61 protein-coding genes (2 of these 61 cut by a window edge) are annotated in these 54929 nt (G+C 69.5%); 12 read left to right on the top strand and 49 right to left on the bottom strand.

All coding sequences use genetic code 11. The features are described from left to right. Positions 1 to 738, top strand: partial view of a hypothetical protein gene (locus tag OG251_RS36225; RefSeq protein ID WP_326681080.1) — the 3' portion only. Its footprint begins 30 nt before the window's first position; the window shows 738 of its 768 coding nt (coding positions 31-768); its start codon lies off the left edge, out of view; its stop codon occupies positions 736 to 738. Between the two features lie 114 nt (positions 739 to 852). Here the strand turns inward: OG251_RS36225 and OG251_RS36220 are convergent, their stop codons facing one another. Continuing rightward, positions 853 to 1788, bottom strand: coding sequence for a hypothetical protein (locus OG251_RS36220; RefSeq protein ID WP_326681079.1), 936 nt, complete (start codon positions 1786 to 1788; stop codon positions 853 to 855). Positions 1789 to 2046: 258 nt separating this feature from the next. On the opposite strand from OG251_RS36220, the gene OG251_RS36215 reads away from it, so the two are divergent. Next, on the top strand, positions 2047 to 2490 hold the full coding sequence (locus tag OG251_RS36215; protein ID WP_326681078.1) for a hypothetical protein: 444 nt from the start codon (positions 2047 to 2049) through the stop codon (positions 2488 to 2490). A 96-nt stretch (positions 2491 to 2586) separates the two neighbouring features. On the opposite strand, the gene OG251_RS36210 is transcribed toward OG251_RS36215, so the two are convergent. The 6 genes from OG251_RS36210 to OG251_RS36185 form a co-directional block, all read right to left on the bottom strand. Continuing rightward, positions 2587 to 3522: a phosphotransferase family protein gene (locus OG251_RS36210; RefSeq protein WP_326681077.1), complete on the bottom strand. Its 936-nt coding sequence runs from the start codon at positions 3520 to 3522 to the stop codon at positions 2587 to 2589. A gap of 192 nt (positions 3523 to 3714) precedes the next feature. Further along, positions 3715 to 4368 (bottom strand): HAD family hydrolase, encoded by a 654-nt coding sequence (locus OG251_RS36205; RefSeq protein WP_326681076.1) that lies wholly within the window; start codon positions 4366 to 4368, stop codon positions 3715 to 3717. Further along, positions 4365 to 4889 carry an orotate phosphoribosyltransferase gene (locus tag OG251_RS36200; RefSeq protein ID WP_326681075.1) on the bottom strand — a complete coding sequence of 175 codons (525 nt, stop codon included), beginning with the start codon at positions 4887 to 4889 and terminating at the stop codon, positions 4365 to 4367. The genes OG251_RS36205 and OG251_RS36200 overlap by 4 nt, the downstream gene beginning before the upstream one ends. After that, complete coding sequence (locus OG251_RS36195; protein ID WP_326681074.1) at positions 4886 to 5434, bottom strand: LOG family protein; 549 nt, start codon at positions 5432 to 5434, stop codon at positions 4886 to 4888. The genes OG251_RS36200 and OG251_RS36195 overlap by 4 nt, the downstream gene beginning before the upstream one ends. After that, positions 5431 to 6345: a nucleotidyltransferase domain-containing protein gene (locus OG251_RS36190; RefSeq protein WP_326681073.1), complete on the bottom strand. Its 915-nt coding sequence runs from the start codon at positions 6343 to 6345 to the stop codon at positions 5431 to 5433. Before OG251_RS36190 ends, OG251_RS36195 begins: the two co-directional genes overlap by 4 nt. Further along, the gene (locus tag OG251_RS36185) at positions 6342 to 7244 is read right to left on the bottom strand and encodes an aspartyl/asparaginyl beta-hydroxylase domain-containing protein (protein ID WP_326681072.1); all 903 of its coding nucleotides are present in this window, start codon (positions 7242 to 7244) and stop codon (positions 6342 to 6344) included. Before OG251_RS36185 ends, OG251_RS36190 begins: the two co-directional genes overlap by 4 nt. A gap of 259 nt (positions 7245 to 7503) precedes the next feature. Between OG251_RS36185 and OG251_RS36180 the strand changes: the two genes are divergently transcribed. Further along, positions 7504 to 8883 (top strand): transcriptional regulator, encoded by a 1380-nt coding sequence (locus OG251_RS36180; protein WP_326681071.1) that lies wholly within the window; start codon positions 7504 to 7506, stop codon positions 8881 to 8883. 13 nt (positions 8884 to 8896) lie between these two features. On the opposite strand, the gene OG251_RS36175 is transcribed toward OG251_RS36180, so the two are convergent. The 9 genes from OG251_RS36175 to OG251_RS36135 form a co-directional block, all read right to left on the bottom strand. After that, positions 8897 to 9283, bottom strand: a complete 387-nt coding sequence (locus tag OG251_RS36175; RefSeq protein ID WP_326681070.1) for a restriction endonuclease — start codon at positions 9281 to 9283, stop codon at positions 8897 to 8899. Further along, the gene (locus OG251_RS36170; protein WP_326681069.1) at positions 9280 to 9468 is read right to left on the bottom strand and encodes a hypothetical protein; all 189 of its coding nucleotides are present in this window, start codon (positions 9466 to 9468) and stop codon (positions 9280 to 9282) included. The genes OG251_RS36175 and OG251_RS36170 overlap by 4 nt, the downstream gene beginning before the upstream one ends. 98 nt (positions 9469 to 9566) lie before the next feature. Then, a complete protein-coding gene (locus OG251_RS36165) occupies positions 9567 to 10418 on the bottom strand; it encodes a helix-turn-helix domain-containing protein (protein ID WP_326681068.1) in 852 nt (283 codons plus the stop codon). 30 nt (positions 10419 to 10448) lie between these two features. Further along, entirely contained in the window at positions 10449 to 10976 is a 528-nt protein-coding gene (locus OG251_RS36160) for a DUF6879 family protein (protein ID WP_326681067.1), read from the bottom strand. Then, a complete protein-coding gene (locus tag OG251_RS36155) occupies positions 10945 to 11307 on the bottom strand; it encodes a hypothetical protein (RefSeq protein WP_326681066.1) in 363 nt (120 codons plus the stop codon). The genes OG251_RS36160 and OG251_RS36155 overlap by 32 nt, the downstream gene beginning before the upstream one ends. 26 nt (positions 11308 to 11333) lie before the next feature. Then, complete coding sequence (locus tag OG251_RS36150; RefSeq protein WP_326681065.1) at positions 11334 to 11738, bottom strand: hypothetical protein; 405 nt, start codon at positions 11736 to 11738, stop codon at positions 11334 to 11336. A gap of 294 nt (positions 11739 to 12032) precedes the next feature. Beyond that, positions 12033 to 12848 (bottom strand): hypothetical protein, encoded by an 816-nt coding sequence (locus OG251_RS36145; RefSeq protein ID WP_326681064.1) that lies wholly within the window; start codon positions 12846 to 12848, stop codon positions 12033 to 12035. A gap of 108 nt (positions 12849 to 12956) precedes the next feature. Beyond that, positions 12957 to 13778, bottom strand: coding sequence for a helicase HerA domain-containing protein (locus tag OG251_RS36140; RefSeq protein WP_326681063.1), 822 nt, complete (start codon positions 13776 to 13778; stop codon positions 12957 to 12959). Between the two features lie 86 nt (positions 13779 to 13864). Beyond that, on the bottom strand, positions 13865 to 15817 hold the full coding sequence (locus OG251_RS36135) for a helicase HerA domain-containing protein (protein WP_326681062.1): 1953 nt from the start codon (positions 15815 to 15817) through the stop codon (positions 13865 to 13867). A 370-nt stretch (positions 15818 to 16187) separates the two neighbouring features. Here OG251_RS36135 and OG251_RS36130 point away from each other — a divergent pair, with 370 nt between their 5' ends. Next, positions 16188 to 16634 (top strand): hypothetical protein, encoded by a 447-nt coding sequence (locus OG251_RS36130; RefSeq protein WP_326681061.1) that lies wholly within the window; start codon positions 16188 to 16190, stop codon positions 16632 to 16634. A 490-nt stretch (positions 16635 to 17124) separates the two neighbouring features. Here the strand turns inward: OG251_RS36130 and OG251_RS36125 are convergent, their stop codons facing one another. The 3 genes from OG251_RS36125 to OG251_RS36115 all read right to left on the bottom strand — a co-directional run bounded on the left by OG251_RS36125 (position 17125) and on the right by OG251_RS36115 (position 18606). Next, entirely contained in the window at positions 17125 to 17412 is a 288-nt protein-coding gene (locus tag OG251_RS36125) for a hypothetical protein (RefSeq protein WP_326681060.1), read from the bottom strand. A 162-nt stretch (positions 17413 to 17574) separates the two neighbouring features. After that, the gene (locus OG251_RS36120; RefSeq protein ID WP_326681059.1) at positions 17575 to 17805 is read right to left on the bottom strand and encodes a hypothetical protein; all 231 of its coding nucleotides are present in this window, start codon (positions 17803 to 17805) and stop codon (positions 17575 to 17577) included. A 405-nt stretch (positions 17806 to 18210) separates the two neighbouring features. Next, entirely contained in the window at positions 18211 to 18606 is a 396-nt protein-coding gene (locus OG251_RS36115) for a DUF6415 family natural product biosynthesis protein (protein WP_326681058.1), read from the bottom strand. Between the two features lie 637 nt (positions 18607 to 19243). On the opposite strand from OG251_RS36115, the gene OG251_RS36110 reads away from it, so the two are divergent. Beyond that, positions 19244 to 19657: a hypothetical protein gene (locus OG251_RS36110; RefSeq protein WP_326681057.1), complete on the top strand. Its 414-nt coding sequence runs from the start codon at positions 19244 to 19246 to the stop codon at positions 19655 to 19657. Between the two features lie 180 nt (positions 19658 to 19837). Here OG251_RS36110 and OG251_RS36105 read toward each other — a convergent pair whose 3' ends face one another. Both OG251_RS36105 and OG251_RS36100 read right to left on the bottom strand, forming a co-directional pair. Further along, positions 19838 to 20053 carry a hypothetical protein gene (locus OG251_RS36105; protein WP_326681056.1) on the bottom strand — a complete coding sequence of 72 codons (216 nt, stop codon included), beginning with the start codon at positions 20051 to 20053 and terminating at the stop codon, positions 19838 to 19840. Next, positions 20053 to 20244 (bottom strand): hypothetical protein, encoded by a 192-nt coding sequence (locus OG251_RS36100; RefSeq protein ID WP_326681532.1) that lies wholly within the window; start codon positions 20242 to 20244, stop codon positions 20053 to 20055. The genes OG251_RS36105 and OG251_RS36100 overlap by 1 nt, the downstream gene beginning before the upstream one ends. Before the next feature lie 300 nt (positions 20245 to 20544). Between OG251_RS36100 and OG251_RS36095 the strand changes: the two genes are divergently transcribed. From OG251_RS36095 to OG251_RS36080, 4 genes are all read left to right on the top strand, one after another. Beyond that, positions 20545 to 21627: a pentapeptide repeat-containing protein gene (locus OG251_RS36095; protein ID WP_326681055.1), complete on the top strand. Its 1083-nt coding sequence runs from the start codon at positions 20545 to 20547 to the stop codon at positions 21625 to 21627. Positions 21628 to 21922: 295 nt separating this feature from the next. Continuing rightward, the gene (locus tag OG251_RS36090; RefSeq protein WP_326681054.1) at positions 21923 to 22057 is read left to right on the top strand and encodes a hypothetical protein; all 135 of its coding nucleotides are present in this window, start codon (positions 21923 to 21925) and stop codon (positions 22055 to 22057) included. 327 nt (positions 22058 to 22384) lie between these two features. Next, a complete protein-coding gene (locus OG251_RS36085; protein ID WP_326681053.1) occupies positions 22385 to 22642 on the top strand; it encodes a hypothetical protein in 258 nt (85 codons plus the stop codon). A 1327-nt stretch (positions 22643 to 23969) separates the two neighbouring features. Next, complete coding sequence (locus OG251_RS36080; RefSeq protein WP_326681052.1) at positions 23970 to 24413, top strand: hypothetical protein; 444 nt, start codon at positions 23970 to 23972, stop codon at positions 24411 to 24413. A gap of 381 nt (positions 24414 to 24794) precedes the next feature. On the opposite strand, the gene OG251_RS36075 is transcribed toward OG251_RS36080, so the two are convergent. Together OG251_RS36075 and mobF are read right to left on the bottom strand one after the other, a co-directional pair. Next, entirely contained in the window at positions 24795 to 25820 is a 1026-nt protein-coding gene (locus OG251_RS36075; protein ID WP_326681051.1) for a hypothetical protein, read from the bottom strand. A gap of 305 nt (positions 25821 to 26125) precedes the next feature. Next, a complete protein-coding gene (gene mobF, locus OG251_RS36070) occupies positions 26126 to 28087 on the bottom strand; it encodes a MobF family relaxase (protein ID WP_326681050.1) in 1962 nt (653 codons plus the stop codon). A gap of 307 nt (positions 28088 to 28394) precedes the next feature. Between mobF and OG251_RS36065 the strand changes: the two genes are divergently transcribed. Then, the gene (locus OG251_RS36065; protein WP_326681049.1) at positions 28395 to 28736 is read left to right on the top strand and encodes a hypothetical protein; all 342 of its coding nucleotides are present in this window, start codon (positions 28395 to 28397) and stop codon (positions 28734 to 28736) included. Positions 28737 to 29354: 618 nt separating this feature from the next. On the opposite strand, the gene OG251_RS36060 is transcribed toward OG251_RS36065, so the two are convergent. The 12 genes from OG251_RS36060 to OG251_RS36005 form a co-directional block, all read right to left on the bottom strand. Next, positions 29355 to 30500: a ParB/RepB/Spo0J family partition protein gene (locus tag OG251_RS36060; RefSeq protein WP_326681048.1), complete on the bottom strand. Its 1146-nt coding sequence runs from the start codon at positions 30498 to 30500 to the stop codon at positions 29355 to 29357. After that, complete coding sequence (locus OG251_RS36055; protein WP_326681047.1) at positions 30500 to 31234, bottom strand: ParA family protein; 735 nt, start codon at positions 31232 to 31234, stop codon at positions 30500 to 30502. Before OG251_RS36055 ends, OG251_RS36060 begins: the two co-directional genes overlap by 1 nt. A gap of 1075 nt (positions 31235 to 32309) precedes the next feature. Further along, positions 32310 to 33014 carry a hypothetical protein gene (locus tag OG251_RS36050; RefSeq protein WP_326681046.1) on the bottom strand — a complete coding sequence of 235 codons (705 nt, stop codon included), beginning with the start codon at positions 33012 to 33014 and terminating at the stop codon, positions 32310 to 32312. Next, positions 33011 to 33793 carry a RapZ C-terminal domain-containing protein gene (locus OG251_RS36045; RefSeq protein ID WP_326681045.1) on the bottom strand — a complete coding sequence of 261 codons (783 nt, stop codon included), beginning with the start codon at positions 33791 to 33793 and terminating at the stop codon, positions 33011 to 33013. The genes OG251_RS36050 and OG251_RS36045 overlap by 4 nt, the downstream gene beginning before the upstream one ends. A 183-nt stretch (positions 33794 to 33976) precedes the next feature. Next, a complete protein-coding gene (locus OG251_RS36040) occupies positions 33977 to 34579 on the bottom strand; it encodes a hypothetical protein (protein WP_326681044.1) in 603 nt (200 codons plus the stop codon). Positions 34580 to 34633: 54 nt separating this feature from the next. Next, entirely contained in the window at positions 34634 to 34951 is a 318-nt protein-coding gene (locus tag OG251_RS36035) for a hypothetical protein (protein WP_326681043.1), read from the bottom strand. Further along, complete coding sequence (locus OG251_RS36030) at positions 34948 to 35442, bottom strand: AAA family ATPase (RefSeq protein WP_326681042.1); 495 nt, start codon at positions 35440 to 35442, stop codon at positions 34948 to 34950. Before OG251_RS36030 ends, OG251_RS36035 begins: the two co-directional genes overlap by 4 nt. Before the next feature lie 135 nt (positions 35443 to 35577). Continuing rightward, complete coding sequence (locus tag OG251_RS36025; RefSeq protein ID WP_326681041.1) at positions 35578 to 35829, bottom strand: hypothetical protein; 252 nt, start codon at positions 35827 to 35829, stop codon at positions 35578 to 35580. 18 nt (positions 35830 to 35847) lie between these two features. Then, positions 35848 to 36321, bottom strand: a complete 474-nt coding sequence (locus OG251_RS36020; RefSeq protein WP_326681040.1) for an RRQRL motif-containing zinc-binding protein — start codon at positions 36319 to 36321, stop codon at positions 35848 to 35850. A gap of 444 nt (positions 36322 to 36765) precedes the next feature. Continuing rightward, positions 36766 to 38718: a hypothetical protein gene (locus tag OG251_RS36015; RefSeq protein ID WP_326678624.1), complete on the bottom strand. Its 1953-nt coding sequence runs from the start codon at positions 38716 to 38718 to the stop codon at positions 36766 to 36768. Between the two features lie 48 nt (positions 38719 to 38766). Then, complete coding sequence (locus OG251_RS36010; protein WP_326678623.1) at positions 38767 to 39105, bottom strand: helix-turn-helix domain-containing protein; 339 nt, start codon at positions 39103 to 39105, stop codon at positions 38767 to 38769. A gap of 2 nt (positions 39106 to 39107) precedes the next feature. Further along, entirely contained in the window at positions 39108 to 40283 is a 1176-nt protein-coding gene (locus OG251_RS36005) for a tyrosine-type recombinase/integrase (RefSeq protein ID WP_326678622.1), read from the bottom strand. Positions 40284 to 40836: 553 nt separating this feature from the next. Here OG251_RS36005 and OG251_RS36000 point away from each other — a divergent pair. After that, positions 40837 to 41004: a hypothetical protein gene (locus OG251_RS36000; RefSeq protein ID WP_326681039.1), complete on the top strand. Its 168-nt coding sequence runs from the start codon at positions 40837 to 40839 to the stop codon at positions 41002 to 41004. 214 nt (positions 41005 to 41218) lie between these two features. Here OG251_RS36000 and OG251_RS35995 read toward each other — a convergent pair whose 3' ends face one another. The 14 genes from OG251_RS35995 to OG251_RS35930 form a co-directional block, all read right to left on the bottom strand. Continuing rightward, positions 41219 to 43447, bottom strand: coding sequence for a hypothetical protein (locus OG251_RS35995; protein ID WP_326681038.1), 2229 nt, complete (start codon positions 43445 to 43447; stop codon positions 41219 to 41221). Next, positions 43447 to 44520, bottom strand: a complete 1074-nt coding sequence (locus OG251_RS35990; RefSeq protein WP_326681037.1) for a hypothetical protein — start codon at positions 44518 to 44520, stop codon at positions 43447 to 43449. The genes OG251_RS35995 and OG251_RS35990 overlap by 1 nt, the downstream gene beginning before the upstream one ends. 85 nt (positions 44521 to 44605) lie before the next feature. Then, positions 44606 to 45796 (bottom strand): hypothetical protein, encoded by a 1191-nt coding sequence (locus OG251_RS35985; RefSeq protein WP_326681036.1) that lies wholly within the window; start codon positions 45794 to 45796, stop codon positions 44606 to 44608. Positions 45797 to 45801: 5 nt separating this feature from the next. Then, positions 45802 to 46071, bottom strand: a complete 270-nt coding sequence (locus OG251_RS35980) for a hypothetical protein (RefSeq protein ID WP_326681035.1) — start codon at positions 46069 to 46071, stop codon at positions 45802 to 45804. Next, entirely contained in the window at positions 46071 to 47075 is a 1005-nt protein-coding gene (locus tag OG251_RS35975) for a C40 family peptidase (protein ID WP_326681034.1), read from the bottom strand. Before OG251_RS35975 ends, OG251_RS35980 begins: the two co-directional genes overlap by 1 nt. Before the next feature lie 152 nt (positions 47076 to 47227). Then, positions 47228 to 48880: an FtsK/SpoIIIE domain-containing protein gene (locus tag OG251_RS35970; RefSeq protein WP_326681033.1), complete on the bottom strand. Its 1653-nt coding sequence runs from the start codon at positions 48878 to 48880 to the stop codon at positions 47228 to 47230. 235 nt (positions 48881 to 49115) lie between these two features. Continuing rightward, the gene (locus tag OG251_RS35965) at positions 49116 to 50258 is read right to left on the bottom strand and encodes a hypothetical protein (protein WP_326681032.1); all 1143 of its coding nucleotides are present in this window, start codon (positions 50256 to 50258) and stop codon (positions 49116 to 49118) included. Between the two features lie 261 nt (positions 50259 to 50519). Further along, positions 50520 to 50711 carry a hypothetical protein gene (locus tag OG251_RS35960; RefSeq protein ID WP_326681031.1) on the bottom strand — a complete coding sequence of 64 codons (192 nt, stop codon included), beginning with the start codon at positions 50709 to 50711 and terminating at the stop codon, positions 50520 to 50522. 228 nt (positions 50712 to 50939) lie between these two features. Next, a complete protein-coding gene (locus OG251_RS35955) occupies positions 50940 to 51161 on the bottom strand; it encodes a hypothetical protein (RefSeq protein WP_326681030.1) in 222 nt (73 codons plus the stop codon). Next, positions 51158 to 51673, bottom strand: coding sequence for a hypothetical protein (locus OG251_RS35950; RefSeq protein ID WP_326681029.1), 516 nt, complete (start codon positions 51671 to 51673; stop codon positions 51158 to 51160). The genes OG251_RS35955 and OG251_RS35950 overlap by 4 nt, the downstream gene beginning before the upstream one ends. Before the next feature lie 168 nt (positions 51674 to 51841). Then, entirely contained in the window at positions 51842 to 52123 is a 282-nt protein-coding gene (locus tag OG251_RS35945) for a hypothetical protein (protein ID WP_326681028.1), read from the bottom strand. A gap of 20 nt (positions 52124 to 52143) precedes the next feature. Beyond that, positions 52144 to 52449 (bottom strand): hypothetical protein, encoded by a 306-nt coding sequence (locus tag OG251_RS35940; RefSeq protein ID WP_326681027.1) that lies wholly within the window; start codon positions 52447 to 52449, stop codon positions 52144 to 52146. A gap of 108 nt (positions 52450 to 52557) precedes the next feature. Next, the gene (locus OG251_RS35935; protein WP_326681026.1) at positions 52558 to 52902 is read right to left on the bottom strand and encodes a hypothetical protein; all 345 of its coding nucleotides are present in this window, start codon (positions 52900 to 52902) and stop codon (positions 52558 to 52560) included. A 113-nt stretch (positions 52903 to 53015) separates the two neighbouring features. Next, positions 53016 to 53819: a hypothetical protein gene (locus tag OG251_RS35930; RefSeq protein WP_326681025.1), complete on the bottom strand. Its 804-nt coding sequence runs from the start codon at positions 53817 to 53819 to the stop codon at positions 53016 to 53018. 461 nt (positions 53820 to 54280) lie between these two features. Here OG251_RS35930 and OG251_RS35925 point away from each other — a divergent pair, with 461 nt between their 5' ends. Continuing rightward, positions 54281 to 54929: the 5' portion of a GntR family transcriptional regulator gene (locus OG251_RS35925; RefSeq protein ID WP_326681024.1), read on the top strand. The gene runs 104 nt beyond the window's last position; the window shows 649 of its 753 coding nt (coding positions 1-649); it begins with the start codon at positions 54281 to 54283; the stop codon falls past the right edge of the window.

The raw sequence follows: 54929 nt of genomic DNA, 5'->3' as shown, positions 1-54929 counted from the left end.
TCGATCGGCACCGCACTGGCCTTCGGCGGCGTCGTGTGGCAGGGATACCTCACGCGGGGAGCACTGAAGGTCAGCCAGCTCATGACCGCCGACGCCATCCGCAGCCGACTTGACTCCCAGGCCCCAGAGGTCATCCTCAAGCTCAATCCCCCGCAGTGGGATCCGCTGGCGGCGACCAGCTCGGGGATGCCGTGCAATCCCTGGCCGCAGGGGCACACCTGGCACTTCCCTGCGGAGCAGGACGGCGCTAACCGTCTCGTACTGCAGCAGGTCTTGGTCCTGGAGAATCTCAGCGATCGGCGCGTGCAGGCACGGTTCGACGGCGACCTGGTCGTGGCTGATGAGGACAGGCGGCCCACTGCCGCCGGCGTCATCCTCCTGGAACCCGGCGCGACAAGCCGGGACGTCTACCTGCAACGCGAGTTCACCATCAAGGAACTCTCGGAGAACTTCGCAGCAAGTGAGGCCGGGAGGGAGCTGCCGTACAAGGTGCTCGGCACGGTGACGGCGGAGGACGACCGTGACAACGGAAGTACGGATCGCTGGGATCTGGTGCTGACCGGCTGCCCGGTCGAGCCGGTCCCTGACCGGGAGGGCCTGTGGCGGGTCGCTCCATGGCACCTGACCGAGGGGTCCGGGCTGCGCACCCTGCGCTACAGCCTGCTGCCGTCGCGGCAGCGCATCCACTGGATCTCACGAGTCCAGGGAATCCAGCTTCCCGCTCCGGAAGGCGCGTAGCGCGGGGGCCGGCGGCCGGTCAGCCCTGACGGGGAAGTACGGCTTAGGTGAAACGGGGCTGGCCGCGAGAGAGACCCTTCGCGGCCAGCCCCGTGGCTCATTCTGAGCTGCGGGTCACGCGGGAGGCAGTCCCGGAAGCACCGTCCCGGTGTAAGCGGCGAGCACGCTTCCCAGGGCTCCGCTGACGACAGGGGAGTTGAGGATGCCGACAATGGATCCACCCCAGCGTTGGAGCCTGCCCGGGTCAGGAGATCCGTTGGCGGCCTCGGCCTCGAGACGTGTGGCGAGCTGAGTGAACTCCTGGGCGTCTTCTTCCGGCAGCTCCAGGGCAGGCGCCGCCTGACGCAGAGCGCGGGCGAGCATGACGATCGCCGCAGGATCGATCCCGTCCTTGTTGGTCGTGGCGTTCATGGTGAAGTCGCGGCTGTTGGCGGCGATGTTGCCCGTGTTCTCCCCGATGTTGAATGTCGTGTTGCCGCTGCTGTTGCGACGCTCGTAGGCGCTTACGTCACCTTCGAAGTGCTCTACGCAGTCCTGCCCTTCTGCAGTGATCTCGGCCCGGGCAGGTCCTTCGAGCTGTCCGGACTTGTTACCTGTGATCAGGCTCTTGGAGAGCAGGTATGCCGCTGCGCGGTCGATCTCGTCCGATGTCAGTCGGTCGCCCTCGAAGATCGAGAGAGGAGATTGAAGGATGCCGTTGACGTAGGGGAAGCCAACGCCTTTCTCCTTCTGGGTCCATAGCCAGGTCAGCAGGCCCTTGCGTGCAGCGGCGCTGCGCGCTCTGGTGTCTGCACGCCGGCGTTGGCGTTCCTGTACCCATTGCAGTCCCCGTGGTGTCAGATTGGCCGCTGGATCGTCCATCGTGGCGTAGTGATCACTCAGCAGCCCCCAGCCCTTGCACGTCACCAATAGCCGGTGGGACTGCTGTTCGTTGAGGCCGTGCAGTTCACCGAAGGCGGTAACCGTGACGTACTCCGTCGCGTCTCGGGCTGTCTGGTCGTGGACCCACTCCACAAGCGGCTCATGTAGGGCGACAAAGTCAATGGCCATGGACGCGCTCTCCTCGCTCAGTGCTGAGAACTCATGAGCGTAGAACCCGGCACTGACACAGAGCGCTGCTGTGCTCTGATCGCCCTCACAGCTATGGGAGGGCGTGGCATCATCTGCGGGTCGTACCGGCGATCACTCCTCGCCGGTACGACCCACACGCGCCACCGCACCTGACCAGCCATGGTGAGCGTCGCCGTGATCGCTTCGTCGTTGTGTGCGGGCCTGGACGGGGGCGGTGCCCCGGACCAGGCTGTGTGGATGAACGACGAAGACGCCGCCCCCGGGGAAGACAACCATGTGGCCAAGGTGGCCCTGTACATGGAAACGCTCCAAGCACGGATGGACCCGGACCAGTACGGGGCTCTGGCCCAGGCTCTGCACGAGGCGTTCCACCTGCTGGCTGAAGGCCGCGAGGGCACCATCGGCTCCGAGGACGACTCCGCGTTCACGCCGGAGATGAATCGCGAGTTCGCGACCGTGCTGACGATCCTGCTCACCGGCAAGATGGACCAGCAGATCGTTGAGGTGCCCGGATCCGACGGCCACTCCGGATTCGTCCTCATGGATCCTGAAGAGGCCGATGACCCCGCCAAGGTGCAGGAAGTGCGGGACTTCATCGACCAGTGGACCACCAAGCGCAAAGCCGTGGACATCGAGCTGGACGGCATCGCGCGGGCCAGCAACCCGGGCATCGACGACTGAGCACCAGGACGACTGGGCGCCTGTCGGCCAGGCCGCCTGGTGTCGATCAGCACGAGTACGGCCGTAGCAGGCCGGGGGCCCTGAACCGCAGACAGTTCAGTTCATGCGAAGCAAGAGAAGTGCCATTCCTGCGGTGGCTGCGCGGTGTTGGTAGGCGCGTAGCCCGGGCGCGCCGGGGGGTGCGGGCCGGCGGGCGTTGCGGTGCCAGTGTCCGGTAAGGGCGGCGAGGAACGCCGTGGTGGTGTCGGGACTGTCGGCGGTGGCGGGGTGGTCGCGGAGCAGGCGGGCGACGTCTGCGGGTGCGTGTCCGGCGAGTACCAGCTGCGGTGCAAGGGAGGCGGCGTCGATGCAGGCCGGTCCGGTGGTGGCGTGGGCCCAGTCAACAAAGGTCACCCCGCGCTCTTGGTCGCGGACCATGTTGTCGGCGCGCAGGTCACCGTGGACGATCCGGTTGCCATGAGCGAGGCCGGGCCAGGCAGCCTCGAGTTCGGCGAGCTCGTGCAGCCGGTCCCGTACGTCGGGGTCCAGGTCCCCGGGCGGGTTCGCGAGCAGGACGTCCCAGCCGTGGAGGCCGGCCGCGCCGGAGGGCGTGCCGGAGACCGCTTCGGTGTAGGCGGCCGGGGCGGGGCTGGAGGTGAGCTTGTCGAGCAGGGCCCAGGTCTGTCCGGCGTCGGACGAGGTCGGGGAGAGGTCGGGGTGCGGTCCGTCGAGGTGGGCGATGACGACGGCGGTCCAGCTGGCGGCGCGGTGGATCCCCAGGAGCTCCGGGGCTGGGGCACCGGGAGGCAGGACGTCCAGGACGGTGGCTTCGTGGACGTTGGCGTCGGTCAGCGGATCGTCGTCGGGGGCCGCCTTGACGAAGACCCGTCGGCCACTGGTGAGGGTCAGGGCGGCGGCGAGCTGGTGGCCGAAGCCGCCCGCTGGGGTGACCGCGTCCGTGACGGAGGAGCCGAAGGCGGTTTCGAGGCGGTTCCGCAGCGGGGCGGGGACGTCGGTCCATCGCAGGCGGCCGGATGGAGGGAGAACTGACATGGAGGCGACTCACAGGTGGTGGTGGGCAGGGGCGCGGGGGTGAGCGCCGGCCCGGACCGTGTGAGGTGGTGCCTCAGTGGTCCCGGCCGGCGCTTGGCGCCTGTCGCCGCATCACGCGCATGCCTTGAGTCCCTTGAACGTGTGGAAGGGCACCCGTGGTGGGTGCCCTTCCACTGTAGCGGGGCGGGTGGGTCAGATCGCGGGGATTTGGGTCAGGTGGTGCAGGAGGGACGGGCCGATGCGGGTGGGGTCGGGCAGGAGGTGACTGGCTCCGGCCGTGTGGAGGGCGGCGGGCGGGTGCCAGCCCCAGGTGGCGCCCAGTGCGAGGACGCCGGCGGCGTTGGCGGCGGTCATGTCGCCGGGGCTGTCCCCGACGAATACCGCCTGCTCGGGCCCGACGTCGATGCGGGCCAGGGCGGCGTGCAGCCCGTCGGGGGCCGGTTTCGCGGGTGCGTCCTGCCGGGTGATCACCACGTCCAGCAGGTCGGTGAGGGCGGGCGGCAGGAACCAGGGCAGGCGGTCGCGGTCCTGGAGGGTGACGACCCCGATGGCCACGCCGGCAGCGCGCAGGGCCAGCAGTCCGGTGAGTACGCCGGGGAACGTGGTGGGCAGCGCGGCGGCGAGCGCGCCGTCCCACCACCGGCTGCAGGCGTCGTCCGGATCAGTGACGCCGAGGAGCGCCAAGACGTCGGCCCGGGGGCGGCGCAGGGCGCCGGGCGGGAGGTCCGCCATCGTGGTGCGGCGGCCGGTCGCGCAGGTCGCGACCGCCGCGAGGGCGGTGCGCACGGCCGGGCCGCTGTCGAGGAGGACCCCGTCGAGGTCGAAGAGCGCCGCCTGCCGGGTCACGGGGCGCTTCCCGGGTCGGTGAGCAGCGCGGACAGGGCAATCCGGTGCTCGGTGAGCAGCGCCGCCGCTCCCGCGTCGCGGTCCAGGACGCACGCCGCGGTGGTGACGCGGGCGCCCGCGATCCGCAGCAGCCGGGCGCCGCGTAGCAGACTGGTCCCGCTGCGGGCGGTGTCGTCGATCAGGACGGCGCGGCGGCCGTCCAGGTCGGCGCCCTCGATCTGCCGCCATGTCCCGTGCTCCTTCGGCGCGGCCCGTATGTAGGCGGCGGGCAGCCCGGTGTGCAGGGACACCGCCGTCACGAGCGGGATCGCCGCGAGCGCCGGCCCGGCTACCACTTCGGTGTCCGGGGGCAGCAGGGCGGCGAGCGCGGCCGCGGTCTCCCTCAGCAGCGCCGGGTCGCAGGTCAGCCGGTAGGGGTCGAAGTAGGAGTCGAGGGTGCGCCCGTCGGGGAGCTGGTAGGGGCCGGGCCGGAACGCGGCGCCGATCCGGTCCGCGAGGACGGCAGACATTGAGGTCGTCATTGCGGGCTCCCGGAGGTGAGGGCACTCAGGTCCTTCTCCAGCGCGTCGGCGTCGGGGAGGTCGGCGAGGAACCCCAGTGGCCGGGTCGGGCCTTCCACCAGCCACTGCTCTGTGCGGAGGAAGGTGCCGAGCCGGATGGCGGCCGGGCCCAGCAGCCGTACCGGGACGGGGCGGATCGTCGTCGCGTAGTACAGGGCGGAGGTCACCTCGTGCAGGGTGCCGACTCCGCCGCCCATGACCACGACCAGGTCCACGTCGTCGAGGTAGGCGTGGAGCCGGTCGCCCATCGTCGGCGCGTACACCACGTCGGTGACATGCGGGTTGAACGGCCCCCAGTCCTGGTCGGCCAGGGTGATCGCGGTGATCGGCACGCCGTGGCGGGCGGCGCCCTGGGCGGCGGCTTCCATCAGGCCGTTGTAGCCGCCGTGCCGCAGCTCGTACCCGGCCGCGCCCAGGGCGCCCCCGGCGGCCAGGGCGAGGTGGTCCTCGCCGGGGCGTGCGACGACGCCGGCGAACAGTGCCGCGGTGCGTAGGGGACGGGTCATGCCTGTCCCTCCTGGCTTTGGTAGGCGCGGTACGCGGTGATCTCGTCCGCGAGGGCGGTCACCGCGTGCGGGGCGATCCGCCCGCTCAGGCGCACGATCCGCTCCAGCGCCTGGTCCGCCTGGACGACGGTGGGCACCGGCGGTCCGCTCAGCGCGTCGGTCAGCTCCGCCAGGCACTCGCGGCCGATCGCCGTACGGCCCACTTCGTCGGGCAGGTGGTACCAGCCGTGGTGGCGGGAGTGCGGGACCAGCGCGGTGCGGATCACGTCCCGGCACGTCTCGTGCAGGTGGTGCAGGAGCCCGTAGGCGATGTACTCCTGTCCGCGCAGGACGCGCTTGCGGAGCATCGCGTGCAGGACCATCGCCTGCACCAGCAGCGTCGAGCAGTCCGCCGGCGCGGCCGCCGTACGGGCCAGCTCCGCCGACGCCTCCGTACGGGCGCGCGCGTCCGGGCCGGTGCCCGTACGGGTGCCCTGCCAGAGCAAGCGCGGGCCGATCCGGCGGCGCAGCGCGTCCACGGCGCTGTCCGGGCAGAGGTAGAGGTCGAGCTGGAGTAGGTGCCCGTCGTGCGGGAGCAGGTAGACGAAGCCGGCGCCGCCCAGGTCGCCGACGATGGTGTCGCGCCAGCCGGGCAGCAGCGCTCCGAACTCGGTGGACATCACCGCGTCCAGACTGCCCATCAGCGCCAGGAGCCGCTCGTCGGTGACGGCGACGACCAGGTCGACGTCGGACAGCCGGTCCGCCGTCCCGGTCGCCAGGGAGCCGCGTACGAGCAGCTGCGTCACCGCCGGAACGCCGGACAGTGTCTGAACCAGGTCGGCGAGCACCGTCAGCTGTGAGGGGCGGTGGGCGTAGGCCAGTTCCTCCAGCGGCGACAGCGCCGCCCGGGATGTGGTCGAGGTCGTGGTCATTCGGCGTTCCTTCCTGCGAGAGAAGACGTACGGGCGAGCAGGTGTTTCTTCGTCTCCGTCCATCGGGCGGCCTCCGTGTCCGAGCCGCGGTTGGTGTGCAGTTCGGCGATCAGGTCGTACGCGCCGCCCTCGTCAAGCGCGTAGGCGTAGTACGCGCGCAGCAGGATCTGCTCAGCGGAGGAGACGAAGCCGAGCGCGGCCAGCTGCGCGGCACGCTCCATCAGCCGGTCCCGGTCGGCCACCGTCATCTCCGGAAGCGCGACGGCGTCCCCGGCGCGCAGGTGCGGGCGGGCGGCGAGCTCCCGGTAGGCGTCGTCGGTGTAGACGTCGGCGATCAGGTGCAGCCGGTCGGGGCCGGTGGCGTTGCGGACCCCGTGAGCGCGGGAGGGCGTCAGCCGCCACAGGGAGCCGGCTCCCATGTGGACCCGGGCCCCGCCGGTGACGAGGACCGCCGACGAGTTGGTGACGAGCGGGATGTGCAGGCGGTGCCGGCCGCGCTCGGTCAGCTCCGCGTAGTCACGGTGCTCCCACAGATAGGAGTGCGGCTCCAGCCGGGCGAGACGTACGAACATGAAGTCCAGCCCCAGCCCCGCCAGGAAGTCCCGGGTGACGGGCATCTCGTTGAGGAGGGTCGTCGGGCGGGGACGGCCGTCGCCGATCACGACGTCGTGCGGGTCGCCGCCCGGGGAGTGGTTCATCAGCGAGGCGGTCCACCAGCCGCCGGACTGGTACTCCCCATACGCGACCTTCCCCCACGTCGGCGCCGCGAGCGCCTCCGCGCGCATCCGCTCCACCAGCGTCCCGTCCAGGTCGGCCAGTCGGGCCACCTGCTCCAGCAGCTCCGGCCCCGGGCTGCCTGTCTCGGTGGCCGTGCTCGCGGCGAACGTCATCGTTGCCATGCGTCTCTCCCGACACCTCGGTCCGTGGCGGTCCGGCCGGACCGCCGGGACTCACCACACCGCAGCCGTCGCGCCGGGCACAGGACTGCGGCGTTGCGGCCGGTTGCCGCCGGTTGCGGTGCGTTGCGGACCGGCCCCGGCCCTTGCCCTTGCCCTTGCTGCCGGTTGCGGTGGGTTGCGGACCGCCGCGCGCGCCCTTCCCCCGCCCCCACGCGGCGGGAAGACTGGTGTCCCGTGTGCTCGCGAAAGGGACGCCGCCGTGACCTTGGACACCACCGCCGACCAGCACCCGCTCGCCTACCTGCTCTCCCAGCGCGGGATGAGCAACGAGGCGTACCTGTTCCGGGTGGCCGAGCAGCACCGGCGTATGGGGTACGGGCAGATGGGGCACCGTAAGGAGAAGGCGTCGCGGTGGGTCAGCGGCGAGAACGCGCCCACCCTGCACACCCAGTTCGCGATGGCCGCGCTGGAGAAGATCCCGCCCGAAGCCGTACTCGCGCACGGCTGGCCGGGCTGGCTCTTACTCGCGGTGCCCGACGACCACGCCGTCCTCACCGCTCCGTGGACCACCACGGCGACCGTGCACGCACTGGAGATCGCAGGAGGTCCGGTGGACCGCAGGAAGTTCCTGATCACCACATCCGTCACCCTCACCGGCACCGTCGCCCAGTGGTCCGGTGCCGCCCCCGCAGGCGCCGTCACCGCGGGCGGCCGCCGTATCGACGACAGCACCCCCGACCGGTTCGAGCGCCGCCTGGACGAACTGCGGCACCTGGATGACGAGCTGGGCTCCGGGGAGGTCTACGCCGCCGCCCGCACCGAACTGCGCCTGATCCTCAGCGCACTCAAGGACTCCTCCTACAGCGAGCGCGTCGGACGCCGGCTGTTCGGCGCCGCGGCCGAAGCCTCGAGGTCGGCCGGCTGGACGGCGTACGACAGCGGCCGGATCGCCGCCGCCGAACGTCACTACGTCACCGCCCTGCGAGCCGCCGCGAGCGCCGACGACCCGGTCGTCGGCGCCAACACCCTCGCTTTCTGGGCCATCCAGCAGTACTCCACCGGCAACCCACGCGGCGCGATCGACCTCATCGACGCAGCACTGGCCCAGGCCCCGCGCATCGGCTCCGCCCGCATGACCGCCATGCTCCACGCCCGCGCCTGCCGGGCCCACGCACGCGCCGGCGATGCCCGCGCCGCCGACCGGTCCGCGAACGCGGCCCTGGACACCTACGCGCACGCGGGCCCGATGGAAGCGGACCCGGCCTGCGTCTACTGGTTCAACCTCGGGGAAACCCACCAGCTCCTGGGCAGCTCCGCCCTCAACCTCGGCAACCCCCGCCAAGCCCTCCGCCACTTTCAGGACGCCTCCACCGCCCACCACAGTGAGGGCGAGGCATACGACGGCGACGCCTTCCCGCGCGGACACGCCATCTACCTCGCACGCCTCGCCGAAGCCCACCTCGCCCTCGGCGACATCGACGCAGCCGTCGACACCGCCCACACCGCCGTCGCCCGCATGGGCGGTGTCACCTCCGCACGCGGCACCAGCACCCTGCACGACCTGAGGCAGAAACTCGGACGCCGCCGCGGCGTACCCGTCGTCGCCGACTTCCTCAACTACACCGCCGACACAGCGTGAGCGGCCCTCCGGGCTACGTGGCGGCCGGGGCGGGTTCGGTAAGGCGGTCCAGGCGCGTGTAGAGGGACCGTACGAGACGGGCGCGGTTCTGGGCACAGCGCGCGGTGCGCTTCAGCGGAGCGGACAGGCGGCCGTCGGCTTCGCGGAGGATGAGTTCGGCGAGGGCGCTGCGGCCGTCGCTCTTCGGCAGGGCGGCTGCGTGGCGCCGGACGTCGGAGGCCACCGCGCGGGCGTGTCCGGTCAGTTGGAGGGCGATCTGCTCGTAGTCGCGGGGTTCGAGGTCGGGGTCCTTCCACGCGAGCACGGCGGTGACGAGTGCTTCGTACGGGACGCGGTCCAGCGGGAGTTCGGCCTCGATCAGCCCGAGGGGGTCGTGGAGCAGGAGGTGGGTGTCGCTCATCGGGCACCCGCCGCGTCGTCGTCCTGGTCCTGGCCGCCAGTGGGGGCGTCCGGAGCCTGGACAGCGAGGAAGCGGGCGTAGCCGCGGTCGGCGCGAGCGATCAGCGCCGGGGAGGGCCGGCCGAAGTCGGGCGGCTGGAGGCCGGGGGCTTCCGGTCGGGGGCCGGTGGGTGTGGGTGCGCTCATGGGGCACCGCCTCCAGTTGCTGGGATGCGTCGGTGTCGTTCGACGCTACGGAGGCGGCGGTCCGTTCTTCAACGAGATTGCGGGTAATTGCGGGAGGTTCACTCCAGGGCGTCGATCGCGGCCGTGATGAGGGCGCGGGCGGCGTCGCCGTAGACGGCCATCTCCGCGAGGCCGGCGAACGCCCTGGTGTAGTCGGCGAGCTCGCGCGGCTGCGTCACCTTGATCTCCGCCGTCAGCGTCTCCACCACGGCCATGGTGTCGTCGTGGACGTAGAACGCCTCCAATGGCCACACGGTGCGCTGCGCGGTGAACGGGATGATCCCCAGCGAGACGGAGGCGAGGGGCATCACGGCCAGGAGGTGGCGCAGCTGCCCGCGCATCGCCTCGGGGTCGGCGGTGCGGAAGCGCAGGACGGATTCCTCCATGAGGACGACGTAGCGGTGGCCGCCCTCGTAGAGGAAGCGGGAGCGGGCGACGCGGGCGGCGACGGCTTCGGCGACGTCGTCGGGGGTGCCCTGGAAGCGGGTGATCTGGTTCATGAGGGCAGTCGCGAACGCTGGCGTCTGGAGGAAGCCGGGCGGAACGTTGGAGAGGTAGACGCGGCAGTGGCGGGTCTGCTCGTGGAGGGCGAGCCAGTCCTCTTGGACCTGTCGCATGCCGCCCTGGTGCAGGCGGCGCCATTCCATGTACATCGAGTCGACGGCGCGGGCGGTGGCGATGAGGTCGTCGGCCTGGTCGTCCGCGCCGCACGCCGCGCACCAGGTACGGATGTCGGTGTCCGAGGGGGCGACTGCCGCCTTCTGGATACGGGTGGTCTTGGCGGGGTGCCAGCCGCACCGGGCGGAGAGGTCCTTCCCGGTGAGGCCGGCGTCCTTGCGCAGGTGCTGCAATCGGACGGCGAGCGCCTCGCGGGCCGCCTGTGCGCTGGACGAGGGGGAGGCGGTCGTCATGAGGTGCGTGGCCCTTGGGTTGTGCGTCGGTCAGATGCGGTAGTCGGCGTGGTCGGTGGCCAGGTCCCACACCGAGCGGAACGCCTCGGCGCACAGCTTGACCGCCTGCGGGTCGTCGGTGTGGTCGGGCTCCAGGGCCTCGCCGTCACCGGAGAAGACGTTGAACCTCACGACCTGGTCGTCGACGAGCCAGAAGTCGTTGCCCGGCAGCGCGAGGGTGGAGGCGCGGCGGCGGGGCAGCCAGCGGACCTGTTCGCCGGCGCGGAGGTTGGCGTCGGTGATGGCGTGCTCGAAGCGGATGTAGTCGGTGACGGGCTCGGACACGACCCGGGCCCGGCGGACCTTCACCCCGCGCGCCACGGTCCGCTTCACCAGCGGCAGCCACCCGCTCCAGTACTCCGAGTCGTCCGCGGGCACGCTCCCGTCCCGCAGGAACGCGTCGTAGACCTCCCGTTCCTCCCCCACGGCGTAGAAATCCCGCAGTTCCAGGTGCAGGGCGTGCCGCTGAGCGGAGTCGAGGAGGTCCTCAAAGCTGAGGACGGGCGGCTTCTGCGGCATCGCACGCCTTCCTGATCTGGTCGACCATCCGCACGGAGATCCGGATGACTCCCTCGTCATCCGCCGGCGGACTGTCCTGACTGCAAGCGGCCCGGGTTTCCGTGTCGGCGAGCTTGCCCTGCAGAACCAGTTCCGGCCCCTCAGCGGCGTCGGTGTCCACCCACACCGCAGGGCAGTTCCCTCCGCCCGAGTTCGGGTCCGTGCCGAAGAAAAGTAACGCCATGATCGCCTCCGGGGAAAGCCAGTTGCGTGTAGTTGCGCAATGACCGTCCCGCAGGCCGGAGTCGGCGTCAAGGGCTTCTCTCCTGGGCTGGTTGACGGCGTTCCCCAAGGCCCGTGGTGTGTCCGGCGCGACTCTCAGCCGGTGCGTTCGTAACGCACGACGGCTTCGCCCAGGTGTCGCTTCACGAGGGCGGGCAGTGCGGTGTTCGCGGTGTCCAGGAACGTCTGCTTCCTGAGCGGGTCCGGCGTGTGGGAGGACACGTACTCACCCTCGCGCTGCGGGGTGATGTCGTTGTCGAGCCAGAACCGGCCCGCTGTGCCGTCTTCCAGCAGCAGGACCGGTGACTCCATCCAGTCGCCGTCCCGGTTGCCGTCCTCATCCTGTCGGTAGCCGGACATGCGGACGAGCTTCCAGCACCGCTGTTGCGTGATTCGGCGGTAGCGCTGGCCGTTCGCGGTGTACTCACCGCGGAACAGTGCGGGCTTCACCTGTACGAGGACCTCGGAGCCGTACGGCCTCAGCCGTTCTACGGCTTCCATGAGCAGTTGCTGAACCTCAACTGCTTCGTTCCGCTCCCGTTCGGCTTTCTGCTGATCGGACCTCGCCCAGGTATCTGCGCGGACACGTGCTGCTCGGATCTCGTCATCAAGGCCACCCATGACCGGCAGGGTATCGGCGGGAACTCCCTAATGGGAGATGACGTGTTGGCCGTCGGACTGGGGCCGCTGTCGCGTGACGACCCTGCCGCGCCGTCGTTGGACAGCGTGACCCATACCGGGCCCCGGGGATGTCATGGCTGATCCCCCGGGGCCCGTGGTGTGTCCGGCGCCGGGTCAGTTCTTCCCGGCCGCCGTGGCGGCGAGCCAGTCAGCTGCTTCGGCGTCGGTCATCAGCAGGACCTGCGTCGGGTGGGCAATGCCCTCCTGGACGACGTGGGCGCGGCCCGGGTGCCGGCTGCTCTTCGGGGCGGGGCCTGCTATCGGGGCCAGGCGCCGCCAGGTGTCGGCCGTGACCCGTGCCAGGATCACGGTGGCGAACAGCTCGTGGGCCGCCGCTCCGAGGACGCTGGTCTGGGGCGTGCCGTCGAGAAGAACGTGGACGCGGGCCGAGCGTCCCGTCCAGAGGGCTTCCTCGAGCGCGGTGACGGCCGGGGACGTCTTGGGGTCGTCCTGCTGCCGGAACGTCTCCCAGTAGCGGGCGAGCTGGCGCAGCGTGCCGTTGGCGCTGTCGATCGCGACGATCAGCCGCGGGACGTCGGCGAGCTCGTCGGCGGCGAGTTCGTTGCGGCGCTTGAGCTCGTCGGCGAGATGGACGAGGGCGTCGTGGATGCCGGCGATGTTCCCGCGGTGGGTCACCGTCGGCAGCGCCTTCGCCCACAGGTGCGAGATCCGCTTGACGTCGAGGACCAGGGCGTGGGCGCCCTGGTGCAGGAACTGCGCGGTGAGGGAGCGCAGGACCGTGGTGCTGCCGCCGCCGGTGGCGGTGCAGACCAAGACGTGCGGGGATTCGGCGTCCAGATCGACGGCGATGGCGCGGCCGGTGGTGCTGATGCCGATCAGCGCGGTGCCTTCGGGCATCGCCTCGATCTGCTCGCGCAGGCCGGGGTCGGTGAAGTGCAGCATCTGCGGGAGCGCGGTCGTGTTCGTCATGGTGCCCGTGTTCCATTTCTGTGCTGTGCCTGGGGAGCAGGGTGTTCACCAGGTCGAGGGGGATCGTGTCGGCCGGACCGGACAGGGCCCGGTCCGGCCGATTCGGCCTCAGTCCTTTTCGGTCTGCGGGGCGGCGGCCCACGTCGCGGCTTCGGTCTCGCTCAGGAGCAGGACCTGCGTGGGGTGGGCGGTGTCGCGCTGCACGGCGTGGAAGCGGCCCGGGTGGGCGCTTCCCTTCGGGACGGTGGCGACCTGCGGGGCGGCCTGGCTCCAGGTGCGGGTGGTGACCCGTCCCAGGAGCACGGTGGAGAAGTGCTCGCGTCCCAGCGCGGCGCTGAAGCTCTGGGCGCCGGCGAGGATGTGGATGCGGACCTCGCGCCCGGCGAAGAGGAGCTCCTCGTACGCGTTCACGGCCGGGGACGTCTTCGGGTCGCCCGCCTGGCGGACCTTTTCCCAGTGGCGGGCCAGCTGTCGCAGGGTGTGGCCGGCGGACTCGAACACCACCGTCAGCCGGGGCAGGTCTTCGGTGTCACCGTGCTCGTCGGCGTGGTGGATGCGGCGCTTCAGTTCGGCGCTCAGGCCGAGAAGGGCGTCGTGGATGTCGTCGATGTCGCGCCGGTAGGTCACCGTCGGCAGGGCGCGCGCCCACGACTGGGAGATGCGCTTGAAGTCGAGGACCAGGACGTGCCCGCCGTTGTGCAGGAGCTGGGCGGTCAGGGTGCGCAGGGCGGTGGAGGTGCCGCCGCCCGAGGCGGAGTAGACCAGGACATGCGGCGAGTCGTTGTCCAGGTCGACGCAGACCGGCTGCCCGTCGGTGCCGTGGCCGATGAGGACCTGGGAGGCGGGCAGCGCTTCCAGCTGCTCGCGGACGCCCGGGTCGGTGAGGCGCAGCTGCTGCGGGAGGGTGCTCTTGTTGGTGGTCTTCCACATGGCGGCGGTGTTCCTTTTCTGTGGTGTGCCTGGTGAACCGGGTGTTCTCCGGGCGAGGGCGTGTCGGCTGGAGCGGCCGGGGCCGTTCAGTCGAGGTCGGTGGTGCCGGTGGCGGCGCGGGGCCGGTTGCGTGCCCAGCGCTTGAGGTCACCGACCCGGTAGAGGAGTTCGGTGCCGCGCTTGTCGACCGGCTTGGGGAAGGTGCGGTCGTTGGCGCGGGCGTAGCGGAGCGCCGCGACGGTGATGTCCGGCAGGTGGTGCTGGTGGGCCTCGCGCAGTCCCAGCGCCTGGTCGTCGTCGACCGGGGCCGGGTTCGCCGGCGGCGTTGCCGCGGGGTTGCCCGGATCGGCGGCCGGGGGCTTGGTGTTCCAGGCGTCGGCGAGGACGTCGACATCGGCGGCCTGCGCCGGATCGGGGGTGGTGGGCGGGAGGGCCGGGTCGCTCCAGGCTTCGGCCAGGGAGTCGGCGGGCGGGACGGCAGGCTTGTGCAGCACCGCCGGGCCCGGCTGCGCGGGGAGGCCCGCGTGCTGCGGTTCGGTGGCAGCCTTCCCGGTGCTGGCCCACTCGCGGGCTTCGTCCTCGGTGAAGAAGAGGATCTGTGTCTCGCGCGCGGACCCGCCGCTGACGACCTGGGCGCGGCCGGGGTGCTTGGTGGACTTCGGCGCGGGGTGGACCTCGGGGGCGAGCATGCGCCAGGCGTTGACGCTGTAGCGGGCGAGGATGCGGGTGGAGAACTGCTCGCGGACCTCCGGGCCCCCGAGGGCGCGGGCGGTGGCGGACTGGGCGACCAGGAGGACGTGCATGCGCAGCTGGCGCCCCATGTAGAGGATCTCGTTGAGCGCGTCGAGGGCCGGGGAGCCCTTCGGGTCGCCGGGCTCGCGGGTCTTCTCCCAGTAGCGGGCCAGCTGCTTCATCGTCGCGTTGATCTCTTCGAGGAGGATCAGCAGCCGGGGGCCGATGGCCTTGGGGTCGGCGCCGATGCCCAGTTCGTCGGCGACCCGGGTGCGGCGTCGGCCTTCCATGCCGAGCGCGATGAGCTGGTCGTGGATGTCGGCGATGTCGGCGCAGTAGGTGACGTTCGGAACGCCGCGCGCCCACGGGTGGGAGATCCGCTTGGTGTCGAGGACGAAGACGTGGCTGCCGTGGTGGAGCATCTGGCAGGCGATGCAGCGCAGGGTCACCGACTTGCCGCCGCCGGTGGAGGCGTTGACCAGGATGTGCGGGGATTCGGCGTCCAGGTCGACGGAGACGATCCCCCCGCCGGCACCGAACCCGATGATGGGCGCGGACTCTTTGGCCTTGGCCACCAGCTCCCGCGTCTTGGGGTCCTTGAAGAGGGCCTTCGCCGGGGGCTTGCGGGTCTTCTTCACCAGCACGTACGGCTTGCGGCCCTCCGGGTGCCAGGAGAACGTGACGCCCTGGAGGGCGAGTTTCTGGGTGATGAGGTCGGCCACCACGTCGCGGGAGAACCCGAGCCGGGTGGGCAGGTCGATGCGTATCTGTGCGTCGTCGTCGGAGAAGTTCTTCGGGACGCGGAGGTAGCGGCGCGGGTCGGTCTGCTCCGCCAGCCCGAGCGGCTGGTGCAGGGCCTCGTGCAGCGGGCGCACCCACTCGCGCATCAGCTCCCGGCGCTCGCGGGTGAGGACCATGTACGTCGCGGTACCCACCGTGAGGACGGAGGCCGCGCCGATCCCGGCGGGCTCCAGTGCGGCGAGCGCCGCCTCGCGGTTCTCCCACAGCTCCGTCAGTTCCCTCAGGGTCTCGCGGGTGGCGTCCAGGTCCCGGGTGGTCAGGTATCCGCTCTCCGCGACCCCGCCACCAAGGGCGAGGCGGAAGGACAACCGGCGCCACCCGGGCTTGTAGGAGCGGCGGCGGACCTTGCCCTCCACCGCCGGCAGGACCCGGGTGCCCGCACGCCAGAACGTCGCGTCCGTACGGCGGACCCCGTCCAGGTCCCGGCCGGCCAGCATCCGGGCGATCCCTCGCGCGAGAGTGTCGGCGGACTCATCCACCTGCTTGTCGAACTTCGTCCGTGCCATGGCCGTGCCCTTTCGGTCTGCGTCCCGGCACCTCACACCCGGAAGCGGACACGAACCGTAAAGCCGTTGGCCTGTGCATAGATTCAGCGGAATTTAGGGCCCTGAGCTGCGATCTGTGGACAACTTTCCGGCCCAGGAATCCGCAGGCGCCCCGCTTGTGCGGCGCGCCCGGTACAACGGTGGGAGAGATCAACCGGGAGGGGCTGCATGACCGAGCACGAAGACGCGACCGAATACGAAGGCGCCGAAATGAGGCAAGCTGCGACGCTGACCTGTCAGGCATCGCCCGGTCCTGAAACTCTTCGCGTTCCGAACCGGCTGAGGCCACGGATCGGGAGTCGCCAACTCACCAAATCGCTAGGGTGGTTGGATGTCTTTCACTAAAGGGTTCATGTCCGACATGGCGCAGACCGACGCACCGAGCGGAGTGATCGTCAACGCACTGCGCTGGGAGATCCTCAACGACTGGACTCAGTACCAGCACGACGACAAGTTCGAGGACAAGACTGCCGAGATGTCGTACTGGTGGGGCTTCGTGAAGCGCGACACCGGCTTCGAGTCGCTGAAATGCCTCTGGGCCAAGCACGAAAGCAACTACCCCATGTTCGCCGAGGCCATCTGGCTCCTGCACCGGGAGTTCAGCGAGGGCGCCGGGGCAGACCACCACCCGCTCTTCGCGAACGTTCCCCCGATCCCGGCCGAAGTCCTGTTCCAGAAGATCGCCAGCTGTTCCGCTCCGGTGCACCGCTCGCGCACCCAGGAACAAATGGTCGCGATCCTGCGCAAGGCGCCGCAGGACTACAGCCGTATGTCGTAGCGCGTCGCTCCCGCCCCACGCCTGCGCGTCGTCCATCGACCCGGCTCGCCCCGGGGCAGATCGTGCGAAGCAGTACGAGGCAGTGGCCGCCCGGGCACGTGCGGCCGGCCGACGGCGTCGACTACGACCAGGCCCCACCGAGCCGCTTCCGCCAGCGCCGCGTCGGTCCGCGAGGTCCTCGGGGACCGACGGCTTCGGGCTGGGTGCTGGCGAAGGTGTGTGAGGGCCGGGGCCCGGCCCGTGGTGTGCTGCACGCACCGGACTGTGAAGAGGCACCCCAGGGTGCGCCGCTGCTCGATGTGCAGCGCGCCCTGGACGTCGCGTCGTGGGTGTTGCGAGGACCGCTAGAACCTAAGCACAGGGGTACGGGCCTTCGTGTTCGTGTTGGGCGGGCTCAGACAGCAGTCGCCCGGGTCCGTTCTGTGTGGAGAGTGACGCCGGGGCGGCCGGGCTCGTGGCCGGCGGCCGCCCCGGGTCGCCTGTTGGGTATTCAGAGCGCGTCGGGGTCAGCGGCCCGGGAAAGTGCGCGTACCGCCTGGGTCAACGCGGCCTGGGCGGAATTCAGCTCTGCCACCACTTCCGCGCGGACGCCCGGCTGCCAGGATCCCTGCCCTTCCGCCACCAGCTGGTCAAGGGCCCGGACCGGCCCCCGCAGCATGTCCACGGTGCCGCCGATACCGCGCAGGGCCTCACAGGGATCAGCCGGTGCGTCAGCCTGCAGGGCCAAGCGTGCGGCAGCCGCGCGGAGTTCGGCCAGCGTGTCCTCGAATTCGCTCATGCTCCCAGTGTGGCTACCGGCTTCAGCGGCGCAGCACGCTGACGAGTTTGTCGGGGTCCAGCAGGGTGGCGCCGTCGGCGCCTTTGAAGTGGTCGGAGATCCAGATCGGGAAGCCGGGCCCGCCAGGGGAACGGACGCGGCACGCCAGTCGCGGTGGCCGGGTCAGACGGAGCTGTCCGGCGGGGTGTCCCCGTCGGTGTGGCCGCCGGTGCCAAGGGCCCGCCGGGTGGCCGGGGGCGCGGTCGTGGTGGTTCCGAGGACGCCGCGGGCCCGGAGCCCGTCGAGGTCGGGGCTCCTGACACCGGGGAACACGTCGAGGAGATCTGCCTCGGAGGCGCGGACACCGTGCGCGGGATCCTCCGGGCCGGGGCCAAGCGTGCGGCGGGCGGTCACCGGGCCATCGTAAGGACACCGCGTCTCCCGTGTCCCGGGCCGTCAGGAACAAGCAACCACAGGACCGCCCCGGCAAGGACGCAGCGCTCCTGGTACCCAACGCGGTACGGCACCAGCGGCAGCGAACACGGCCACGGCACCCGGTTTCACAAACCGGCCCCATCCCAAGACCCTTCCACGGCCAGGAGCATCTGGTGAAGATCGGCGTATCTATGCAGTAGCGCCAAGAGCCGACGCGACCGGCTCACCCCTGAGCAGCGTCAGGTCCTCGCGGAGCTCGGTGTGGAGTGGGCGTGACACAAGCGCTGGCCGGTCGTTGACCGTCTGTTACGGCACTGCACCGTGAGACCCCGGGCATCACCGTCCGGGGTTTCGTGCTGTCGGCTGCGGTGACCGGTGAAGGGTTCAGGTGGTCGCGTCGTCGGGGGCGGTCTGGAGGCGGTCGAGGCGTTCGTAGAGGGCGCGGACGAGGCGGGCCCGGTTCTGCACGCTGCGAAGGGTGCCCTGGTGGGGTGTGCTGAGGCGGCGTTGTGTTTCGGCGAGGATGATCTCGGCCAGGGCGCGGGGCCCGGTGTCCTCGTCGAGGAGATCGGTGTGGTGGCGGACGTCGGTGGCGACGGCGCGGGCGTGGCCGGTCAGCTGCAGGGCGATCTGCTCGAAGTCGTGCGGGGTGAGGGCGGCCGGGTCGGTCCAGGACAGAACCGCGGCGACCAAGCGCTCATAGGGGGCGCGGTCCAGGGGTAAGTCCGCTCCGAACAGCCCGTGGGGGTCGTGGAGAACGGTGTGCGTGTTCGGTTTCATCAGCCCTCACCCTGGGGGTTTCTCCCGGTCACCGGCGGCCGGCCGCCGCCTGATGATCATTCGCCGCCGCCATCCCCACCGGATGGGTCTCCCCCGATTGCAACCTTATGCAACCCCCACACACCGACTTTGGACCAGGGCGGCGGACCGGGACATCCGGGCAGGAATGCCGCCCTCGCCCAGCACAAACAGGGAACTGCCGCAGCGGACACCGGCACGGCCGGGCGGTGCGGGACACCGGGACCCGGGCCCGGCGGGACAAGCTCCCCCGAGCGGCGTGAGGTCCTCACCGGGCTCGGAATGCGGTGGGCGGGACTCCGGCCGCTGCCAGTTGCTGAACAGGTGTTTCCAAGGGTTCTGCTGGCAGAGCCATCGGGCGAACGGCGGAAATCCCGGCCATTCGCGAGATGCCCCGTGGACACCAGCATGGGTATGAACAGCCCCTCGAATGGGGAATATGCCGAGGCCACGTCAGGCATGGTCCAGTGTCAAGCGGTCCACCGTTACCCGCCAATTGCCGCCGCATGACTGTATCCCGCACATACACGGCCCTAGAGTTCCTCCACGAAGAAGGGAGCGGAGGCGCACCGTATGCCGGCCCGCCCCTTTGGAAAACTTCGCAGGAGGGTCGAACCAGATGAACGTCAGGAAATGGGCCTTAGCGGTTTCCTCGCTCACCGCCGCGGTCGCGGTCGGTGTCCCCCCGGCCATCGCACAGGCCGCAGCCCAGCATGTCGGCGATCTGTGTACCAGCAACAACTACACCACGTGTGCCGGGTCAGCGTCCTTCGTCAAGGCGGGGGACCACATGCTGATCTGGGACAACAAGGCCGATGGCCACTCCGTCGTTGTCACCGGATCACGGTCCGACGGACTGCCGCTGGAAAAGTGGAACCACTCCGGCTCGGACGGCGACGGAAAGGTCGACCACAACCTGAACCTCCCCGAGAACGGGTGGATCCGCTACAAGGTCTGCCTGGGAGAATACGGGTCCAAGAACATCCTCGAAGCCACCTGCTCCGTCAGCAAGACGGAAAACGCCTCCGCGTGACGCGTAAGAACCGAGACGGGAAACCGGCCAGCGTCAGCTGACCACGAGCCGGTACACGCGCCGGGCGATGCAGCGGGCGTGACACCGGCCCTGGCCGGCCGTTAACCGTCTGTTAAGGCACTGCACAGAGAGACCCCGGGCATCATCGCCCGGGGTCTCGTGCTGTCGGCGCCGCTGGCATCACGGGGCGCCGTCCGGGGTGTCCGGGAGGTCCAGGCGGCCGAGCGCTTCCAGCAGGTGAGCGACGCGGCCGCGACCGGGCTCCGGGGCATCCTGGACCGCTGCGGCCGCGGTGAGGATGTCCTGCCGGATCTCCGGCGGTGCCTCCCGCCAATGGGCCGCCAGCTGATCGAGGCGTGCGGTATCGCCCGGCTCCGGGGCAGGCTGCCGTCCCATCACATCTCCTCCGGCCGCAGGTCCCGGACCCAGCGCCACCAGCCAGTCGTATCGGGTGCGTACAGAGACCGGCCACCGGGGTGCTCGCCATAGTCGCTGATGATCGCGGTCCAGGGATCCGGATCACCGGTGTCCACCGGCACCACCCACCCATCGAGCGGCCCGCCGTACAGCTCGACCATGGTCGTCATGTCGTCCACCACCTCACCGTACGAGGCAGACACCCCTACAGGTGAGCAATCCAGCCAGAAGGCAGGTGCAGAGCGGGTCGGCATCCCTGGAGTGCCGCCGCTCCCGGAAACCCGCCACACCAGGGGTGTGCCGCACTGGGAGCTCGGCTTGATAGAACCGAATCGCTGCGCCGGAGTGGGGTGTTGGGATCGAATACAGGTATGCCTTCCACGCCTGCCCGTCGCCTGCGGTTACGCCGTACCACCCGACTCACTGCCCGGACCGGCCCGGGCGCTGCCCCTGCTACTGCCCCGGAGGGTTTGGACTGGGCGCGGCGGATCGAGTTGTTCACTGTCGTGGTCGCCGCTGTGGTGGCGGTGGTGGGTCTCTGGTACTCGAACGTTCAGACCAGACAGGCCAACGAGCAGGCGCGGGATGACCGGGCGCTGGCCAAGGAGGGGCAGATCACCGACCGGTACACGGCGGCGGTGGGAAACCTCGGTGAGGACAAGATGGACGTGCGGCTGGGCGGTATCTACGCCCTGCAGCGGATCATGCAGGACTCCCGCCGTGACCAGCCCACCATCGCCAACGTCCTCGCCACCTACATCCGCACCCACGCCGCCAAACCCCCCGCGAAGGGCCAGGACGTCCCGGCCGACGTCCACGCCGCCCTCACCGTCCTCGCCACCCGCGACACAACCCGGGACGGCACCTTCCTCCTTGACCTCCACGCCGCCAAACTCCCCAACATCAGCCTCCTCCCAACGAGGGACCTAAACGGCGCAGACGTGCCCGGCGCGGACCTGAGCGGCGCGGACCTGAGCGACGTGGACCTGAGCGGCGCGGACCTCAGCGGCGCGGACCTCAGCGGCGCGGACCTGAGCCGGGCGGGCCTGAGCGGCGCGGACCTGCGCGGCGCGGACCTGCGCGGCGCGGACCTGCGCGACGTGGACCTGAGCAACGTGGACCTGAGCAACGTGGACCTGAGCAACGTGGACTTCAACTTCGCGGGCCTGAGCCGGGCGGGCCTGAGCGGCGCGGACCTGCGCGGCGCGGACCTGAGCGGCGCGGACCTGAGCGGCGCGGACCTGAGCGACGTGAACCTGCGCGGCAAGGACCTCAGCGGCGCGGACCTGCGCGGCGCGGACCTGCGCGGCACGGACCTCAGCGACGCGGACCTCAGCTTCGCGAGCCTGAGCGGCGCGGGCCTGAGCCGGGCGGGCCTGAGCGGCGCGGACCTGCGCGGCACGGACCTCAGCGACGCGGACCTGCGCCAGGCGGTCCTGCTGGGCGCGGACCTGAGCCGGGCGGACCTGCGCCAGGCGGAGGGCCTGACGAGGCATCAGGTTGACTCAGCCATCGTTGACAGGGATACGCAGCTGCCTGCCTCTCTCCGGTAGGCCCTCGCGGCTTCCCGCCTGCGGATACCGACCATCATCCGCCCGAGTCGGGGGGCGCCCCCGGCCAAGCTGTGCCAGGCCCTCAGGCGGCAGGGGGCTTGCCGCGCCCCCTCTCCTACTTCTCCACCAGGCCCGTCTGAACCCTCCGGCCCGGCCGACGCCGTCCTCGGCGACCGCTGGCCCCGGCACGTCACACCAGCCTCAACTCTGATGTCCTCCGCCCGGATCCGCCGCCTTCCGACCATGCGGCGGTGTACGGGAGTACCGCACCGCTTCACCCACCAGGAGGACCCGCGTGATCGAGATCGTGTACGACGGCCAGGACCACCACGAGGACTGCATGTACCCGACCTTCGCCGACCCGGAATCGTGCAGCTGCGCCGAACTCCTCCTGGACGAGGCGTGGTCCCAGGACGAGGACGCCGCCTGACGGGCGCGCTGGCGCCCTGCGGCAACCGTAGGGCGCCCAGTGCCGCCGCCCGGCCGTACGGCCGGGCGGCGGCACGGAGCCCCTGCTCGCGGGGTCCATGGCGGGGCGTGACACCGGGCGTGGGCGTTCGTTGAACCGGTCGGGGCAGACGGTCACGTCCTGTCGCACGGAGACCCCGGACGCCCCAGCCCGGGGTCTCCTGCCGCCGGAACCCATGAACGGCGCCGTGCTCCTGGTGCTCGCCGTCGTACGTCATCCCGGAGACGCACAGCGGCACCCGAAGACGTACACGGCCACCCCGGCCGGCCGCACGAGAGGACCCGACCCATGACCGACACCGACCACACCGTCCGCGGCGACCAGTCCACCGCTGCCCTGCTCCAGCACGTCGAGGAGCTGCGGGACGCGCTCGCGCACGCGGTGCGCCTGCTCTCCCACTCCGCCGGACGCGAGGCGGCCGACGACCCCGGCCAGGCGGAGCGGCTGATGACGGCCGCCGTGCACATGACGGATCTCCTCGCCCGCACCGCACCGGCCACAGCCACGGCCACGGACATCCTGACGGCCATGGAAACGAGCGACTAGCTCCTGCCGGCCACGGCCCGAATCCTGACCCGACATCTCCTCCGGCTATCGCGGAGAAAGATGTGTCGGTCTGCGGAACCGGCTTGCCCGCACGGTCTGACCTGCACAAACGGGCGGACAGCCGAAACGGGGGTTCACACCTCCGGCAGTACCTCCGGTGCAACCTCCGGAACAACCGTGCAACCCCCTGTGGAGACAACCTCCGGTGCAACCCCTCCGGGCGCCCCAGGCGGCCCCGGAAGGGCGCTGAGCAGCCATCAGGGAGCCAGCGGAGCGGGGCATACCCAACCGGGCGGACAAGCATGGGCGGGGCTTGTCCGGCAGCCCGCGCGGCTTGCCCGGGGTCAGCGGCGGGTGACCGCGAGGACAACCGCCCGCGTGCCCGCGGCCTGCGGCACCGGGGGCCAGGCTGGCTTTTCGGCCTCGCCCGCTCGGGACCGCCTGCTCTCGCTCGGGTCGATGGGCCCCTGTCAGATCGTGCTTCTGCAGATATCCCGTTCCCAGGGTCTCTAGTAGAAGTAGTCAGCGCGATTGCCACCCCTTGACTAGTGCTCTGACGTGCGGGTTCTCGCGTGCCCGGAAATTCTGGGGGCAACTTGTAGGGCAACTTGTAGGGCAACTTGAAAGGCAAGTTGTAGAGCAAGTTGTAGGGCAACCTCCGTTGCCGCTTCTGTTTGCCACCGCTCCGGGCAAGCCTCCCGTCCAGACGGCTTGCCCGCTTCGCCGACGGGAGGCTCGCCCAGGAGTCACCTGCGGAAGCGAGAGAGCCAGGTTCCGCCGGCCTTCTGCTCGGGCAAAGTCTGCTCCTGGTCCTGCTCCGGTTCCTGATGTGTCGTGCCCGGCCAGGCTTGTTGGATGTCGATGACGTACTGCTGGTCAAGGAGGAATGCGGCGCGCGGGGCCGGGCGGCGGACCTGGACAAGGGGTCGGCGGTCCGGCTCGCCGCCGGGTTCGGCAGGTGGACAAGGAGGCCCGGTTCGACCCTTTCCACCCGATTGTGACTTTGATCGGTAGTTGGCGAGTCGCCCTCCACCAGCCGCAGCTCAGTGGCCCGCTTTGATCCGTAGTTGGCGAGGTCTTTGACGCGTAGTTGGCGAGTCAGGGACCCAGATCGGGCGGCTCCGGCAGCGAAACCGCAGTTCAAGTGATCAACCGCGTCGGTCTCGCCAACTAGAAATCAAACCCGCCAACTATCGATCAAAGTAACACCGATTCACCCGATCCCGTGGGCAGGGAGAAATCTGCGCTCTCTGTCCACAGGGCCGCGGCTGAATCCTGCTGGGGAGTCGTCGTGATCCTCGCGGCGACCGAAAGTTGAGGAGACCTCATGCCGTACCTGATCCCGTCCCGTACCCCGCTCACCGAGGAGGAAGTCGACCGCGCCTTCGACTACCTCCTCGCTCTGCAGGGCGGCGGCGGGAACTATGCCTCCAGCCGCACGCCGGCCACTGCGGAGCTGGCCTTCCTGTTGCTGCGGCTCGCCGAGAACATCGTCTTCCCCGCCACGGGGGTCCTGGGCGACGGGGAGCCGCACGCGGACTCCTTCGCCCTGGACGAGGTCGGGTGCATCCTGCTGTCCGCCCTGCGGGACTGGACGCGCGACTCCCCCACCACGGCCACGCTGGGCATCGCCCGCAGCATCATCCGCTTCGTCGAGAACGTCATCCCTGACCCCGACGACCACGGAGACACCCGCGCCACCCTGGAGACCATGCGCGGCGAACACCTGGAGTGGGCCCGCACCGTGCAGTCCATGACCGCGCACCCGTAGCCACGCCGATGCGCTGGTGCCGTGATGCGCATCGGGTGGACTCGGTGGAACGGGCCCGGGTGAAGGCGAGGACTCGCCCCCGCCGATGTCATCCACTCCACCCGTTGAAGGCCACCGGGTGGAGCCCACTCGATGCGGTGTTCCAGGCGCGCCCGGTGCCACGCGTTTTCCCTTGACACGGGCCCGTGTCAAGGGAAAACGCGGCGGGCTCGCGGGGGTGGATGCAGGGCATCGTCACCACGATGCTGTGCACTCCGAGGCGATGCCGCGCATTCACCCGGTGGGTGCACGGCATCGTCGGTGAGCATCGAGTGGACCACGCCGGGCGCACTCAGCGGCCGACTTCCGGCCCGCGGTGCAGACCGCTGGCCGGGGTGCGTTCTATGCAGCTGAACGCTGGTAGTGGGAGGGGAGGACCTGCGCGAGCCAGTCGGGGGTGGCGCCTGCTCCCACCAGTCGCCCGTACTCCTTCCCTGTGTCGCGATCCAGGCGGCCACGCCGGAAGTGGATCCCGATCTCGTCGTGACGGCCTCCCCCCGCATCGAGGGTGTACCAGCAGTTGCGCTCTTGTCCGCGGTCGCAGTCGCACGGCTTGCACACGCAGTGCTCACGGTTGGCCTTCAGCGGCATTCCCCATACCGGGTGGGTCAGGTACGCAAGGAGCGCCTCATGGTCCATCGGGACGTCGTGCTCGTAGCGCAGCTCGAACTTCCAGCCCAATCCGTGCTGCCAGTACCTGACGCAGTACGGCTTGGCCACGGTGTGGAAGAGGGCGATGCGGCGCAGCAAGCCGCTGGCGACCCACGCGAGATCTGCTCGTTCCTCGTGCCAGGTGTGGTCTGCGGCCAGGGAGTCGGACTCGAACGGGGTCAGGGCGGGCGCGTCCCACAGGGGGACGAGGTTGCCGTCCCGGCAAGCGGCGCGGCGTGCGGTGATGATGGCCCGCCACTGTGTGGGGGCCGGTCCGGTGAGGGTGACGCGGGCATCGGTGCCGACCAGGCCGAGGTGGGCGCCGGCCGTGTCGATCCCGAGGAGCCTGACTCCGGCGATGCCTCCCGGGTCTCCTTCGTCTTCGTCAGGCCCGGTGTACTGGGTGGGCAGGAGCGACAGTAGAGAGTGCTCCGGCAGGGAGAGCTTGGGGCCGAGTTTGGGATCGAGCTCCACGACCAGGTGGTCGGCGCCGGGGCGGACCTGGGCGACGCCGGCGGGATGGGCGCAGTAATCGGCCGTGCCACCCAGCCGCTCGAACACGGCGGCTTCCAGGCATGCCTGGTCCCGGCTGGCGGCGGCCGGGACCGGGTCTTGCCCCTGGACGGCTTGAAGGTGCTGAAGACTGGTCTGGTGCCCGAGGCCAGTGCATCGGGCACGGTAGCGGGCCTTCTGGGTGAGGATTTCGCCGTGACTCATGAGCGGTTCCCAGCTGCGGACCGTCCGGCCCCGGCCCGCACAGGTAGGTGCGAACGGGTTACGTGAGGTGCGGGGTCGGGGCCTGGCTCCTTCGCATCCGCGGCAAGACAGGGGGCGTCTGGACCGGAGAGCGCCCTGCGGATGCAGGCCCACCAAAGGGGGCCACTCAGGAGTGTGCCGCCAGGACGGCCCGCCAGTACAACTGACGGGCCACCACAGCTGATCATTCAGTCGTCCGAGTGACTGAAGAGACTGACTTCCGCCATCGAAGAGCGTCCGATGGGGCATGCCCTCGCACCTGGCATTCAGCGGCCGGCTTCCGGCCCACGATGCGGGTCCGGCTGCTGGGGGCGGTGCGCCCGCTGGTCGTCCTCGCGCACCGGGCGCGGTGCGCGAGCGTCCTGGGGGCCGGTGGACTTCCTCGTCCTGGCGGCGGCTTCGTCGCCGGCCTTCGTGAAGACCTCCGTCGCGCGGCGCAGTTGCTCGGCGGTGAAGTCCAGGGCCTCCACGTCCGTGCGGGACGCCTTCAGGGCCCGCAGCTCCGTGAAGTCGACCGCCTCCTGACCCCCGGCCTCCGGCTCCTGATCGTCGTCCCCGGGAGCGGCGTCCCGATGCCCGAGCAGCAGCTCGGGCATCGCCGCCTGCTGATGCGCGACGACGTCGTACCCCCGGCCCCGCACGACGGCGGTGCGCAGCTTCTCCCGCACCACCGCGCCGGCGAGGACGGCGCGGTCGTACTGGAGCGGGATGCGGGGTATCTCCCACTCCCCCGCGTCCTGGCCCGAGGGCTGGGGTGCGGCCGGCTCGCCGGGATCGGCCGGGGGTTGCCCGTCCGGGTCGGGGACGGGGGTGGGTGGGCGGCGTCGGCCGGTGAGGTCGGACAGGGCCCAGCGGGCGGTGTAGAGGCGGTAGCCGGCCTCCAGGCCGCGTACGGTCTTCGGTTCGCTGATGTCCAGGCAGTAGGTGGAGATGGCGGCGGCCACGATCCGGTCGTCCAAGCCGGGGTCGCGGCGGCGGCCGCGCTGGACGAGGGCGAGGTGGCGTCGGGCTTCGGCGAGCAGGTGCCTGCGGTGGAACCGCCCGCCCTTGTTCATCACGAACACGGTCGCGGCGACATCGACGGCCGCCAGGGCGACGTCGACCACGGCCATGACCCGGGCCCGGATCGCGGCAGCCGCGGCGCGGGCGTGCTTGAGGAGGGAGTTGATGGTGTCGGCGGCGACCCCGGAGGTGAGGATCGCGCTCGTCTTCCACCATGCGCGCAGCTGCGCGAGCGGCCGGGTCTTCTGCTTGGGCGGGCGGGTCTTGCGGGCGGCGATCTGGTTCAGCTTGGCGCGGGCCCGCTCGGAGACCACGGGCAGGAACTTGGGCTCGCCGTCGTCGTCGACGGCGGTGACGTACTCGTGCTCCAGCTCTGCCAGGCAGGCGGCGATCTGGTCGCTGCGCCGGGAGGTCCAGCGGATCAGCTCGTGCGGCACCCCGGCAATCTCCATGACCGGCCGGCGCCCCGGGGTGACGGTGCGCGGCTCGGTCGCCAGCCCCAGCGTCTGGCAGACCTCCGCGGCCACGAGCTCGTTGTAGAGCGCGGAGGCCGCGACCGTGCTCTCGTGCAGGGCCGTGGTGTGGATCGAGCCCCACTTCCCGTCCAGGCGCTGCCCCTTCACGGACAGGATCAGATGGTCATGGAGCAAGGGCATCCCGGAGCGTGCCTCGTAGTGGCGGAAGCGGGCGGCGACCAGACCGCCGGGCGGCCGGACCCGGTAGATGCCGTCCTTGCCGTACCGGATCACCGCGACCTCGTCCTCGATCCACTCCAGCACCCGTACGATCGCGCGCTCGTGTGCGGCCTCGATCACCCTGCTGGTCTCCTCGTCCCCCAGCGCCCACAGGAGGTAGATCGTCGGCTGCGGCCGGAACACGAAGTCGACCCCCGTGACCGTCACCTGGCGTCCGAGGGCGCCGGCCTTGAACGCCTTCTTCGGGGAGGCGCCCTCGGCGAGCAGGTCGGCCTCGATGCGGTCCGCGTACGGGTGGCGGCCCCGCTCGCCGAAGAGGTTCCGCAACTGGCTCTCGGTGACTTCCTCACCCGGTGCGAGTCCGAGCGCGGCCAGGCCGCGGCCCATCCATCGCCCGGCCGGGACCCCGGCCTGCTCCTGGGCGGCGCGCAGCGGCGTGCGGGCCGGGCGGTGGCCGTCGCCGACGACGGTCTCGCGCAGGTAGTAGCGGTGCATCTGACCGTCCCGAACAACACTGATATCCACTGTCATGGAGACCACGTCACACGGCTCTGACCTGCAAGAAAAGGCCGATCAGTCGTACGTCCCGCCAGGCGGGAGCGCGGCCGGACTTTCTTCACCGGTTCCCGTCAGGCGGGAAGCGGCCCCGGGCCGGACGCGAATGTCATCGCTCTCCGGCAGCCCTCACACCACGGGCCCGAGCAACACCAACAAGCACCACTGAGCACCACTCGGCGCCATCCGGCACCACGGAACGAACACCCCAACAACGAGCCCCGCCTACACAGCCCCTGGCAACCGCCGGGGGCTTCGTCGTGCTGCCCCGAAGGAGTCCACCGTGCCCACCTTCGAGACCTGCCCCCGCTTCACCACCGACCTCCACCACCTCACCCCCGCCCAGCGCCACCGCTTCCGCCGCGTAGTGCTGGACGCCTTCGTGCCGGACCTGCGCACCGGCCGCCAGTTCCGCCCCGGCCTACGGATCAAAGGCGTGCGCCGCGCCCCTGGTGTCTACGAGCTGACCTGGGCGCCGGACGGGCGCGCGACGTGGACGTACGGCGGGGAGAAGGCCGCCGGACTCCCCCACATCGTGTGGCACCGGATCGGGACCCACAGCATCCTGGACCGGCCCCTGGCCGACGGCCACCTCGCGAGCACGGGTCGCCGACTGGTTCGCTGATCGTCCCGATGACCACCGTGACCGGTCCGAGCCGGTAAAGAGCAACGTGTGTCCAACTCGCGGCCGCGCGAGGTAGTGCGCGCCAGGAGTGTCGGCGAGCCGCTCCGCCTGTTCCTCGGTGTAGCCGGGGCTGTCCTGCTTGGCGGGACGGTGGCTGCTGTGGAGCTGTTTCTCCACCTCCCACCCGGGCATCGGCTCGGCCGACCACGGCAAGGTGCGGGCGTACTCCTCACACTCCGCACGAGTCTGGAGAAGAGCGGGCTGAGCGTCGCGAAGGTCCTGGGGGAAGTCGTACTGGGCCACCGCTAGATAGTACTAATGTTCGAATATCGGATGCGAGTGACCGCACCTCTGCCATCCCGGCCCTGGGCGACGGACGGCTGCCCTGGATGCATTCATCCAGCAGCTGGCGCCGCGCCTTCCCCGAAGGGCGGCACAGCGACTGCGGTGACGTCCAGGCGCAGCCGGACGAAGCGGAGCGGGTGGCGCCAGGTTCCGCGGTCGATGGCGGTGTCCGCGCTGATCTCCGCTACCTGGTCGGGTACGAGCCCCAACAGGGCGCAACGACAAGGCTCCGCCCCCCTTGAGTATTGAGGAGCGGAGCGTGTGTTCGTGAGCCTACGTGTCCATGGTCATGAGGTTGGAGACCCGTTGCAGGATCGCAGCCAAGGTAGAGCAGTCCTCAGGTCGAAGCTGCCCCTTCATGTCTGCTGCTACTTGTTCCACGCCTTGGCTTCGCTGGAAGTAGCGCTGAATGAAGAAGCTTCGCTGCCGGTCGTCCAGTCGGGCGAAGGCTAGGTCCATGAGGCTGGCTCCGTTGTCCCACGGCACCGCAAGGGACGACGTCTCTCCAGCTGCAGGTTGAGGCTCATCGGTTCCGGGACGTGGCTCGGGCACAGGGCTGCGTGTCAGCGGTCCTTGGTTCTGGCTGGAGGACGTAGGTGCGGTCAGGGTCTCGACTGGCTCGGGTGCCCCTTGGTTCAAAACCGGGTTTTGAACCAAGGCAGTGGCCGCGCCTGACTTCGGCCCCCGAGGCTTTCGTTCCTTCGGCTGAGAGGCTCTATGCAGTTCCTCTGCGACCTTGGCCTTCTGCTGTTCTGGATCCTTGATCTTGGCGATCTGCTCGGCTGTCTTCACCTTGATCTGCTTGGTGTCGACCACGTCTCTGAGCTCCGGGGCCAGGTTGAGCAGCGCCAGGCGGTTGGAGACGTACATCTGTGACTTGCCGATGCGTTCGGCGACCTTCTCCTGAGACCCGTGTCGATCCACCATCCGCTGTAGGAACTCCGCTTCCTTGTAGGGCGGAATGTTCTTGCGGTGGATGTTCTCGATGATGACGGCTTCGTCGACCTTGTCGTCGCCTTCATCGCCAAGGCGGTCTCGGACCCGGATCTCAAGTTTGGTCCAGCCGAGCTGGCGGGCGGCGTGAAGACGTCGGTTACCGAGGACGATGACCCAGTCGGCGTCCTTCACTGCGTCGGCATGCTCCGGTTTGGCTCGCTGAAACGCCTCGCTCGACATCGCGACTGCTGGCTGCAGTTGGCCAACGGATTTCATGGAGCTCTTCAGCTCGCGAAAATCAGCGTCGTCGTCGCTGTAGTCGAGTTCGGTGCGCGGGTTGTCCGGGCTCCCTACGACTGTGTGCATGTACACGGTCGTAGGCGGGCTGACGGGCTGGGCCGGCTCTTCGGCTGCGACCGCACCTTTCTTCCCGGTCTTTCCGGGTCCGTCGAGCAAATCGGTCCAGGGCTTCTTCGCGGCCATCAGCGGCGTTCCTTCTTCCCAGCACCGAGCTCTAGGGCGAGCTGGTAGAAGTCCTCGCGGGCCTCCATCGCGACCCGGTTCTTCTTGTACTGGGTGACGACGGTGCCTTCAAGCGCTGCTCGGGTGTGGACCTTGTAGTGCCGGACGACAGTGTTCGCCAGGTTCCAGCCCTGGGAGCGGACGAAGTCCTTGGTTTGGACGAGGTCGGCGTCGCCGTCGCGGGGGTCCCAATTGTTGATGACGACGATGTAGGGGAGTCCGAGAGGCTTGACCACTTCTTCGATGGTGTCGCGTGTCGGCATGAAGCCCAGCGGTTCGGTCTCAAGAGGGACGACGACATCGTCGGTGTTGGCCAGCAAGGCACGCATCGCATCGGCTGCGGCGCTCATGCCGAAGGGGTCGCCGGCTTCTTCCTTCTCATCCTCGGGCAGGTCCATCCATCCGGGAGTGTCGACGAACGCGTGCTTGACCTTCCGGGACTTCTTGAGGTGGGAGAACAGCTCCAGGTCTTCCCTGGATTTGATCTGCTCGAAAGAGAAGGGAAGGTCCTGGCCGACCCGCTGTGACCACCAGGTGGTGGAGCCCTGGGGGTCGGCAGATACTGCGGCAACGTAGTGCGGGTCACCTTCCGGAGACTCGCCCAGAACGTGGGCAGTGACGGCTGCCGTGTTGACAGTGAGAGTCGATTTCCCGACTCCGCCCTTGCGGTTGATAAGCGCGGTGATCCGTGCCATGGGTGGTACTCCTGATGCTCCGTATGCTTCCCGGCCCGGTTTGGGTCGGTACTAGCGGACCTGGACAGGATGCCATGCAGGGACTCGCACCGTGGTGCGTCGGCGTGTCGGTTCAAAACCTGGTTTTGAACCGAGCGGTCAACCGCGCTGTCGATGTATGAACTGGGGCATTGTTCAAAACCGGGTTTTGAACGGGCCGATGCCCAGCCGCCGGGTTGAGGTCAGCAGCCTCTGTCCACTCCTGATGTAGAGGGAGGGACTGGGGGGGGTGAGTACTGATCCGTGTGCGGCATCCCGCGCGGCCAACTGCCACGCGCTCGGGTTCTTCGCAGCACAGCGTGGAGTTGATCTGAGCCGTCCCTGCACAGATAGGGAGCCTTGTGCGTCTCGGGTGGGACGGGCAGGCCCTTCCGGTCGAAGGCGGTGGCGGCATGAACACGCAGATCGTCGTCTCCGCGCCGCTCTTGTCGTTGGCGCGGCATCACCGTGGCGCACGTTCCTGACCGCGAGCTCGCCCCGTCCCGCGCCACACTCCGGCTCCTGGACGACGGCAAGGAATCAGTCGCAGCGGGGCTTCAGCGGCTCGTATGGTGCATCAACGCCACTTCCATGGCGCCAAAAACCGCTGTGCGCCTCTCTGGTGGCCCACTGTGAAGCTCGATAGCGTCTCCCACCAGCTGCATCGAGATCAGCCGCCTGAGGCGCCATTCTGTGCGTCGCTTTTCTGGGAACTCAAGCCTTTTGCCGGATTGATGTGCTGGCGACCACTGGATCGCGAGCACAAGGACTTCAGCTCCGAATGCGCCACACATCTCGGCTGCGAGTGAGCACATCCCCCGTAGCTGCGTCCGCAGCCCGCTGGCGCAGGCCCAGGTCGCGGTGCCGAGGATGGCGTGGGAGCCGACGTTGTGACCCCACGAAGGGGCGATGAGGACGACCGCACAGGGGTGGTCAGCGGGTTACCGGGGAGATGCCGTCGAGACCTTCCCTGGCCTGCAGGGGCGCCCGAAAACACAAACGGCCCGTGCCCACCAACGTCCAGGTGGGCACGGGCCTTTCCTGTCAGTCGTACATGTCAGCCAGTTCGCGTCCCACGTTCACCGTCCTCGACAGCGGCGGCCAGGAGCGCGACGACGTCCGCCTCGTACGGATCGGCGTAGCGCTCGTGGCCATGGAAGTCGAACGGCGCGCCGTGCGCGGTGATGGTGAATCCGGGGATGGCGGTGGCTGCCCTGCCCTCCAGTTCGGTGTTGAGGCGGTCGGCGTCCCGGTCGGCGAGCCAGGTCTGTGTGTAGGGGCCGAGGCGGAGCAAGGTGTGGCCGGTGCCGTCGCCGCGGCGGGCTTCGACGTGGACTCCGTAGTGCGCGGGTTTCATGCCGACGCTGTCGGGGAGGTCGAGGCCGGCCGCGGCGTGGGTGAGCGGCGTGTAGGCGGGGTTCCAGACTCCGAGGATCGTGGCTGTCTCGCAGCGGAGCCAGCCCTTGTTGGTGTAGCCGAGTTGGTGGCCGTGGAGGCAGGCCGTGGCGTGTGGGGTGTCGGGGTGTTGCAGGGCGATGGCGATGAGGTCGGGGCCGTGGTCGTCGCCGGGGCGGGGGCGGGCGCGCTCGACGAACGGGCCGACGCGCACGGCGATGTCCTGGGCGCATCCGGGTGCCCAGGGCTGCGGGGTGCGCAGGGCGGCGAGCATGGAGCGGAATGCGTCGACGACGGCCTGGTCCTCGGAGGCGAGGGCAGGGTCGGGGGTGTTGCCGCAGCGGCGGCGGGAGAGTCGCAGCTTCATCGGGTGGGCTCCTGGTCGTGGTTGGGGTGGGTCCAGGGGAGGGTGAGGCCGTCGTCGGCGGTGCGGGGGAGTAGATGTCCGTGGAGGTGCTGCACGGTCTGGGTGGCGTCCGGGCCGCCGGAGGTGAGGTAGTTCCACTGGCCTCCGAGTTCCGCTGCGAGTTCGGCGGCGCGGTGTTGGGTGGTGGCGGAGACGACCGGGTCGACGGTGAAGTCGGCGACGTGGCCGCGGGGGATGAGCAGGAGGTGGCCGGTGGTGCAGCCGCCGCTGCGGGGCACGATCGAGATCGTGTCGTGCCATTCGCGGACGATCTCTGCGGGAGCTCCGTCGTGGATGATCTGGCAGAACGGGCAGTCGGGGCGGGGGTGTTTGCGGGGGACCGGTGGCCGGTTGATGTGGTGGTGGGTGACGTGGACGGTGGTGCCGGTCTCCTGCATCTGGTGGGCGATGGCGTCGGCGATGGCGGGTGCGCGGTGGCGTCCGTACCAGCAGTTCACCAGGAGCTGGACGGGGCGGCCGTTCGCGGCGGTGCGGAGTGCGGTGAGTTCGTGGACGGCGTCGGTGATGATGCGGGCGGCGCCTGGGGTGTTGAGGACGTAGTCGCGTACGCCCGCGTCCCGTCCGGTCTGGCGGGCGACGATGTCGGCGAGGGCCGGGTCGTCCGGCGGGTTGAGCAGTTCGTTCGTGAGGTTGATGCCGAGGACTGCGGCGCGGTAGCGGGGCGGCGGGGTGTCCTGCCAGCGGGCGCCGAAGGAGTCGATGAACAGGTCGGGAGTCATGTGGGCCTCCTGGATCGAGGGGAGGTGGAAACGCCGTGCGCCGCCCCGTCCGGGAAGGGCGGGGCGGAGCATGGTGGCGTCGGTATTCAGTGGTGGTGGTGACCAGGAAGAAGCCGGTGGTCCATCCTGGCGCGGGCGGCGGTGGTGCTCTGGGCGCGCTGCACTGCAGCGCGTCTCAGTGGGCTAGTTCGCGGTTCCGCTGCCGCTGGTGCGGGTGGCGAGGTAGGTGGTCACGACTGCGGCGAGCACGCCGATAGACCTGTGGAGCGACTGGTCGAGCTCCATCAGCGCTGACCCGGGACCGCTCAGCTCAGCGGTGAGAGCGCCCTCGGTGTCCATACGGACAGCGGTGCAGTGGTCGACGTACCCGCGCTTACCGGCTTTGCCCGCGAGCCAGAGCAGCGGTTTGCGACGGTCGATCACCGCGTGGGTGACCGCGTTGATCGCCGCGCCTGCCAGCAGTGCCCGGCCCGGAATGCGGTAGCCGAGGACACGGGTCGCTGCCACTGTGCCTGCGAGCTGCCCGGCCGAATAGGAGGCGACGTGGCGGGCCACGCTGCGGCGTCCCAGCTGGCTTGCGGTCAGGGTCGGCATTCCGGTGCGGTCGTCGGTTTCCTGCCCGACGGGTGTCCCGTCCCGGTAGACCGGGTGGTCGCCGTACAGGCCCTTGCAGCTGGAGTCCTTGGAACTCTGGGCCCACTGGTCCAGCGACGGATGCAGGCCTTCGAAGAGGGCGACGAGCGTGCCCAGCAGGGCGAGACGCTCGACAACGGTGAGCGGCGTCATGGGGGTTCTCCTGAATCAGCAGTGGGGGAGTGGAGGTATGAACGGCTGGGTGGGTCAGCGGCCGGTACGGCGCTGGGCGTCGGCTCGGATGGACTGCCGGTCGGGGTGCGCGTCGACCGCCGTCTGCAGCGCGTGCCGCCAGCGCTCGGCATACCGCTGACGCGCCTGCAGGGCACGGAGCTCTTCGAGGGTGCGGCGGTGGCGGGCGGTGAGGGAGTCGCACAGGCATTCCGCGTCGGGGTCCTGGGCGCGGGCCATGCATCCGGGGGCGAGGCAGAGTGTCCCGTCGGGGTCCGTGTACCAGAGGCAGCGCGACGGCAGGGTGTCCGGTGTCGTCCGGAGGGGGTTGTCGCGGGTGCCGGGTGTGGTCATCGGCGGCCGCCGGTGGGGGCGTTGAGCTCGGATGCCAGGTACACCGTGCCGAAGCCTTCGTCGTGCAGCTGGTCGGCGGTGGGCAGCAGCTGGTGGTACTCGCGCACGATGTGCGGGGGCACGACCCGGTCGCGGCTCGCGTTCTGCGCCTCGACCGTGGGCAGCGGGGTGTCGAAGAGCACGGCAAGAGTGGGGCGTTGCCAGTAGCGGGCGCGGGCCAGCAGTCCGGCCCGCACGTGCCCGAACACGTTCGTGGAGTCGACCACGACGGTTCGGGCCCTCGCGAGGCGGGCGTCCAGGAGCAGGTTCTGGATCTGGGCGGCGACCGGTGTGGCGGACTGGTCGGCCTGCGAGTCGGTGGCGAGCTCGCGGTAGAGGTCCAGGCAGATACGCCAGCTGGCCGGATACCGGGCGGCGAAGGTGGATTTGCCGCAGCCCGGGGGCCCGATCAGGGTGCAGAGAGTGCCGGGGTGCAGGGTCAGGTCGGACATGGGGTCCTCTCAAGTCGGTGGGGGAGGCCCGGCGGCCTGTCCGGTCCTCGGTCACCGGCGGGGGTGGCCGAGGACCGGGCAGGGCGTCAGATCAGGTGCTCAGCGGCTGGTGCGCCGGTATCCGTGGGCGGGCGGTCAGTCCAGGGGGATGGCCCGGCAGGTGCTGGCGTGGCCGTTGGCGTTCCGACGGATACGGAACAGGTAGTCCTGCTCCGGCCTGCTGGAGGAGTCCCCGCAGCCGCGGCAGGCCCAGCGGTTGTCGGAGGAGTGCTCACCGAGGCCGGTGACGTCCACGTAGCTGCCGCCGATGGTGAGGAACCGGATCAGGAGGCCCTGGGGCCGGGCGGGCTCGGTGAAGGCGGAGGTGGAGCGGAGAGTGGTGCTCATGACTGGTGTCCTCTCGGGTCAGGCGGCCGGCGGGTGCTGGGCCGGGGGAGCGATGTAGCTGTTCGGGTCGGCGGGGGTGCCGTCGTGGCACTCCAGGCAGGACCCGAGCTTTTTCAGGGGAAGGCAGTAGCTGTAGCGCCGGCGGCAGGTGAGGACGGGGCAGGTCTGACGTGCGGCCATGGCCCGGTCCAGGGCCCATTCCTGGGCGAGCGTCGGAGTCCGCTTCGGTCGGGCGTGGTCCAGGCTGTAGAGCCAGGCCCGGGTGGGGTGGATGCACGACCGGTCGGGCCGGTAGGAGCAGTACCCGCAGCGCAGGACCGCGACGGGTCCGTGCCCGCCGGGGCTCAAGTCCCGCTCGCGCAGCTGCCTGCGCGTGACCAGTTCCTCCGGGCAGGCGGACCGGTCGTGTTCCGAAACCAGCGGGTTCGCAGATTCTGAAGGTCGACTGGAAGTGAACCCGCTGGAATGGCGGGCGTTGGAAGGGCTGGGCACTCAGGTTCTGCGCTGCTTGAATGCTCTAGTGATCGAACTGGTGGTTGTCCTGGCAGCGGCAGGACTGACGGCGTGGTTGCTCCGCCGCAGAGTGAAGCAGCGGGCAGAGAGTGCCGCTCAGGGAAATGTGATCAAGATTCCCTGCCTGCTCCGCCATCCTTCGCTTGAAGGGCGGTGGCTGCGGGGGCGACTGTTGGTAGGCCCCTCTGGAATGGGCTGGGAGCCACGGACCAAAGCCGGTGCGGCAGTGTCCCTCCCGGAGGGGCTGCGGCAGGTCAGCTTGCGGTCACCGTCATGGCGTGAGTCGATGAAGATCAACGGTAGGTCCAGAATCGTCGAGTGCAGCTCTCCCGAAGGCGCTCTTCTTGTTGCTGTGATGCCGAATGAGTTGGATCACGTGCTCACTGCCTTGAACAGCGGCTGAGCAGGGCAGGAAGTGCCCCTTCACGCCTGGGTGGGGTCGATGGTGAAGCGCTCGGGGTAAGCCGTGCGGACGTAGTGGATCGCTGTGTGCGAGGTGATCCCGAACAGGCGCATCAGCCGGACCGGGTCGGCGGTTTCTCGGGCTTCGTCGAGAAACCGGTCCTGTCGGAGCTGAGTGAAGTTGATGCCGATGCGGTCGCGGAGCGATGAGAAATTGGCGATGCCGACGGCCGGACGATCGATGTGCAGTGCGGTGAGAGGGCTGACGATCAGGTAGGGATTGGTGCTCAGGGGCCACCGGTGGTGACGTTCAGCCAGCCATTCCTTGACGAGTCGCAGAGCGAACTCGTCAAGGCAGATCACGTGATCGAGTCGGTTTGGCCTGCGGATTCGCAAGCGTCCCGTGGACCGGTCGAGGTCGTCGAGGAGGATCTCGGCGACTTGCTTGGGGCGGACCGCGTAGACAGCCATCAAAACCAGCGCGAGCCGGTCTTTCGCGCCGCCTGCCAGGTTGAGCAGACCTTTGAGGCGGTCCGCCGGGATCGGCCTGGGGACTCTGACCGGGGTAGTGAGATGTACGTTTCTGGCTGGGTCGCGGAAGACTCGGCGCTCGCGTCGCAGGGCCCGGAACAAGGAGCGTAGTGAGGTGAAGACCGAATAGTTGACGGCCGCTGTCTTCACTTCCTGCTCGGTCACTTCGCCCAGCGAGGCGAGATGCTCCCAGGTGCTGAGGACGGACACGACGTGAAGGACGTATCCGCGGATCGTGCCCCAGCGCATGGGCGGGGAGGGACGTTTGCCGTGGCCCCGGAGCACGGCTATCCAGGTGTGGAGATCAGCCTGGAACTGGGCCGGTGCCTGGTCCACCCATCGGCGAACCGAAGCCTCGTGAGTGCCGACGGCGTCCGAGTCGAACGCCAGCATGCCCTTGGTCTGCAGGAATCCGGCGACCCGGACAGTGTTGTAGTGCGGTGAGAGATCACCGACGCCCACGACATCACGCTCGGGGATCGCGGTTGCGGCGCCGAGCCAGGCCAGGAGAACCCGCAGAGTGCGAAGGCTCTTCTTGCGGGTGGCGCTCGACCATGCCTGGTCGCGGGCGAGCCGGTCGAGCTCGCTGACGACCTCCTGCGCCGGTTCGCTGAGCCTCAGCAGGCCCGGGTTCGCGATGGCCTTCCAGTTCCTCTCCGGTGCCGGAAAGATTTCGAGCTGGTTGGCGTCGATCAGGTGCCGGGGCCAGTAGCGAAGCTCTGCCCGGTGCTGTTGAGCCTGCCGGTCTCGCGCGTTGTTGAGTTCGCGGCCGGTCTTGTTGACGTAGAGGTCGATGTCGCCGCCGAACCACAGCTGGTCAGGGACCGGGGCGTCGGCCAGCGTCTGCTCCAGTTCGACGACGCGGCATCGACGGCAGCGTCCCAGGGAGAGCGGAAGCGTCCGGTGGCAGCGTCGGCAAGGGCCCCTCTGGCTGGAGCGTCGCCAGTTCTTGCAGGCGGAGCACAGTTTCGCGGCGGTTCCTGACCAGGACAGGCAGTGCCCGCAGCTGACCGCCGAGGGTTGGGGGTGAAGTGCGAGATGCCACTGGTTCGGACGGCGCCGAAGCAGACCCGCGCGACGGAAGATCTCCACCACGGGCCCGCGTAACTGCGGCAGTTGGGCAATGTCCTGTTCGCTCACCAGGACCTGGTCGGCCTCCCGGACGGCGAGTGCGAGACGGGCCATGTGGAGGGCGAGCCTTTCCCAGGCGTCGCTCAGGTTCCGCTCCGCCGCCATTTGCGCGATGACGGCGCCCAGGGCTGGTAGTTCCGGAAAGTCCCGGTCCCTGATCCGCTGGGCGTGCTCAACCCTCAGTGCCCGCGGCGGCGCCGGCCAGGATATCTGGCCGCGCACCTGTGCCGGGCAGATCCGTTGGTCGTCACAGACCAGCGGCGCCTGTGGCTCTAGAGCCAAGGGCCGCCAGTGGCCGTCCGGGATGGGCAACTCGGGGAACCGGAGAACCCGCTGACGCCAGTGCATCGAACCCTGTCCTCAGTTGGGCGGAAGGCCGCGCGGACCACGCCCCGTTCCCGGAATCGGCCGGACCGCAGAACCCCGGTCTGGCCGGGTGCCGGCCACCCTGCGTTCCTCCTGCTCCCGGGAGGCGAGGTGCGGCTCGGGCTCGGCCTGCATCAGGTCCGCGACGGTGCAGTCCAGAGCCGCACAGATCTTGTCCAGGTCCTCAAGCCGCACCGTCACGGGCTTTCCGCTCCACAACGCCGCGACCTTACTCAGCGACGGGGTGAAGCCCACCTCGGCCAGGACGGTCTGCAATTGGGTCGGGCGCCAGATGTCCCGTTGGGCAGCGACCATCCGCAGGTTCCATTTCACCCTCAAGCCTCCATACTCAAACGTCGGACCGCCCGGCGCGCGGACTGCAGACTCGCCAGTTCGGGATCAGCCTGGACGGTCGAAAGGTAGCCGACCGTCGTACTGGCCCAGATATGGCCGAGGACCTTCTGCACGTCCCAGAGCGCCATGCCGCTCTCGTAGAGGTGCGTCGCCCTCGCGTGCCGCAGCAGATGCGGGAACAAGCAGGTCACCGGGCCTGGAAGATAGAGACCGCCAGCAGTCTTGAGCGCTTTGCGGAACGCATCAGGACGCACCGGCATACCCACTGCAATGTTCAGGTCCACCACCGCCTGCGGCCGCCGCTCCGAAGGGAAGAGCGGTGCAGCCGGGTCCAGGGCGTCGTCGCTGAACAAACCGCGGACGTCCTCGATGTACCACCACAGCAGTTCGCGTCCCTCAGCGAAGAGGTATGCCTGCCGTTCGCGCTTGCCCGACCCGCCGGCCCCTTTGCCCTGAACCACGAACCGGCCCCACTGGCCAAGCTCCCAGTGGATGTCCCCGAGACGGACCGCGCAGAGCTCGCTCGCCCGGACACCGGAAATGTAGGCGATCTTCGCCATCACGTAGTCGCGTACGGCCACCGGATACTTGCGTGCTGACGGAAGCGACGCCCGCCACTTCGAGAAGCACTCGGCCAGGGCCCGCTGCGAAGGAGGAATCCGCAGCCCGAAGTCCCCGCGGTGCACCGGCCTGTTGAACGAGTCGACCGGTGACTCCACCCTGGCGCCGAAGCGGCGTGCGATCTCCCCTGCGTAACGCTGTTCCAGGAACGCGAAGTAGCTGTCAAGCTTGGTCAGCTTGCTCCGCACTGTCGAACGGGCCCGGCGTCCCGGCCCGGTGTAGAACCGGTCCACATGCCGCGGGGTGAGCCGCCAGGGCACCAAGTCGTAGAAGGAACACAGCTCCAGCACCGGCCTGACCAGGTTCTCCAAGGTGCTGGGCGCAAGACCAGCGACGTCGCGGGCCCACAGGTACTCCGACACGGTTTCCAGATAGAAGCCCTGCTCATCGACATCACTCTGTGCGGCAGCCCGCCGCTGGAGTATCTGAACATCGGCCAGACCACGGTCCTCGGCCTCGCCTGAACCCTGTGCGTCGCCGTCCCCCACCTGCCCAGTCAGCAGTGTCAGACGGCGGCGACTTCCCGAATCCTGCATGGCATCGCAAGTTACCGGCCGCGCTCGCAGAATCTGCCAGTTACTGCGAACACCTCACACGCACAGATCAAGGCTGATAGGAGGGCTCCTACCTCACCACTTGCCCTCTTCTCGGCAGCCGCGTCGCGAAGGAACCCGCGTGGACTCCAGTTGGCAGGGTCGCGGTGGTGCGCGGTACCCGTCTCACTTCGCGGCGGCGCCTGTTCCGGGGGCGGGCCATCGCTGTTCCTCCATACCTCGGTGACGGTTGAGGGTTACTCGCTGCGGCCGTTGATGCGGACGCGGGACGTCGTCTTCTCGGTCGCCCTGGCGGCGGCGGAAGCGGTGCCGGTGATGCGGGACTTGGGCATGGTGGTCCTCCGGGTGCGGGACGGCAGTGGGCGCTGCGGATGGATACAGAAACTCGAAGAGGCTGTTCAATCCTGGTTTCTGTTATACAGAAAACAGTGCAGCGGCCTTACTTGTCAAGGCCGCTGCACAGGTGGAGACTGGTTCCTGTTAAACAGAAACGGAGAAGACAATGGGACGTCCGGCTACCGGACAGACGCCGGTCATGGCTTTCCGCCCGCCGCCTGCACTGCGGCAGGAACTCGAAGCGATCGCGAAGGCGGAGGGCCGCTCGTCGTCGGCCGTGCTCATCGAGGCGATGCACGACTGGGTAGCGAAGAAACGCCGCGAGCAACGCAGATCGGCCGACAGCGCCGGTGACACCACGAAGTGAGAGCCGGGAGCGGGGCCTCGCCACTGGTGCGAGCTCTCGTCAGGCGAACAGCAACACCCGTGCCCCGCGACCGGGTGGCCGGCGGGGCACGGGTGTGAGGTCGGGCCGGTCGGCTTGTCCGGTCCTCGCCCATTCCTGTGACGGGGGCGAGGGCCAGGCAAAGCGGCCGGATTAGCTGTGAGGGCTCACAAATACGCTGGCCCCACAGGCTGGATCAGAACACGGTCACCTCGGGAAACTTCTTGCCAGTCCTGGCGTCGAACGCGGTGCCGGTGGCCGGGGAGAGGCGGATCTCGCGGGAGGGTGACCGAGAGTTCTGCTTGTAGTGCTTCCCTCCGACCGCTACCCGGACTGTGATATCGGCGCGGGGGTCATCGACCGGCAGCACCAGTTCGGGTGAGCGCATGGGTTCGGTGTCTTTAGAGCGAACACTGCTGACGGTTTCGTCCCCGACGTCCATGCGAAGAAACTGCGCGTGCTGGTCCCATCGCGCCCGCAGGCTGAGAACAGTGCGCTTCTTGGCCGCGTCCCACCTGCCAACGAGGTTGACGTGGATTCCGTCGATGACCAGCGCCACTGGCACCTTTCCCTGGTACCGGGCGGCCTTCTCTTCTCGCTCCTGGCGCTCCTGGCGCTCTTGGCTCTGTTGGTGCTGCTGGCGTTCCTGGCGCTGCTTCTCTTCGCCTCCGGGGGTGGCCCAGACGAAGGCAATGGCCAGGGACAATCCGACGATGGCAGCAGCGGCGGGCCAGAGCCGCCGGAGCGATGCGGCGGTCGGGTCCTCGGGGCCCTCAGGATCCTGGTCAGGGCTCAGCTTGGCCTGCTGCTGAGGCTCGTAGTTCACCGTCGTCTCGGGATGATGGTTGCCCATGCGGGCGACGGTAGCGCGCAGCCGCACTGCCTGATCGGGGTTCCCGCACAGTTCAGCCACGAGGGCCCGGGTCGAGATCCAGGCGACGGCTTCGGTGCTGTTGATGCCGTGGGCGGCGATGTCCGCGCGTTCGCCGAGCGCGGCAAGGTCTGCGGCCTCCGCGCACCGCCCTTCCCTCGCAGCCTGGAGAGCGTCGTGGTGCCTTATGTCGACGACATTGGGTGGCATGTCCCACGCCCATTCGCCACCGCCGTCGACCTGGTCCTCGTCATCGCTGCCGGTGCCGGTGTCGGGCTCAGCCGGTACCGGCGAGGTCTCCTCGATGTCGGCCTCGGCCTCGGCTCCCGTGGTGATGTCGGGCTCCGCGTCGTCCGCGGGGGCCTGCTCAACTGCGGGGGCCTGAGCCTGTTGTGCGGTGCGGCGGCGTGAGGATGTGTCGGTCAGTGCGGCTTCGTCGTCGGTGAGGGTGGTCTGGATGATGTCGACGTAGTCGGGTCCGACCCGCCAGACGGCCTGTCCGGGTCCGAGGGTGGGGATCATGTCGATGGCCCACTGCGGCAGGCCCAGCAGTGCACCGGTGAGCGCGGCTTCCTCGGGGCCCAGGCGCCCGACGTGCGCGATCTCGCACAGTTTTGCCAGGTCCTGCGCCTTCCCGGTACCGAGGTCGGACAGGGTGTGCATGATCGCTTTCAGGGACAGTCCCGCCCTACGGGAGTTCTTCAGCAGGCGCTGGATGAGTTCGCCGGTGGCGGGGGACAGCAGGATCTGCCACGCCTCCTCAATGACCAGGTGCCGGTGCACGGCGGTCGACTGAGGCAGCCACACCTGCTCCGCCCAGCACGACACTGCCGCCATCAGCGACGGGATCGCCGGGGAGTTTCGGTCCAGGCCGGAGAAATCGAAGCTCAGGATCGGCAGATCCGTCGGCGGAAGGCTCGCGCCCTCCCCGTCGAACAGCCCGCGGAGGGACCCTTCGGTGTAGCGGGACAGGGCGATCGCTGCGCCCACGCCCCAGTCCGCGAGTGTGGCCGCCGGCCACCGGCCGTCCTCCGGGCAGGCCAGCGCGTCCACGAGCCCGTTCAGCGAGGCCGACTTCGGGTGGTTGAGGGCGTGCTGGAGTGCGTGGGTGGCCTGCGGGGTGAGGGCTCCGGGCTCGACCGCGAGGATCAGCGAGCGGACCAGCTGCTCGCGGACCTGGGGCGGGAAGAGGGGGCTGAGGGGGTTGAGGGTGAAGTCGCCCGCCTTGATGACCCGGCCTCCGAGGGACCGTGCCAGCGCTGCCCACTCACCGTCGGCGCCCTCTCCGAAGGAGTCGACGACGACGGCCTGGTGGTCGCGGTGGAGGATCTCGCGGTGGATGCACGTCTTCGCCGTCGTGGACTTGCCCGAGCCCAGGCCGCCCAGCGCAAGGCTGTTCGTGGACGGCAGGACACTGTCGTCCACGAGAACGGGGGAGAGGTGGAAGGGCCGCCCGTCGAGGAGGGACCGGCCGATCGGGATACCGGGGAAGCGGGTGCTGGAAGCGACGAGCGGGGCGGTGACCGCGGCGTGGTTGGAGGGCAGACGGATCATCAGAGGATCGCTCCTTTCCGTGTGGAGGCGCCGTGCGGGGTGGTCATGACGTGGGCGCGGTGCTGCTGGCCGGTGAGCCAGTCGAGGTGGATGCGGTGCCGGTCGGCGACCAGCGATGTCTGCCAGCGGGCATCCGTCACCTCGTCGGGGCTGTCGCCCCAGACCGTGAGGTAGGCGTCGACATCGACGAGGGCCGCGCCCTGGACAAGCGCGCCGTGCGTGGTGCCACTGGCCAGGCCGTGCGCGTCGGCCTTGACCTGGTCGGTCGTGAATACCTCGCTGGCCGCTTTCTGCCATTTCGCGGAGCGGCGGGACTGGTCGGGTGGCAGCGGCCGGTACAGCACGGCGAGCGACCGGTCCTGCTCCTGGCCCAGGAGCAGCCGCGGCATGAGGTCGCCGCCGGTCTCCTCGGGCCATCCGGTGATCCGGGCGGTCGCCGCGTGCCGCCCGTCCTCCAGCTCCACCCACCCCGGGCCGCGCCCGGCCACCGTGGGAACCGGCTCGGGGTCCAATGCGTCCAGGGCGCCCAGGGCGGCGAACTCTGCCGCGAGGGTGTCGAGGATGCGGGCCGGCTGGCCGGTCAGCGCTTTGGGGACGTGGACGGAGATGGTCTGTGTGTGGTCGGTGGTGTCGCCGACGGTCGCGTGGTGGGTGATGTGGACCTGCACTCCGGCGGTCCGGGCCTGCCCGCCGGCGAAGGCCAGCGCGCGTGAGATCGCGTCGTGGAAACCGGCTCGGCGGTGGGGGTCCTGCATGGTGCCGTGGTCCGGGTAGAGCGTCCATGTCGCGGTCGCCCCGGCCTGGGCGGTCATGGCGTCGGGTGCGGTGCGCTCGCGCACACGCCGGTATCCGACCGCGGCCCAGCGGGCGACCGAGCGGGGACCGGGAGTGACGTTGAGTGCGGCCGCGGCCGCGCCGACCGTACCGAGCGCCCAGAAGGGCGGCGGGGAGATCAGCGCCGACATCAGCACGGCGCCCCCGACGCCCGCGTTCGCACGCGTCAGCAGGGTCTCGACGGGGCTGAGTCCGCGCTGCAGGGCGGGGATCCGGTAGCCGGGCGTCAGGGAATACAACAGGTCCTCCTGAGATGAAAGGGCCGCGGCGCCCGCCCCCTGACCGTGGTGGTCAAGGGGCGGGCGCCGCGGCCTGCTGGTGGTTCTACGGTGTGGGCGGGTTCTGCCGCTGGGCGGCGGCTCGTGCCTGGCGCCGTGCCTGGCTGATCTGGGCCGTGCGGTCGGCGCGGTCGGTCTCCTCCCGCCGCGCCGACGCGACCGCCGACGCGGTCGTCAGTCGTCCCGGCCGGGACGACTGCTTGTTGATGCCGTACGCGGCGAGCAGCACTCCACCGTCCTGCCGCGCGGCGCGGCCGGGCGTGGGGAGTGTGCGGGGACCGCGGGGTGCGGACTCCTGCTCGTAGAACTGCGGGACACCCGCCCGCACAACACCCATCGCCACGGCGTTGGGCGTACGGCGCTCCACCATGGACCGTGCCGCCCTCGCGACCCTGGGCCCGAAATAGGGGATCCCGTGGAAGATCATGCGGAGCATGAGGGCGTCGGCCGCCAGCAGGAGAACGGTGTGGAGCACGAGGGATCCGCCGGCGAGCGGGATGAGCGGGCTGATCAGCAGCAGGGCGAGCGGGGCGAAGATCAGCCCCAGCAGCCGAGCAGCCCAGGCCCTGACCGCTGTGGTGTCGCCCCCGCGTGCCAGCGAGGCCAGCACCAGGGGCGCGATGCACACGAACACGAGAATGCCGGGCGTGCGCACCGTGTACACCAGCGCCGCGAAGCCCAGGCAGACGACGAGCGCCGAAATGATCAGCAGCTGCCCCAGAGGGTTCCCGGCGTCGCCCCCCTTCTCCAAGGACTCGTTGATGGCGCCGAACAGCGTGGACTCGTTGCTGTTGAAAGCGGCTGTGAACGCCTTGCTCGCGGCCGCGTTGAGGAGCAGGACGGCTCCCGGGACCGCCGCCATACCGGCGACGGCCACGAGGGTCCACCCGGTGGTGGCGCCGAGCTGCTTGAGGCGGGGTGTGCCCTGCCATGCGGTCAGGGCGCACACCACCACCACGCACACGAAGATCGCTACAGCCAGATGCTGACCGAACCCGTGGAACTGCACATACATCTCATGTGTCTTCTCCGCGGGTGCTGATGTTCTGCTCGGTGCGACGAGTCCGCTGATGGTGTCGGCGAGTCTTTTGGCGAGGTCCTTGACCGTCTCGGATGCCGAGTCGACGACGCCTTCACCGCCGCTCCCCTCTCTGGAGAACGGGGTCTTGCCGTCGTCGGTCTCGCAGTACTCCCGCGCCAGGCCCTTGATGTCGGCGCACGGGTTGCTGTCCGGCATCGCCGTCAGACCCCGACGGTGGCGAAGAGGGTGCTGCCGTAGAGCGCCAGGACCAGGGCGACAAACAGGGTGCCGAGCGCCATGCTGCCCTTGCGCAGCGCGCCCTTGGGGTCGTTGGGGAGCTTGAGCAGCATCAGCAGCGCGACGACGGCGATGACGGCGGGGATCCCCTTGGTGACGAGTCCGCTGCCGGTCATGCCGATCGTGGCGAAGAAGTCGGTGAAGCCGCCGGACATGTCGGTGGCCTCGGCGAGGGTGAAAAGCGACTTGGACATCAGGTCTCCTTGGTGGTGTTCGGGGTGGGGCGTGCAAGGGAATACAGGTCGGACATCATGTCGAGGCGGTCGTAGCGGACCTTTGCGCCGGGACGCGGGGCGTTGATGATCCAGCCGCCGCCGACGTAGATACCGACGTGGTGAATGCTGGCCGCGCTGGATCCGTAGAAGACCAAATCCCCGGGGCGCGCTTTTCCGGGTTCCACGGGTTCCGATGCCGCGTACTGCTGGGCTGCCGTGCGCGGCAGGCTGATACCTGCTTTCGCGTAGGCGTAGAGGGTCAGGCCGGAGCAGTCGAATCCGACGATGCTCTTTCCGGAGCTCCCGTTGGGGGAGCAGCAGATTCCGGTGCTGGCGCCGTTGGCGTTCCCGCCGCCCCATGAATAGGGTGTGCCGATTTTTTCTGCCGCTGTGTTGACGGCGGTAGCACCCTGGTTGGCATTTGTTGTTGCGCCACCCGTTTTCCGGTTGGCGAGGGTGGTGATGTTTTTGACGTAGTTCTGTGTTTCCTCGAATCCGGGAGGGACGCCGCCGTATTTGCGGACGTTGCTGGATCCGGCGTTGTAGGCGGCGAGCATGTTTTCCTGTTTGTCGCCGGGGACGCCGTCGACTTCCCCGGCGACGGTGCACAGGTATTTCGCCGAGGACGGGATGGCGTCCTCGGGATCCCATACGTCCCGCTTGCCGTCCCCGTTGCCGTCGATCCCGTGGGCCTCCCACGTGGCAGGGACGAATTGTGCGATCCCCTGGGCCCCTTTCCCCGATTGCGCTTTGGGGTTGAAGCCGGATTCCTGGGTGAGGACCGCGGCGAGTAGATTGGGGCTGACTTCGGGGCACTCGTGTCCCGCGTCCTCGATGAGCTGCCGGTACTCGGCGGGCACCGGGACACCGATTCCCAGGGCCTCTCCCACGGGTCCGGCGCCGGCCGCCTGCACGAGGCTGGCGACGACGACAGCCGCCGTGGCTCCTATCCCGAGCGAGACGGCCGTGGTGGCTCGCAGCACGTGATTTCCTCCTTCCTGGCGTTCTGGACGTTTGTGCAGGTCAGGTCCGCCACCCGACCCGCCCAGCTGCCGCCACCCACCCGCCACCACCCGCCATGGGTGGCGGGTGGTGGCGGGTGCCTGGGCGGTGCCTGGGCGGGTCGGATGGCGGGTCACGAAACGGACATCGCGGCGGCCTTGAGGTTCACGAGCAGGTGGCCGCGGCCCTTCCCTGCCTTGTGCGCAGGGACGCCCAGAAGGCTGCTGAGCTGCTTTCCGGCTTTCCCTGAATCCTCTTCCATGATTCCCAGAGCGGGCGCCAGGTCGGCCGTGAGCATGAAGTCCACACCTTGGGATTCCATGATGGCGATAGCCTTCGTGAGAGGAGTTTCGGGGAGCTCAGCGATCGCTTGATTCCGGCGGTCATGCACCTCATCGACCGCATCCCAGATGAATTCTTCGGGGAACTTGAAGCCGCGGATCAGAGTTGAGGTACCACGCGCGAAAAGGACGGCCTGGCCCGGGATATTCGAGTCGAGGAGCGCGGGCGCGATCGGGGAAACTGTTTCGAAGTACGAGTCCCCGAGAGCGACCTTTGCCGTTCCCTTCGCCGCCACGTAGAGGCACATCCGGTAAAGGAACTGATCGCGGACCTTGACCGGAATGGCGTCATTCGAAGGGCGCTGCGTCAGCATGATCGTGGCAATACCGGATTCCAGTGATTTCGACACCAGCTTCCGCGATTTGTCCTCGTTACTTCGAACCGTTTCCTGGGATTCCTTGGTGCCGTCGTCCACGTAGAAGTCGGCCGCCTCATCGATGATGAAGAAGACCGGCTTGAATTCGGGCGCGGGCTGCCGGTTTCGCTTGGCCAGCTGCATTCTCGTGTACCGGTCGTCCACGCGGACGATCAGCTCATCGAGCATGCTCTCCAGGACGGCCGGATCGTCCGATGCCTCATAGCGGACGGCGATCTTCTCGAATTCTGTGAGCCCGCACAGCTTTCCGTCGAGCAGATACAGATCGAAATCTCCGTACGCAATCAGCAGGCACGTGATGATTCCGTTGACCAGCGTCGTCTTGCCCATCTGAGTCATCCCGCCGACAAGTAGCGACGCCCTGTCGAAAGTGGTAACTCCCGCCAGCTTTCCGGTCACGTCGTGCCCGAAAGGGACTCCGGAGAATGCGGTGATCTCCTCCCGGGTCGGTGCGGGGAAAGGCTGGGTGAAGGGCGGCTCCTTCAGCACCAGGAGGCGGACGTGACGCTCGCTCCGGCGGCTGGTCTCCAGCTTCAGGTGCAACCGGGTGACGCCGAACATGCTCGCGATGGGGCCGAGCCTTCCGGCGACGTCGGCGGCTGTCCGGGACGCGGGCAGAAGGAAGCTGTAGACGGTGCCGACGTCGAGCTGCTCGACGGTGACCTCGTCGTCCAGGACCGCTTCCTCCTTCCCGATGGCCCCGGCCTGCGTCAGTACTGCCGTCAGGGCCCCGTGGACGGCGGGCTGCTCGCCCGTACCGTCCCCGCCGTCCGCCCCGTCCACGACCTCACTGAGAGCCGTGCCGGGCGCTTCCTGCCTCAGGGCGGCCGCGGGCTGTTTCCCGCCCGCCCGGAGCCTCTGGAAGGCCTTGCGGATCCGCCAGGCCAGGGCTCCGAGCGCGACCAGGGACCCGGCTGTGAGCAGCACGGTGGCCGGCCAGGACAGGCCGAGCTGGTCCTTGATGGCGCCGAGGATGCCGAAGGTGATGGCGAGGGTGCCGATTCCGCCGGCCAGTTGCCCGTAGGCGTCTTCTCCGGCTCCGGCCTGCTGTTGCTTCTTGCTTGCCACACCCGTCCTTTCGTTGGTTGGCGAATCGATCGGTCTTGATGTGCGTGCGGTGCTCGCCGGGTCTGCTCCGCCGGGTCTGCGAGGTTTCGCTCGCCGGGTCACTCACCGGGTCTGCACCGGGTCGACTGCTGTGCTGTTTCCGGCAGTCGCGGCGACGGCCAGCCCGCACAGGGGCGGGCTGGCCATCACCGGTGGTGCCGGACGGTGGTTCAGGACTGCTCGTGCCGGACGGCGGTCAGACGCTGGCGTCCTCGGACTCGTCTTCGTCCTCGAAGGTCTCGTCGGCGTTCTCGTGGGCCAGCAGCGCGCCCCACGCGATGCGGATCCGCCGTGTCGAGCCGACGTATCCGGCGCGGCGGAAGGTGTCGCGGGCCTTGCGGTAGGACGTCGGCGGGTCCTCGGCGTAGCGCACGTGCCGCAGCACCACGTCCAGCTGCTCGTCGGTCAGGGGCTGGCCGGGCTCCGGAACCGGCACGCCCGCCACGGACGCGAGTTCGGCGAGCGTGACGGTGGGCACGGTCGGGTGTGCCGGTGTGCCGCCGTTCGGTGTGCCGGTTCCGGGCGGCAGGGCGTTGACCTGCGTGCCGCCGATGTGCCGGGCACCGTCGGGTGTGCCGGGCAGGGCGAGCGCGGACGGCTTCCACTCCCCGAGGACCGGCAGGCGGATCGCCGCCACGGACGGCGGCAGCGCCTTCTCCGCGACCGTCTTCTCGGTGGTCGCGGCCTGGCCGTGCAGTTTCTCGGTCGTGGTCTGCTGGGCCTTGAGGACGCTCCTGCGGTAGGTGGTCTCGGCCTTGGCCACCCGTGTCTCCAGCTCGGCGGCCAGCTTCAGGAGCTCGATGCGGTGTGCGGCCTCGGCCTCCATCTCCTCCAGGTGGTCCGCGACCTGCTGGCGCTTGGTGGCGAGGTCCTGCCGCGTCCGGTCCGACACCGGCCGCCCGAGCGAGGGCAGCACCACCCACCAGGCGAGCTTGGTCATGACGATCGCGACCGGGGTGAGGACCACGGCCAGCTCGAACTTGTCGTTGTCCATCGACGACAGGATCAGATCGGCCGTGGGCACGGCCGCGTTGACGGCCGTGAGCAGGAACCCGGCGATCTGGACACGCCGGGCGCGGCGGCGGTTGTTGCCGGCCAGGATCTCGGTCACCTGGACGACGACCCAGAGGGCGTCCAGGGCGCCGACGGTCGGCACGGCCCACCCGCCGAAGACGGGCTCCAGGATGTCGTAGCTGACAGCTACGGAGAGGATCGCCACGGCCAGGGTGATCAGCCCCAGCACACAGAGCACCGCCCCTCGCGCGGAGGCTTTCTCCCCCCACGCCTCCCACGGCCTCGTCTCCCCGGCCTTCTTGGTCTTCTTGTCGTCCTCTTCCACGGCGTCTTCTCCCTTTCTCGGGTTGGTGGTGTGGTTGTCCGGTGCGAGCGGCCGCGGCTGGATCCGGGGATCTGCCCGGCTGCGGGCGTGCGAAAAGGCGGCAGCCCGTCGTACGGGCTGCCGTTGCCGGCGGGTGCGCGAGGCGGGCGCGATCGGTCGAAAAGCCGCCCGCCGCTCCCGTCCGGCGGGAGTCGGGCTGGGGCGCTCTCCGTCGTCCCCGCCCCGGCGAAAGGGGCGGGGACGACGGGCTATGCCGGGTGGTCAGCCCTCCAGCCGGGCCCGCACGCGCAGCAGGTCCTCGGTCGACATCGTCGCCGCGAGGTCCTCGACAGCGGCCGTGCCGCCGGACGCGGCGGCGGAGATCACCGCGTTGGTCTGCACCGTGGTGGTCGCGGCCTGGGCCGCTTCCGCGACCACGGAGCCCAGGGCTGCGGCGAAGAAGTCGAGATTCATCGTGGTGCCCTTCAGGTTGAGTGGAGCAGAATCGGGCGGATCAGCGGGGTGTCAGACCTCGTCGAGCGGAATCCGGGTCGTGCTGCTGCCGTCGTCCTGCGGGTCGGTGTGGGTCACGGCGTCCTCCGGTGAATGCGTGGCTCCGGGCTTTCCGGCTCCCCTTCACCACCCGGGCCGGCCGCCAGGGTGCAGCGGCCGGTACGGACGGATCAGGCAGCTGGCAGACCGTCAGCGGGTGCGCAGCTGGCGGAGGTAGGCGTCCTGGAGGGTGGCGAGCGCCTTGTACAGCGGGGCGCCGCCGGTGCAGGGGCTCCCGGTGAGGGAGCGGATCCATGCCTGGCAGGCCGGGCAGGCCGTGACGTGCGCGGTCCAGAGGTCACTGGCGCGGTAGCAGCGCTGGAGGAGGTCCTGCGGCCGTGCACCGGGACCGGCCTGCCCCGGGTGTGTCATGAGGCCTTCCGTGCCGACCCGGTGGCCAGGGCTGCCGGGCCCGAGACGGGCGTGGCGCGAAACGGGCACATGGGGCGGCACGGGGTCTTGTCGCAGAGCGGGCAGGCGCCGGCCATCTGGGGCCGGTGGAGGATGAGGACGGGCTGGCGGGTGTGGCCGGGGACCATCTCGCCGAGGGTGCGGCGGGCGTGGCGGCCGGCGGTGTGGGCGCGGTGGTCGCCGTCGGCGACCAGGCGCTCGACGAGCCGGTGGTGCTGCCGGGTGTCGGTCTCGTCGCGGTCGTAGCCGCGGCCGTCGTCCCCGCCCCGGTCGTCCTGCCGGCCGATCTCCTCGGCAGTCGTGCGCGAGTCGGCCCACGGAGCACGGAGCGTGGTCGGGACCGCGACTCCGCCCCTGCACCCGCAGGTCTCGAAGGTGCCCTTGCAGTACGGGCAGTTCCCGGTCGCCGCGCACCTGCCGGCGAGTGCCGCCCCGAGTGCGGGCCGTGCCTGAGTAAGTGTCATGCTGATCATGCGTAGGTCCCCTTTATGGAGGGTGAGCTGCGAAGACGTACCCCCGGGGGCCTAAGCCCGGGGGTACGCCGCTTCGGGGCCGGCGGCCCTGTGGCTGGTCGGACGAGCAGCCACGGCGGCCCCCACCGGTCAAAGCCGGTGGGGGCCACGGTGATCGCTCGTCGGCGGTCAGCTGCCGACGGTCGCGCCGGACAGTCGGGCGACCTTCGCGATGTGGGCGTCCTGCCGCTCGGCCAGGCGCCGGACCTGCTCCTCCAGCGGGGGGCGGGTGTCCCAGTCGCTGTAGTGGCTCAGGCCGTAGAGGCTGGCGTCCGCGATGGGCCATTTCCCGGCCTCCGGGAAGCCCGCGGCCGTCAGCGCGGCGACGTGGTCCAGGCCGGCGTAGAGGTGCTTGTCGTGGACGCGGGCGATCTCCCGCCCCGGCCCGTCGAACGCGACAGCGGCGGCCATGGTGCGGTCCTGGGCGTCGATCAGGCGGGAGACCGCCGACGGCCACTCCCCTCGTACAGCCTGGACAGGACGACGCGGGCCTTCTCACGGAGCAGATGCTCGGCTTTGTTCTCCGACTGCGGCATGTAGGTGAGCTTCGGGTCCTCGTGGGTGGAGGGCTCCCACGGCTCCTCCTCACACCCGCTGAACGGCTCGAACTCGAAACTAAGCCCGCCATGGGGCCCGGCACCGATCTTCTTCAGGTACGTCGGGAAGTACGGCCCGACGCGGGCAACGATCTCCTCCAGCTCCTCCGTGGTGATCCAGAAGCTGTAACCGAGCGGCATGGGGTCCTACCTTTCTTGTGGCCTGAGCTGAGCATTCGTGGAATCGGCGGACCCAGGGGTCCTGGGACCGGTCATGGCGGGCAGGTCAGTCGATCGTCACCGGGCAGGTCAGGCAGCCCTGACGGTCGGCACCCACACCACCGCGGACAGGAGCGGCTCCAGCGGGGCCGGCGGGAGACCCCGGGCCACGGGCGGCTCCATCCCGCACGGGAACTCCCGGCTCCGGGAGGTCTCCAGATGTCCGAGCGCCTGATCGAGCAGCCCGGTCAGCACCGCCCACGCGGACTCCGGCTCGGGCAGCGCCCGCAGCTGCGCGGCGGCCAGCCACACGTCCTGGGTGACGTCGTCCGCGTCTCGTACCGGGTCGGCGGCCATCTCGGCGAGCTGCTCGGCAGCAGCGGCGGCGAGCCGGGCGGAGTAGCGGGAGTAGAGGCTGGTCAGAGTGGTACGCATCAGGGGTCCTCCGGGTCGGGGCGGCAGCGACTGCTGTACGAGCAGCCGAGGCCGCCGACCAACCCCGCGATGGGGTTGGTCGGCGGCCTCGGTCGTTCGTCGCGGTGTACGGGTCAGGCGGGGGACGGTGCCTGAGTCTTCCGGGCGTACTGCTTGCCCAGTTCGGCCTGCCTCTGGTCGTGCGCCGCCTGGTTGTACGGGGACAGCGGGAGCTGAGGGCCTCGAAACTCCGAGCGGGATCCCCGAATCCGGGGCGTGCACCGGTTGTTCATCCGCTCGGCCGTCTCCCCGGCCTGCTCGGCCCACTGGCTCCTCCGGCGAAGGGCGTACAGCGTGTCGCGGGCGCGCTCACCGTTTCGGTCCGCCTGCTGCTCGCGGGCCTGCTTCGTGCGCTGCTCCTCGCGGGCCGCTTCGGTCCACGTCTCGCGCTCATCCAGCTGCCGGCCGGTGCCGCAGAACCTGCCGCTCCGGCACGCCTCGCAGCCGGAGCGGTGGAGCACGACGGCTTCCCGGGCCCGCTGGTAAGCGCTGTTCAGTTCGGTCGGGAAGTACCGGTCGGTCTCGGACTTCGGCGCCTGAGCCATGCGGGACACCGGCATCGGGGCCTCGGCGAGCGGCTTGTAGTGCTGGCGGGCGGAGCGGCGGCCCGTCGCCGTGCTGTCTGCGGCGACCATCGCCTCGCCCCACTGCTCGACGGTGATGTCCATGTCGATCAGCTGCGCGCTGCCGGGGCAGCGGGGAGCGCGGCCGCCGCGGACCTCGCGGTCCAGGTGGTGGGTTTTGATCATCTTGCGGTAGAGCGGGTGCCACGTGTCGCAGTCGGGACAGACGATGGAGTGGCGCTCGCCGTCGCGGAGGTTCATGTTCTGGGGCGGGATCTCGCTCGCCTTGAGGGCGGGCCGACGACTGGGACGCATAGGAACTCCCTGGTCAACGAAGGGTTCGGACTTGGTTGCGTTCTCCGCCCGCCACGGGCTTACGAGGGGCCGTGGAGGACGGGCAGCGCAACTGCTGTCAGGTGCGACCACACGAGCCGGCACGGGGACCTCGTCGTTCGTCACCCGGCAGCCCCCGTTGAGGCGGGCATACACATAGCTCTGTGCGGTGCTGCCTTTTCTGTTGTGGCCGCGCAAGAGAACCGAAGGTTCCGGCTCCCACATCCAGCGCCTCGTGCCTGCTTCCAGGCGTGTCCGGGCGCCTTCCTCGCCTCGCTAACGAGGTTCGGTGGAACCAGTAGACCCAAGTTCGTTAACGATGTCAAGAAGTACGTTAACGAGGTAGACTCTGACGGCGAGACCAGCACGACACGGCCGCGGCACCCACATCGGCGCCTCGATATCTGGCAGCCGTACGATCGCTAGCGAGGTAGGGAGATGGCATGGCAAGCGAGACGGGCACGCAGCGGCCCAAATACCAACGGATCGCCGACGACCTGAAAGCAGCAATCGAGGCAGGCGAGTACGGCCCGGGCGACCGGCTTCCAGGAGAGAGCGCACTCGCCGCGCAATACGACGTCGCCACCCTCACCGCTCGCCAGGCGTTGAAGATCCTCCGGACTGAAGGCCTGGTGGAGACGAAGAGGGGTGCTGGAGCTCGCGTGATCTCGTTCCGCCCCATTCGGCGTCACGGCATCCAGCGCCTGAAGCAAGAGCAATGGGGTTCCGGCAAAACCATCTGGTCCGCCGACGAGGAACGCCCCGTAACAATCGACGTCCGAGTCGACACGGTGACAGCACCGGCCCATATCGCCCACATGCTGGACCTGACGGTCGAACAGGCTGTATGTGCTCGATCTCGCCGTTTCGTACTGGCCGAGCGTCCGGTCATGCTCGCAACGTCGTACCTGCCCCTGGCGCTGGTCGAGGGCACGCCGATCATGCGCGTGGACACCGGTAACGGCGGAACCTACGCACGACTCGCGGAACTCGGCCACGCCCCTGCCCATTTCCGGGAGGAGATCCGGTGCCGGCTCCCCCTTGCCGCAGAGGCTGAAAAGCTCGGTATGCCTCTTGAGCGCCCCGTCGTCA

The sequence above is a fragment of the Streptomyces sp. NBC_01237 genome, from assembly GCF_035917275.1.
Lineage (GTDB): Bacteria > Actinomycetota > Actinomycetes > Streptomycetales > Streptomycetaceae > Streptomyces.
This window is presented reverse-complemented; position numbering and strand designations above follow the sequence as displayed.

Coding starts and splice junctions, on each gene's coding strand:
- OG251_RS36220 (WP_326681079.1), bottom strand. CDS start 1,788: ATGGCCATTGACTTTGTCGCCCTACATGAGCCGCTTGTGGAGTGGGTC.
- OG251_RS36215 (WP_326681078.1), top strand. CDS start 2,047: ATGAACGACGAAGACGCCGCCCCCGGGGAAGACAACCATGTGGCCAAG.
- OG251_RS36210 (WP_326681077.1), bottom strand. CDS start 3,522: ATGTCAGTTCTCCCTCCATCCGGCCGCCTGCGATGGACCGACGTCCCC.
- OG251_RS36200 (WP_326681075.1), bottom strand. CDS start 4,889: ATGACGACCTCAATGTCTGCCGTCCTCGCGGACCGGATCGGCGCCGCG.
- OG251_RS36195 (WP_326681074.1), bottom strand. CDS start 5,434: ATGACCCGTCCCCTACGCACCGCGGCACTGTTCGCCGGCGTCGTCGCA.
- OG251_RS36190 (WP_326681073.1), bottom strand. CDS start 6,345: ATGACCACGACCTCGACCACATCCCGGGCGGCGCTGTCGCCGCTGGAG.
- OG251_RS36185 (WP_326681072.1), bottom strand. CDS start 7,244: ATGGCAACGATGACGTTCGCCGCGAGCACGGCCACCGAGACAGGCAGC.
- OG251_RS36175 (WP_326681070.1), bottom strand. CDS start 9,283: ATGAGCGACACCCACCTCCTGCTCCACGACCCCCTCGGGCTGATCGAG.
- OG251_RS36170 (WP_326681069.1), bottom strand. CDS start 9,468: ATGAGCGCACCCACACCCACCGGCCCCCGACCGGAAGCCCCCGGCCTC.
- OG251_RS36165 (WP_326681068.1), bottom strand. CDS start 10,418: ATGACGACCGCCTCCCCCTCGTCCAGCGCACAGGCGGCCCGCGAGGCG.
- OG251_RS36160 (WP_326681067.1), bottom strand. CDS start 10,976: ATGCCGCAGAAGCCGCCCGTCCTCAGCTTTGAGGACCTCCTCGACTCC.
- OG251_RS36150 (WP_326681065.1), bottom strand. CDS start 11,738: ATGGAAGCCGTAGAACGGCTGAGGCCGTACGGCTCCGAGGTCCTCGTA.
- OG251_RS36145 (WP_326681064.1), bottom strand. CDS start 12,848: ATGACGAACACGACCGCGCTCCCGCAGATGCTGCACTTCACCGACCCC.
- OG251_RS36140 (WP_326681063.1), bottom strand. CDS start 13,778: ATGTGGAAGACCACCAACAAGAGCACCCTCCCGCAGCAGCTGCGCCTC.
- OG251_RS36135 (WP_326681062.1), bottom strand. CDS start 15,817: ATGGCACGGACGAAGTTCGACAAGCAGGTGGATGAGTCCGCCGACACT.
- OG251_RS36130 (WP_326681061.1), top strand. CDS start 16,188: ATGTCTTTCACTAAAGGGTTCATGTCCGACATGGCGCAGACCGACGCA.
- OG251_RS36125 (WP_326681060.1), bottom strand. CDS start 17,412: ATGAGCGAATTCGAGGACACGCTGGCCGAACTCCGCGCGGCTGCCGCA.
- OG251_RS36115 (WP_326681058.1), bottom strand. CDS start 18,606: ATGAAACCGAACACGCACACCGTTCTCCACGACCCCCACGGGCTGTTC.
- OG251_RS36110 (WP_326681057.1), top strand. CDS start 19,244: ATGAACGTCAGGAAATGGGCCTTAGCGGTTTCCTCGCTCACCGCCGCG.
- OG251_RS36105 (WP_326681056.1), bottom strand. CDS start 20,053: ATGGGACGGCAGCCTGCCCCGGAGCCGGGCGATACCGCACGCCTCGAT.
- OG251_RS36100 (WP_326681532.1), bottom strand. CDS start 20,244: ATGACGACCATGGTCGAGCTGTACGGCGGGCCGCTCGATGGGTGGGTG.
- OG251_RS36085 (WP_326681053.1), top strand. CDS start 22,385: ATGACCGACACCGACCACACCGTCCGCGGCGACCAGTCCACCGCTGCC.
- OG251_RS36080 (WP_326681052.1), top strand. CDS start 23,970: ATGCCGTACCTGATCCCGTCCCGTACCCCGCTCACCGAGGAGGAAGTC.
- OG251_RS36075 (WP_326681051.1), bottom strand. CDS start 25,820: ATGAGTCACGGCGAAATCCTCACCCAGAAGGCCCGCTACCGTGCCCGA.
- mobF (WP_326681050.1), bottom strand. CDS start 28,087: ATGACAGTGGATATCAGTGTTGTTCGGGACGGTCAGATGCACCGCTAC.
- OG251_RS36060 (WP_326681048.1), bottom strand. CDS start 30,500: ATGGCCGCGAAGAAGCCCTGGACCGATTTGCTCGACGGACCCGGAAAG.
- OG251_RS36055 (WP_326681047.1), bottom strand. CDS start 31,234: ATGGCACGGATCACCGCGCTTATCAACCGCAAGGGCGGAGTCGGGAAA.
- OG251_RS36050 (WP_326681046.1), bottom strand. CDS start 33,014: ATGAAGCTGCGACTCTCCCGCCGCCGCTGCGGCAACACCCCCGACCCT.
- OG251_RS36045 (WP_326681045.1), bottom strand. CDS start 33,793: ATGACTCCCGACCTGTTCATCGACTCCTTCGGCGCCCGCTGGCAGGAC.
- OG251_RS36040 (WP_326681044.1), bottom strand. CDS start 34,579: ATGACGCCGCTCACCGTTGTCGAGCGTCTCGCCCTGCTGGGCACGCTC.
- OG251_RS36035 (WP_326681043.1), bottom strand. CDS start 34,951: ATGACCACACCCGGCACCCGCGACAACCCCCTCCGGACGACACCGGAC.
- OG251_RS36030 (WP_326681042.1), bottom strand. CDS start 35,442: ATGTCCGACCTGACCCTGCACCCCGGCACTCTCTGCACCCTGATCGGG.
- OG251_RS36025 (WP_326681041.1), bottom strand. CDS start 35,829: ATGAGCACCACTCTCCGCTCCACCTCCGCCTTCACCGAGCCCGCCCGG.
- OG251_RS36005 (WP_326678622.1), bottom strand. CDS start 40,283: ATGCAGGATTCGGGAAGTCGCCGCCGTCTGACACTGCTGACTGGGCAG.
- OG251_RS36000 (WP_326681039.1), top strand. CDS start 40,837: ATGGCTTTCCGCCCGCCGCCTGCACTGCGGCAGGAACTCGAAGCGATC.
- OG251_RS35995 (WP_326681038.1), bottom strand. CDS start 43,447: ATGATCCGTCTGCCCTCCAACCACGCCGCGGTCACCGCCCCGCTCGTC.
- OG251_RS35985 (WP_326681036.1), bottom strand. CDS start 45,796: ATGCCGGACAGCAACCCGTGCGCCGACATCAAGGGCCTGGCGCGGGAG.
- OG251_RS35980 (WP_326681035.1), bottom strand. CDS start 46,071: ATGTCCAAGTCGCTTTTCACCCTCGCCGAGGCCACCGACATGTCCGGC.
- OG251_RS35960 (WP_326681031.1), bottom strand. CDS start 50,711: ATGAATCTCGACTTCTTCGCCGCAGCCCTGGGCTCCGTGGTCGCGGAA.
- OG251_RS35955 (WP_326681030.1), bottom strand. CDS start 51,161: ATGACACACCCGGGGCAGGCCGGTCCCGGTGCACGGCCGCAGGACCTC.
- OG251_RS35950 (WP_326681029.1), bottom strand. CDS start 51,673: ATGATCAGCATGACACTTACTCAGGCACGGCCCGCACTCGGGGCGGCA.
- OG251_RS35945 (WP_326681028.1), bottom strand. CDS start 52,123: ATGGCCGCCGCTGTCGCGTTCGACGGGCCGGGGCGGGAGATCGCCCGC.
- OG251_RS35940 (WP_326681027.1), bottom strand. CDS start 52,449: ATGCCGCTCGGTTACAGCTTCTGGATCACCACGGAGGAGCTGGAGGAG.
- OG251_RS35935 (WP_326681026.1), bottom strand. CDS start 52,902: ATGCGTACCACTCTGACCAGCCTCTACTCCCGCTACTCCGCCCGGCTC.
- OG251_RS35930 (WP_326681025.1), bottom strand. CDS start 53,819: ATGCGTCCCAGTCGTCGGCCCGCCCTCAAGGCGAGCGAGATCCCGCCC.